At 62.8% G+C, this 55,389-nt stretch carries 59 protein-coding genes and 1 tRNA gene (1 of these 60 only partly in view); 39 read left to right on the top strand and 21 right to left on the bottom strand.

Features of this window, described 5'->3' with window-relative positions:
* On the bottom strand, positions 1–1,503 hold the 5' portion of the coding sequence (locus tag PQU95_RS16445; RefSeq protein WP_272753013.1) for a DNA internalization-related competence protein ComEC/Rec2. The gene continues 711 nt to the left of window position 1, outside the view; the window shows 1,503 of its 2,214 coding nt (coding positions 1–1,503); it begins with the start codon at positions 1,501–1,503; the stop codon falls past the left edge of the window.
* Positions 1,504–1,597: 94 nt separating this feature from the next.
* Between PQU95_RS16445 and PQU95_RS16440 the strand changes: the two genes are divergently transcribed.
* The 7 genes from PQU95_RS16440 to PQU95_RS16410 all read left to right on the top strand — a co-directional run bounded on the left by PQU95_RS16440 (position 1,598) and on the right by PQU95_RS16410 (position 7,204).
* Positions 1,598–2,401: a class I SAM-dependent methyltransferase gene (locus tag PQU95_RS16440; RefSeq protein WP_272753012.1), complete on the top strand. Its 804-nt coding sequence runs from the start codon at positions 1,598–1,600 to the stop codon at positions 2,399–2,401.
* A 117-nt stretch (positions 2,402–2,518) separates the two neighbouring features.
* Complete coding sequence (locus tag PQU95_RS16435) at positions 2,519–3,022, top strand: putative quinol monooxygenase (protein ID WP_272753011.1); 504 nt, start codon at positions 2,519–2,521, stop codon at positions 3,020–3,022.
* Between the two features lie 117 nt (positions 3,023–3,139).
* Positions 3,140–3,535 carry an acyl-CoA thioesterase gene (locus PQU95_RS16430; protein ID WP_272753010.1) on the top strand — a complete coding sequence of 132 codons (396 nt, stop codon included), beginning with the start codon at positions 3,140–3,142 and terminating at the stop codon, positions 3,533–3,535.
* 155 nt (positions 3,536–3,690) lie between these two features.
* A complete protein-coding gene (locus PQU95_RS16425; protein WP_272753009.1) occupies positions 3,691–4,188 on the top strand; it encodes a hypothetical protein in 498 nt (165 codons plus the stop codon).
* Positions 4,185–4,853 (top strand): PspA/IM30 family protein, encoded by a 669-nt coding sequence (locus PQU95_RS16420; RefSeq protein ID WP_272753008.1) that lies wholly within the window; start codon positions 4,185–4,187, stop codon positions 4,851–4,853. The genes PQU95_RS16425 and PQU95_RS16420 overlap by 4 nt, the downstream gene beginning before the upstream one ends.
* Positions 4,850–5,494: a YqiJ family protein gene (locus tag PQU95_RS16415; protein ID WP_272753007.1), complete on the top strand. Its 645-nt coding sequence runs from the start codon at positions 4,850–4,852 to the stop codon at positions 5,492–5,494. Before PQU95_RS16420 ends, PQU95_RS16415 begins: the two co-directional genes overlap by 4 nt.
* A 12-nt stretch (positions 5,495–5,506) precedes the next feature.
* Positions 5,507–7,204 carry a flotillin family protein gene (locus PQU95_RS16410; protein WP_272753006.1) on the top strand — a complete coding sequence of 566 codons (1,698 nt, stop codon included), beginning with the start codon at positions 5,507–5,509 and terminating at the stop codon, positions 7,202–7,204.
* Between the two features lie 48 nt (positions 7,205–7,252).
* Here the strand turns inward: PQU95_RS16410 and PQU95_RS16405 are convergent, their stop codons facing one another.
* Complete coding sequence (locus tag PQU95_RS16405) at positions 7,253–7,609, bottom strand: antibiotic biosynthesis monooxygenase family protein (protein ID WP_272753005.1); 357 nt, start codon at positions 7,607–7,609, stop codon at positions 7,253–7,255.
* Positions 7,606–8,769 carry a cytochrome P450 gene (locus PQU95_RS16400; protein WP_272753004.1) on the bottom strand — a complete coding sequence of 388 codons (1,164 nt, stop codon included), beginning with the start codon at positions 8,767–8,769 and terminating at the stop codon, positions 7,606–7,608. The genes PQU95_RS16405 and PQU95_RS16400 overlap by 4 nt, the downstream gene beginning before the upstream one ends.
* Positions 8,770–8,843: 74 nt before the next feature.
* Between PQU95_RS16400 and PQU95_RS16395 the strand changes: the two genes are divergently transcribed.
* From PQU95_RS16395 to PQU95_RS16360, 8 genes are all read left to right on the top strand, one after another.
* Positions 8,844–9,524: an ArsR/SmtB family transcription factor gene (locus PQU95_RS16395; protein ID WP_272753003.1), complete on the top strand. Its 681-nt coding sequence runs from the start codon at positions 8,844–8,846 to the stop codon at positions 9,522–9,524.
* Positions 9,525–9,632: 108 nt separating this feature from the next.
* Positions 9,633–10,091 carry an outer membrane lipoprotein gene (locus tag PQU95_RS16390; RefSeq protein ID WP_272753002.1) on the top strand — a complete coding sequence of 153 codons (459 nt, stop codon included), beginning with the start codon at positions 9,633–9,635 and terminating at the stop codon, positions 10,089–10,091.
* A 174-nt stretch (positions 10,092–10,265) separates the two neighbouring features.
* Entirely contained in the window at positions 10,266–11,579 is a 1,314-nt protein-coding gene (locus tag PQU95_RS16385; protein ID WP_272753001.1) for a Na+/H+ antiporter family protein, read from the top strand.
* A gap of 55 nt (positions 11,580–11,634) precedes the next feature.
* On the top strand, positions 11,635–11,838 hold the full coding sequence (locus PQU95_RS16380) for a SlyX family protein (RefSeq protein ID WP_017510314.1): 204 nt from the start codon (positions 11,635–11,637) through the stop codon (positions 11,836–11,838).
* A gap of 7 nt (positions 11,839–11,845) precedes the next feature.
* Positions 11,846–12,277, top strand: a complete 432-nt coding sequence (locus tag PQU95_RS16375) for a GNAT family N-acetyltransferase (RefSeq protein WP_272753000.1) — start codon at positions 11,846–11,848, stop codon at positions 12,275–12,277.
* Positions 12,274–12,753 (top strand): GNAT family N-acetyltransferase, encoded by a 480-nt coding sequence (locus PQU95_RS16370; RefSeq protein WP_272752999.1) that lies wholly within the window; start codon positions 12,274–12,276, stop codon positions 12,751–12,753. Before PQU95_RS16375 ends, PQU95_RS16370 begins: the two co-directional genes overlap by 4 nt.
* Entirely contained in the window at positions 12,750–13,292 is a 543-nt protein-coding gene (locus PQU95_RS16365; protein ID WP_272752998.1) for a hypothetical protein, read from the top strand. Before PQU95_RS16370 ends, PQU95_RS16365 begins: the two co-directional genes overlap by 4 nt.
* Complete coding sequence (locus PQU95_RS16360) at positions 13,289–14,032, top strand: substrate-binding periplasmic protein (RefSeq protein ID WP_272752997.1); 744 nt, start codon at positions 13,289–13,291, stop codon at positions 14,030–14,032. Before PQU95_RS16365 ends, PQU95_RS16360 begins: the two co-directional genes overlap by 4 nt.
* A 5-nt stretch (positions 14,033–14,037) precedes the next feature.
* Here PQU95_RS16360 and PQU95_RS16355 read toward each other — a convergent pair whose 3' ends face one another.
* Together PQU95_RS16355 and PQU95_RS16350 are read right to left on the bottom strand one after the other, a co-directional pair.
* Positions 14,038–14,367 carry a hypothetical protein gene (locus PQU95_RS16355; RefSeq protein ID WP_272752996.1) on the bottom strand — a complete coding sequence of 110 codons (330 nt, stop codon included), beginning with the start codon at positions 14,365–14,367 and terminating at the stop codon, positions 14,038–14,040.
* A 53-nt stretch (positions 14,368–14,420) separates the two neighbouring features.
* Positions 14,421–15,332, bottom strand: a complete 912-nt coding sequence (locus PQU95_RS16350; RefSeq protein ID WP_272752995.1) for a DMT family transporter — start codon at positions 15,330–15,332, stop codon at positions 14,421–14,423.
* Positions 15,333–15,379: 47 nt separating this feature from the next.
* On the opposite strand from PQU95_RS16350, the gene dapC reads away from it, so the two are divergent.
* The 8 genes from dapC to PQU95_RS16310 all read left to right on the top strand — a co-directional run bounded on the left by dapC (position 15,380) and on the right by PQU95_RS16310 (position 21,460).
* Positions 15,380–16,570, top strand: coding sequence for a succinyldiaminopimelate transaminase (gene dapC, locus PQU95_RS16345; protein WP_272752994.1), 1,191 nt, complete (start codon positions 15,380–15,382; stop codon positions 16,568–16,570).
* A 50-nt stretch (positions 16,571–16,620) separates the two neighbouring features.
* Positions 16,621–17,442 carry a 2,3,4,5-tetrahydropyridine-2,6-dicarboxylate N-succinyltransferase gene (gene dapD / locus PQU95_RS16340; protein WP_147696138.1) on the top strand — a complete coding sequence of 274 codons (822 nt, stop codon included), beginning with the start codon at positions 16,621–16,623 and terminating at the stop codon, positions 17,440–17,442.
* A 186-nt stretch (positions 17,443–17,628) separates the two neighbouring features.
* A complete protein-coding gene (locus tag PQU95_RS16335) occupies positions 17,629–18,444 on the top strand; it encodes an ABC transporter ATP-binding protein (RefSeq protein WP_272752993.1) in 816 nt (271 codons plus the stop codon).
* Positions 18,441–19,223, top strand: coding sequence for a lipid asymmetry maintenance ABC transporter permease subunit MlaE (gene mlaE, locus PQU95_RS16330; protein ID WP_017510324.1), 783 nt, complete (start codon positions 18,441–18,443; stop codon positions 19,221–19,223). The genes PQU95_RS16335 and mlaE overlap by 4 nt, the downstream gene beginning before the upstream one ends.
* A 10-nt stretch (positions 19,224–19,233) precedes the next feature.
* Positions 19,234–19,719: an outer membrane lipid asymmetry maintenance protein MlaD gene (mlaD, locus tag PQU95_RS16325; protein ID WP_272752992.1), complete on the top strand. Its 486-nt coding sequence runs from the start codon at positions 19,234–19,236 to the stop codon at positions 19,717–19,719.
* 30 nt (positions 19,720–19,749) lie between these two features.
* A complete protein-coding gene (locus tag PQU95_RS16320; protein WP_272752991.1) occupies positions 19,750–20,361 on the top strand; it encodes an MlaC/ttg2D family ABC transporter substrate-binding protein in 612 nt (203 codons plus the stop codon).
* Complete coding sequence (locus tag PQU95_RS16315) at positions 20,358–20,660, top strand: STAS domain-containing protein (RefSeq protein WP_272752990.1); 303 nt, start codon at positions 20,358–20,360, stop codon at positions 20,658–20,660. Before PQU95_RS16320 ends, PQU95_RS16315 begins: the two co-directional genes overlap by 4 nt.
* A complete protein-coding gene (locus PQU95_RS16310; protein ID WP_272752989.1) occupies positions 20,657–21,460 on the top strand; it encodes an MlaA family lipoprotein in 804 nt (267 codons plus the stop codon). The genes PQU95_RS16315 and PQU95_RS16310 overlap by 4 nt, the downstream gene beginning before the upstream one ends.
* A gap of 92 nt (positions 21,461–21,552) precedes the next feature.
* Here the strand turns inward: PQU95_RS16310 and PQU95_RS16305 are convergent, their stop codons facing one another.
* The 5 genes from PQU95_RS16305 to PQU95_RS16285 form a co-directional block, all read right to left on the bottom strand.
* Positions 21,553–23,304 (bottom strand): ABC transporter ATP-binding protein, encoded by a 1,752-nt coding sequence (locus PQU95_RS16305; RefSeq protein WP_272752988.1) that lies wholly within the window; start codon positions 23,302–23,304, stop codon positions 21,553–21,555.
* Positions 23,294–25,036: an ABC transporter ATP-binding protein gene (locus tag PQU95_RS16300; protein WP_272752987.1), complete on the bottom strand. Its 1,743-nt coding sequence runs from the start codon at positions 25,034–25,036 to the stop codon at positions 23,294–23,296. Before PQU95_RS16300 ends, PQU95_RS16305 begins: the two co-directional genes overlap by 11 nt.
* Before the next feature lie 123 nt (positions 25,037–25,159).
* Entirely contained in the window at positions 25,160–26,542 is a 1,383-nt protein-coding gene (locus PQU95_RS16295; protein ID WP_272752986.1) for an efflux transporter outer membrane subunit, read from the bottom strand.
* Positions 26,532–29,663, bottom strand: coding sequence for an efflux RND transporter permease subunit (locus PQU95_RS16290; RefSeq protein ID WP_272752985.1), 3,132 nt, complete (start codon positions 29,661–29,663; stop codon positions 26,532–26,534). The genes PQU95_RS16295 and PQU95_RS16290 overlap by 11 nt, the downstream gene beginning before the upstream one ends.
* A 17-nt stretch (positions 29,664–29,680) precedes the next feature.
* The gene (locus PQU95_RS16285; RefSeq protein WP_272752984.1) at positions 29,681–30,844 is read right to left on the bottom strand and encodes an efflux RND transporter periplasmic adaptor subunit; all 1,164 of its coding nucleotides are present in this window, start codon (positions 30,842–30,844) and stop codon (positions 29,681–29,683) included.
* Positions 30,845–31,163: 319 nt separating this feature from the next.
* On the opposite strand from PQU95_RS16285, the gene PQU95_RS16280 reads away from it, so the two are divergent.
* The 6 genes from PQU95_RS16280 (at position 31,164) to PQU95_RS16255 (ending at position 37,250) form a co-directional block, all read left to right on the top strand.
* The gene (locus PQU95_RS16280) at positions 31,164–31,811 is read left to right on the top strand and encodes a TetR family transcriptional regulator (RefSeq protein WP_272752983.1); all 648 of its coding nucleotides are present in this window, start codon (positions 31,164–31,166) and stop codon (positions 31,809–31,811) included.
* Between the two features lie 46 nt (positions 31,812–31,857).
* Positions 31,858–32,760, top strand: coding sequence for an ABC transporter ATP-binding protein (locus PQU95_RS16275; RefSeq protein ID WP_272752982.1), 903 nt, complete (start codon positions 31,858–31,860; stop codon positions 32,758–32,760).
* Positions 32,760–33,515 carry an ABC transporter permease gene (locus tag PQU95_RS16270; RefSeq protein WP_017509849.1) on the top strand — a complete coding sequence of 252 codons (756 nt, stop codon included), beginning with the start codon at positions 32,760–32,762 and terminating at the stop codon, positions 33,513–33,515. The genes PQU95_RS16275 and PQU95_RS16270 overlap by 1 nt, the downstream gene beginning before the upstream one ends.
* A gap of 40 nt (positions 33,516–33,555) precedes the next feature.
* Positions 33,556–33,801: a BolA family protein gene (locus tag PQU95_RS16265; protein WP_017509850.1), complete on the top strand. Its 246-nt coding sequence runs from the start codon at positions 33,556–33,558 to the stop codon at positions 33,799–33,801.
* Positions 33,802–33,811: 10 nt separating this feature from the next.
* The gene (gene murA, locus PQU95_RS16260) at positions 33,812–35,071 is read left to right on the top strand and encodes a UDP-N-acetylglucosamine 1-carboxyvinyltransferase (RefSeq protein ID WP_227302592.1); all 1,260 of its coding nucleotides are present in this window, start codon (positions 33,812–33,814) and stop codon (positions 35,069–35,071) included.
* 199 nt (positions 35,072–35,270) lie between these two features.
* On the top strand, positions 35,271–37,250 hold the full coding sequence (locus tag PQU95_RS16255; RefSeq protein WP_272752981.1) for a methyl-accepting chemotaxis protein: 1,980 nt from the start codon (positions 35,271–35,273) through the stop codon (positions 37,248–37,250).
* Between the two features lie 108 nt (positions 37,251–37,358).
* Here PQU95_RS16255 and PQU95_RS16250 read toward each other — a convergent pair whose 3' ends face one another.
* Positions 37,359–37,916, bottom strand: a complete 558-nt coding sequence (locus PQU95_RS16250; RefSeq protein WP_017509853.1) for an adenine phosphoribosyltransferase — start codon at positions 37,914–37,916, stop codon at positions 37,359–37,361.
* A 10-nt stretch (positions 37,917–37,926) separates the two neighbouring features.
* Positions 37,927–39,219: an NCS2 family permease gene (locus PQU95_RS16245; protein WP_272752980.1), complete on the bottom strand. Its 1,293-nt coding sequence runs from the start codon at positions 39,217–39,219 to the stop codon at positions 37,927–37,929.
* A 172-nt stretch (positions 39,220–39,391) separates the two neighbouring features.
* On the opposite strand from PQU95_RS16245, the gene gmk reads away from it, so the two are divergent.
* The 10 genes from gmk to PQU95_RS16195 all read left to right on the top strand — a co-directional run bounded on the left by gmk (position 39,392) and on the right by PQU95_RS16195 (position 48,268).
* Positions 39,392–40,018 (top strand): guanylate kinase, encoded by a 627-nt coding sequence (gene gmk, locus PQU95_RS16240; protein ID WP_272752979.1) that lies wholly within the window; start codon positions 39,392–39,394, stop codon positions 40,016–40,018.
* Between the two features lie 63 nt (positions 40,019–40,081).
* Positions 40,082–40,288, top strand: coding sequence for a DNA-directed RNA polymerase subunit omega (rpoZ, locus tag PQU95_RS16235; protein WP_017509856.1), 207 nt, complete (start codon positions 40,082–40,084; stop codon positions 40,286–40,288).
* 2 nt (positions 40,289–40,290) lie between these two features.
* Positions 40,291–42,450, top strand: a complete 2,160-nt coding sequence (locus PQU95_RS16230) for a RelA/SpoT family protein (protein ID WP_441375284.1) — start codon at positions 40,291–40,293, stop codon at positions 42,448–42,450.
* A gap of 4 nt (positions 42,451–42,454) precedes the next feature.
* A complete protein-coding gene (gene thiS, locus PQU95_RS16225) occupies positions 42,455–42,661 on the top strand; it encodes a sulfur carrier protein ThiS (RefSeq protein WP_272752978.1) in 207 nt (68 codons plus the stop codon).
* 19 nt (positions 42,662–42,680) lie between these two features.
* Positions 42,681–43,475, top strand: a complete 795-nt coding sequence (locus PQU95_RS16220) for a thiazole synthase (protein ID WP_026108125.1) — start codon at positions 42,681–42,683, stop codon at positions 43,473–43,475.
* Positions 43,476–43,602: 127 nt separating this feature from the next.
* Positions 43,603–43,815, top strand: coding sequence for a 30S ribosomal protein S21 (rpsU, locus tag PQU95_RS16215; RefSeq protein ID WP_026108126.1), 213 nt, complete (start codon positions 43,603–43,605; stop codon positions 43,813–43,815).
* Positions 43,816–43,926: 111 nt separating this feature from the next.
* The gene (locus PQU95_RS16210) at positions 43,927–44,373 is read left to right on the top strand and encodes a GatB/YqeY domain-containing protein (RefSeq protein ID WP_017509861.1); all 447 of its coding nucleotides are present in this window, start codon (positions 43,927–43,929) and stop codon (positions 44,371–44,373) included.
* 9 nt (positions 44,374–44,382) lie between these two features.
* Entirely contained in the window at positions 44,383–46,164 is a 1,782-nt protein-coding gene (gene dnaG / locus PQU95_RS16205; RefSeq protein WP_272752977.1) for a DNA primase, read from the top strand.
* Between the two features lie 68 nt (positions 46,165–46,232).
* A complete protein-coding gene (gene rpoD, locus PQU95_RS16200; RefSeq protein WP_272752976.1) occupies positions 46,233–48,158 on the top strand; it encodes an RNA polymerase sigma factor RpoD in 1,926 nt (641 codons plus the stop codon).
* 31 nt (positions 48,159–48,189) lie between these two features.
* A tRNA-Ile gene (locus PQU95_RS16195) sits at positions 48,190–48,268 on the top strand.
* Positions 48,269–49,067: 799 nt separating this feature from the next.
* On the opposite strand, the gene PQU95_RS16190 is transcribed toward PQU95_RS16195, so the two are convergent.
* From PQU95_RS16190 to PQU95_RS16150, 9 genes are all read right to left on the bottom strand, one after another.
* A complete protein-coding gene (locus tag PQU95_RS16190) occupies positions 49,068–49,397 on the bottom strand; it encodes a hypothetical protein (protein WP_272752975.1) in 330 nt (109 codons plus the stop codon).
* A complete protein-coding gene (locus PQU95_RS16185) occupies positions 49,394–49,639 on the bottom strand; it encodes a hypothetical protein (protein ID WP_272752974.1) in 246 nt (81 codons plus the stop codon). Before PQU95_RS16185 ends, PQU95_RS16190 begins: the two co-directional genes overlap by 4 nt.
* Positions 49,636–50,391 (bottom strand): hypothetical protein, encoded by a 756-nt coding sequence (locus PQU95_RS16180; RefSeq protein ID WP_272752973.1) that lies wholly within the window; start codon positions 50,389–50,391, stop codon positions 49,636–49,638. The genes PQU95_RS16185 and PQU95_RS16180 overlap by 4 nt, the downstream gene beginning before the upstream one ends.
* Positions 50,388–53,267, bottom strand: a complete 2,880-nt coding sequence (locus PQU95_RS16175; RefSeq protein WP_272752972.1) for a DUF927 domain-containing protein — start codon at positions 53,265–53,267, stop codon at positions 50,388–50,390. The genes PQU95_RS16180 and PQU95_RS16175 overlap by 4 nt, the downstream gene beginning before the upstream one ends.
* Positions 53,264–53,578 carry a hypothetical protein gene (locus PQU95_RS16170; protein WP_272752971.1) on the bottom strand — a complete coding sequence of 105 codons (315 nt, stop codon included), beginning with the start codon at positions 53,576–53,578 and terminating at the stop codon, positions 53,264–53,266. Before PQU95_RS16170 ends, PQU95_RS16175 begins: the two co-directional genes overlap by 4 nt.
* Positions 53,579–53,588: 10 nt before the next feature.
* Complete coding sequence (locus PQU95_RS16165; RefSeq protein ID WP_272752970.1) at positions 53,589–53,972, bottom strand: hypothetical protein; 384 nt, start codon at positions 53,970–53,972, stop codon at positions 53,589–53,591.
* Entirely contained in the window at positions 53,969–54,148 is a 180-nt protein-coding gene (locus tag PQU95_RS16160; RefSeq protein WP_272752969.1) for a hypothetical protein, read from the bottom strand. Before PQU95_RS16160 ends, PQU95_RS16165 begins: the two co-directional genes overlap by 4 nt.
* Before the next feature lie 290 nt (positions 54,149–54,438).
* Positions 54,439–55,098, bottom strand: coding sequence for a KilA-N domain-containing protein (locus PQU95_RS16155; RefSeq protein WP_272752968.1), 660 nt, complete (start codon positions 55,096–55,098; stop codon positions 54,439–54,441).
* A 9-nt stretch (positions 55,099–55,107) separates the two neighbouring features.
* On the bottom strand, positions 55,108–55,257 hold the full coding sequence (locus PQU95_RS16150; protein ID WP_272752967.1) for a MerR family transcriptional regulator: 150 nt from the start codon (positions 55,255–55,257) through the stop codon (positions 55,108–55,110).
* Positions 55,258–55,389: the final 132 nt, after the last annotated feature.

Below are 55,389 nucleotides of genomic sequence, written 5' to 3'. Positions count from 1 at the left end.
CTGATCTACGTCGATCACCTCGGCCCACAGCTCGCCTGCAGGCGGGCGTGGTGCGCGGTATAACAGCAGAGGTAATAGCAGTAACACACCCCAGCTACGCCAGGCACGGCCCAGGGGCAGCAGCCACACCAGGCTGCCCAGCAGGCCGGCTAGCCACAGCTGCCATGGCAGAAGCGGCCTGCGGTAAGGCGGCCACTGCGCGAGCCAGTCCGCCCCCCACCAGAAAACATGCGCGGCCTGGCCGGCTAGCCAGGCCAGGCTGTCAAATGGCCAGACTGCGGCCAACAATACCAGCGGGGTCAACACGAAAGACACCAGCGGAATAGCCAGGGCATTCGCTAGCGGCGACAGCCAGGGAAAGCTGCCAAACAAACATAACAGCGGCACAAACGAGGCCAGCGTGGCGCGCCACTGCGCCCACAAGGCCGCTTGCCAGGCCGCTGGGCGCTGCCTCAGTCCTACCTCGCCGGCAATCAACGCCCCCACCAGGCCAAACGACAACCAGAAGCCGGCCGCCAGCACGGCAAACGGGTCCAGCAGCAAAACTACCGTCAGCGCCGCCAGCCATACCTGCAATGCCGACAAGCCACGGTGCAGTGCCAGCGCCACGCACACGGTCAGCAGCATCCATACCGTGCGCTGGGTCGGTACCGACAAACCCGCCAGCAGCGCATACAGCAGCGCAGCCACCGCCCCGGCCCACAAGGGCAGCATGGCCGGTACGCGCGGCCAACGCCGCCGCAGCAGGCTGGCAGCCCAGGCCACCAGCGACGCCACCAGGGTAATGTGCAAACCCGACACGCTGACGATATGCGTCAGGCCGGTAGCCGATAGCGCGTCCCACTGCGCACGCTCTATGGCCTGCTGCGCCCCCACCGCCAGCGCGGCCAACAGGGCGCCATCGCGCGGCTCGCCTTGCCCGGCCAGGCGCACGGCAATACGTTCGCGCAGCGCGTCCAGCCATGCCTGTGCATCCCGCCCGGCAGCAGGCCGGGGGTAGCGCGCCTTGCCCACGGTACCGGTGGCCAGTATCCCCTCGCTCCAGAACCAACGCTCAGCGTCAAAACCCGCTACGTTGGCCGCACCGTGCGGCTGCCGCAGCCGTACCGACAGTTCCCAGCGGCTACCGGCTGGCCACGGCCGCTGGCGGTAATCGTTCAACAGCAATACCGGTGGCAACGCTACCCCGGCCTGCTGCACCGCAAAGCGAAAGCGCGTACCAAACTCGCCCGGGTCCGCCAAGCCGCGCACCACGCCCTGCACGTGCAGCACACTGCCCGCCAGCGCCGGGTCCAGCCGCTGCGCCAGGCGCAGCTCGCCCCGCCAGCTGGCGTAGCTCAACCCCAGGCTGAACCACAGCAAGGCACACAGCCAGGCACGGCGGCGGCGCCACCACAGCGGCCACAGCATCAGCCAAAACGCCGGCAACAAAAACCAAGGCGGCAGCGCAGGCAATAGCGCACACAGCACGATACCGGCGCACAGGAAGGCAAGCTTGTACATGGCACCATGCTAGCCAGCGTATTTATCGACAGGCAAAGCAGTTGCCGCGCACGGTGCGATACCGTATCTTCGCCGCGTCAAAAAAGGAAAAACCATGCACGCCACGCCCTTGTACTGCGCCGAAAGCGCCCGTCGCGACACCGCCGAAAGCCTGGCCGCACGCTTTGCCCTGCCGCTGGTCAAACAGCGCCCGGACAGTGGCTACTGGCTGGAGCTGGGCCCGCAGCGACTGGAGCTGGTCACTACCGGCAAGCACGGCGCGGTGTACGCCGAGTTTGTAGAAGGTGCCGCCAAGCACCGCCGTGAACAGGGCGGCGGCCGCGGCCAACCCGTAGCCAAAGCGGTAGGGTTGAAAGGCGCCAAAGACCTGCCGCGTATCGTGGACGCCACCGCCGGCCTGGGCGGCGACAGCTTTGTGCTGGCCACGCTGGGCTGTGAGGTGACCATGCTGGAACGCTCGCCGGTGGCCGCCGCGCTGCTGTTCGACGCACTGGAGCGCGCCAGCGTGCATCCGGATACCATGGACATCGCCGCGCGCATGACGCTGATTCACGCCAACGCCATCAACTGGCTGGCCGAGCAGGCCGAATTACCGTGGGAACAGCGCCCGGAAGTGGTGTTTGTCGACCCGATGTTCCCCGATACCGACAAGAAAAGCGCAGCCGCCAAGAAAGGCATGCAAGCCTTCCAGCACGTCATCGGCGACGACATGGACAGCGCTGCGCTGCTGGAAACCGCTATCACCGCCGCCACCGGGCGCGTAGTGGTGAAGCGCCCGCAACGCGGCGTGCCCATCGAAGGCGTCAAGCCATCTGTGGTGCTGGACGGCAAGTCCACCCGCTTCGACCTGTACGTGATCAAGGCGCTGCGGCCGCAGGACTTTGTTGGCCGCGACTAGGCTTGGTCGTGCCGCCACAGCAACAAGGGCAAGCCTGCGGCTTGCCCTTGTGCTTTTATGCATCACCCACGCCATGGCACAATACCGAATCATTCTAAAAGCATATCCGGTGATGCCATGCCTACGCCCATCAAACTTGCCATCCTGATCGACACCCTGCCCGGCCGTGGTGAAGAGCAAGTACAGGCTTTTGCCTCACTGGCACCGCGCATACGCGCCGAAAAAGGCTGCCTCGCCTACCAGCTGCACCGCGTGCCCGGGCAGGACGACCGCTTCGTGCTGACCGAAAGCTGGGCCAGCGCCGCCGACCTGGCCGCCCACGACGCCAGCGAGCACATGCAGGACGCGGCCCCGTGGCTAGCCAGCTTTCGCGCCGGGCCGGTTACCGTGCTGCCGCTAGAAGAGGTACATCCGGCCCCGCCCCCTGCCGCGCCCAAAAGCGACAACAGTTTGCCGCCCTTCATGGCTAGCAGCATCCTGATCGGTACTGCATTGGCAACGCTGGCGCAACATTACTGGCCGCTCGGCACCAGCCTGCTGGCCAGCGTCGGCGGCATGCTGCTCATGCAACGCTGGCTGCAGGCCTGCCAACAGCGCGGCTGGCTGCCCGGCCGCCGCTGATGCGGCCAACCCTCCCGCCCTGGCCCCCCCTGCGCTACACTGCCCTCCCCGTGTCCGGCGCCCACGCGGCACAGACTGCCCGCGCCGCCTTGCAACCCTTGCCTATGGAGCCCGCCGATGGCTGTTTTTTCCCTGGAAATGAAAGTACGCGATTACGAATGCGATATGCAGGGCATCGTCAACAACGGTGTCTACTTCAACTACCTGGAACACGCCCGCCACGAATTCCTGCTGGAAAAAGGCATCGACTTCGCCCAGCTGGCGCGCGACAAGGTGAACCTGGTGGTGGTACGCGCCGAGCTGGACTACAAAGGCTCGCTCACCAGCGGCGACCGCTTTGCCGTGACCGTGGCTTACGAGGCCGTGTCCAAGGTGCGCTTCGGCTTCCGCCAGCAAGTGATCCGCCTGGCCGACAACAAAGTGGTGCTGGAAGGCCTGGTCATCGGCACCGCCATCAACGAACGCGGCCGCCCGGCTATTCCGGCCGACTTCGCCGCCAGTCTGGCGGAGTAAGACTGAGCTTAGTCCCCGTTCTACCGCCCCGGCACTCGCCGGGGCGTTTTGCTGTTACCACCGATACCACACCCTGCCGCCCCCTACCCTGGCCGTTGTTTACATTTGAATGCGCCCTATGCATACTCGCATAGGATATGACAAGGAGGTGCAGCATGAGTCAGCAAATGGCCCCCCTCTCTGCCCGCATACCGGCAGATCTCTACACCTGGTTGGCCGCATTGCAGCTGGATGGTGCCACCACCACCAGCGACAAACTGCGCATTCTGCTTGGCCAGCTCAAAAAGGAAGAAGACATCCTGGCCGACCCGGCGCAGGCCCACGTGTGGCTAGGCGAGCGGCTTTACCCACTGCGCCAGGCACTGAACCGCATCGAGCTGCAAAGCGGCCAGCACAGTGACGCACTCACACTGCTACTGCAGCACAGCACCCAGCTGATGGCGCTGCTGCTGGCCAGCCAGCCGCACACCCAGGCGCAAGCCACCGAGCTGGAAGCACAACTGGTCAGCCACACATTGCGCATGGCCGAGCTACTACTCCGCCAGGGGCTGGGCCCGCAGCATGCCAGCTACGACCCCGACGTGATCCACCAGGGCATAGGCGGCATCGTCGCCCTGGCCGCGCTGTACCCCACACCAAGGAGCGAGACATGAGCGATACGCTGAAATCACGGGTTGGCCGCATTATTGCCGGCAGCGTCAATGCCCTGCTGGACCGCCTCGAAGACCAGCAACCGGAAGCCATGATGGCGCAAAGCCTGCGCGAGCTGGATACCCTGCTGGACGATGTCCGCCACGAGCTGGGCAAAACCTCGGCCAACCTGCACCTGGCACGGCAGCAACACGCGCGCTTGAACCAGCAACACCAGACGCTGGCCGAGCATATCGAACATGCAATTGCCGAAGGGCGTGACGACCTGGCCCAGGCCGCCATTGCACGACAAATCGACATCGAAGCCCAGCTGCCGGTAATGGATGCCAGCCTGGCCGAGCTGCACACCAGCGAACAAACCCTGGCCGGCTATGTGGCCGCCCTGCAAGGCAAGCAGCGCGAGCTGGCCGATACCTTGCAGGCTTACCAGCTCAGCCGCAAACAGGCTGCGCTACCCGCCGGCGCAGCAACCGAGCCGGGCATCGCACAGCGCCTGGAACAAGTCGCCCGCGGTTTTGAAAACGTCTACCAGCGCCAGACCGGCCTGGGCCTGCCCGCGGCACAAGCCAGCCTGCATCAAGCCAGCCAGCTGCAGTCGCTGGAAAACCTGGTACGCGAGCAGCAGATTGCCCAGCGGCTGGCCAGCATCAAGGCAGGCAAGGCATGAGCTGGTTCACCGCCACCGCCACCTGGCCGTTCTGGGTCGCCCTGCTGCTGATTCTGGGCATCGCCGTGCTGGAAGGCATCGGCCTGCTGCTGGCGGTGAGCCCCAGTAATGCACTGGATGCCTGGCTACCCGACTTTGACGACGCCGAATGGCTGGGCCGCGTGCTGGGCTGGCTGCACTTGGGCCGGCTCCCCTCGCTGGTGCTGCTGTTGTTATTCCTCACCGGCTTTGCCTTGTTTGGCTTTGCCTTGCAGCACCTGTTGCTGACGCTGACAGGCCATGCCTTGCCCGCCATCATCGCCAGCCTGCTCGCCATCCCCGCAGGCCTGGCCGGCACGCGCAGCCTGGGCGGCCTGCTGGTACACGTGTTGCCGCACGACGAAAGTAGCGCGGTGAGCGACCAAAGCTTTGTTGGCCGCAGCGCCATCATCAGCGCCGGCCACGCGCGGCGCGGGCTGGCAGCGCAAGCCAGGGTAAAAGATCAGCATGGCCGCACCCACTATCTGATGGTGGAGCCCGACCTGGAAGACCAATTTCTGGCCGAGGGCAGCGAAGTGCTGCTGGTCAGCAAGCCCGGCAGCTTTTATCGCGGCATTCCCCATCCGCACCCGACCCAACCGTCCGATACAACATCACACTAAGGAACCCTCTACATGGACAACCTGATCGGCATTGGCAGCATCGCCGTCATCCTCTTGCTGGTACTGGTGACCATCGGTGTCATCTTTGCCCGGCTTTACAAACGCGCGACCAAGGAAATCGCCTTCGTGCGCACCGGCCTTGGCGGCCAGAAAGTCATCATGGACGGCGGCGCCATCGTGCTGCCGGTGTTCCACGAGCGCGTGCTGGTAAACATGAACACGCTGAAGCTGGAGGTGCTGCGCCGCGGCAAGGAAAGCCTGATTACCAAAGACCGTATGCGTGTCGATGTGACCGCGGCCTTCTTTGTGCGCGTCAAACAGACCGAAGAAGCCATCAGCACCGCCGCGCAAACGCTGGGTGCCCGTACCATGAGCCCGGAAGAGCTCAAATCGCTGGTGGAAGACAAGTTTGTGGATTCGCTGCGCGCCACCGCTGCCACCATGTCGATCCAGGATCTGCAAGACATGCGCCGCGACTTCGTGCAGGCCGTACAGAACGCCGTGGCCGAAGATCTGGAAAAGAACGGCCTGGAACTGGAATCGGTGTCGCTGACCAGCCTGGACCAGACCGACAAGCAATTCTTCAACCCCGACAACGCGTTTGATGCCGAAGGCCTGACCCGCCTGACCGAGCAGACCGAGGCCCGCCGCAAGCAGCGCAACGACGTGGAGCAGGATACCGAGGTTCAAGTGCGCACCAAGAACCTGGAAGCCACCCGTCTGAAGCTGACGATAGACAAGGACCAGGAATTCGCCAGCCTGTCACAGACGCGCGAAATCGAAACCTTGCGCGCCGAACAAACGGCCCAGATTGCCACCCAGCAAGCGGAACGCAACCGCGAAGCGGAATCGGCCAAGATCGAGGCTGAACGCCAGGTGAGCCAGAAGCGTATCGAGGCCGAGCGCGAAATCCGCGCCGCCGAAATCGACAAGAATCTGGCGATCCAGAGCCGGGAAATCGAGCTGGAACGCCAGACCGAAGTGAAACGTGCCGAGCAGCGCAAACAGGTGGAAATGGCGCGCCAGGACATGCAGATTGCCATTGCCAACAAGTCGCGCGAGCAGTCTGAAGCCGACGCGGCGGCCAACCAGGCACGCGCAGAAGCCGTCAAAGCAGAAGAAGCGGTGAACACCGCCCGCGAAGTGGCAGTGGCCGAACGCGACAAGGAAATCCAGCTGATCGAAGCGGCCAAGGATGCCGAGCAGAACGCCATCGCCGTGAAAGTGGCGGCCAACGCGGAGAAGGAAGCCGCCATCGACCGCGCCGAGGCACTCACTATCGAAGCGCAGGCCAAACAGGCGGCGGCACTGGCCGAGGCCGAAGGCCGCCGTGCCATCAACAACGCGCTGAACACGCTGTCGGCCGCGCAGATCGACCTGCAAGTACGCACCCTGCTGCTGCAACAGCTGCCAGCCATCCTGGAACAGGCCGTACGGCCGATGGAGAAGATCGACTCGATCCGCATCTTCCAGGCCAACGGCTTACCCGGCACCACGGCGAACGGCGGCGATGGCGGCACGGGCCAACAGGCCACCTTCCCGGAGCAGGTGATGAACTCGGCCTTGCAGTATCAGATTGCCAAGCCGATTGTGGACGCCGTGATGAAAGATGCCGGCCTGTCCAATGATGGCATCACCGGCATGGCCACCGTACTATCCGGCATGCTGGGCAAGGCTGACAACGCACCGGCACTGGACACCCAAAGCTAAGTGCACAAGGTGGCCGTTGCTAGCGGCGGCCACGCTCGCCACACTGCATCACACCTGGCCGGTAGCGTGATAACCCGCGCTGTCGGCCGGCGCTTGCTGGCGCTCCACCATGCCGTAATCGCGCACTACCTCCGCCACACGTAGCTGGTAATCGGCAAACACGCCGCCGCGGCCGGCCAGCTGTGCCGTGCGGTGCGCTTCCAGCTGACGCCAGGCGGCCAATGCCGCTTCGTCCCGCCAGTAGGAGAGCGACAGCAGCTTGTCCGGATGGCTCAGGCTCTGGAAGCGCTCGATGGAGATGAAACCCTCACTCTGCGCCAGTAGCGGGCGCAGCTGCGCCGCCAGGTCCAGGTAGTCGGCCTGGCGCCCCGGCGCCAGCGTTACTTCAAACAAAACGGCCATCATGCCGTGTCTCCTTTTTCAAGCGCATCAAAATGGCGCCAGCGCACATTGGCAGGCGGGTGAAACTGCTGGCTGGCGGCCAGTTGCCGCCACGGCATGCGCCGCCGCAGGCAGTGCTGCAACAGCGCGTGGCAGGCCGCCAGCGCAATACGGCTACCCGGGCAACGGTGTGCGCCGGCGCCAAAGCCGTGCTCGCGCCGGCCGCGCTGCAGGCGAAACGCCAGTGGCTCGGCGTGGCAGGCCGGGTCCAGGTTGGCTGCTGCCAGCAATACCAGCACCCGCTGGCCAGCCGTAACCGGCTGGCCGCACAGCTCGCCATCCTGCTGCACAAAGCGCCAGCTGTGCTGCACCGCCGCGTCCAGACGCTGGCTTTCGGCAATGAAAGCCGGCAGCCCGCGCGGGGCCACACGTAGCTGACGGCGCAAGCGCGGTGCCTGCGCCAGCCGGTATAGCGCATTGGCAAGCAATGCGGCGCTGGCATCATGCGTCTGCTGCAGTAGCGCCAGCAGGTTGGCCGCACGCCACTCGGCGTCGGGCCAGGCGGCGGCCAGCGCCCGCCACAGCGGTGTGGCAACCGGCGGTGGCGGGCGGGTGATGGCCAGCAAAGCGGCCAGTGCGGTTTCGGCTGCCGCGATCTGCGCCTCGCTGGCAGTGGTCGCCAGCCCGGCCAGCAGGCTGCCCAGCTGCGCCCGAGCCGCCGCCCCGGCCTGCGCCGGCATGCCGAGCAGCGTCGCCACCAGGTGCAGCGGCAGTTGCAAGCACATGGCGTCCACGGCTGCCGCGCTACCTTGCCGCAACAACGGCTGGCAAGCGGCGATGGCGCTGTGCGCGGCCCCATCCAGCTCGACATGGCTCAAGGCGGCCAACGCTTGCAGCAGGGCGGCTTTGCCGGCCAGATGCGCAGGACCATCGCGCTGGCGCAACAGGCGGCTAAACAATGCCCCTAGCGCCCGGCCTTGCAAAGCGGCTGGCAATGGCTGGCCGGCTGGCCGGACGCCACATAGCGGGCTGTGCAGTACCGCGGCTACCGTAGCCGCACTGGCCGCGACCCACACCGCCAGCTCGGCATCAAAATAAAACGGCCGGGCCGCGGCCGCGGCGCTGTACCACGCTGCCGGGCAGGGCTGATGGGCCGCCGACAAGGGGGAAACGTGTTGTGTCATGTGTGTACTCCTCGATCACCATGGCGCATGCTAGGCTGCAAGCATTGTGCGATGTTTCAGCGTGACGTGAAGTGATGAACGACGATCTACCGGATATCAGCCGGCTGGCCGGCTTGCTGGCCGACCCAGGCCGCAGCCGCATGCTGCTGGCACTGCTGGAAGGCCGCATGCTGCCGGCCAGCGACCTGGCCCGTGCGGCCAACCTGTCGGCCCAGGCCGCCAGCAACCACCTGGCACGCATGCTGGACGGCGGCGTGTTGCGGGTGGAAAACCGTGGCCGTTACCGCTACTACGCGCTGGCCAATAGCCAGATGGCGCACGTGATCGAAGCGCTAGCCTGCGCCGCGCACGGCCAGGATGTGCTGCGGCCAACCCTGCGCCCCAAGGGCGACGCCGAGCTACGGCTGGCGCGTACCTGCTACCGCCATCTGGCCGGGCAACTGGGCACGCAGCTGTGCGAGGCGATGCAGGCGCACGGCTACCTGCAACGCGACACGGGTAGCGCCATGATGCTGACCGTAGCAGGTGCCGACTGGCTGCAGCAGGCACTGGGTATGGATAGCGGGCAACTGGCCGGTAAAGCCTGCCTGGACTGGAGCGAACGGCGCGACCATCTGGCCGGGCCGCTGGGCGAGGCCATCTGCCACGCCTTCCTGGCGCAGGGGCTGGTTTGCCGGCGGCCGGGCAGGCGTTCGCTGCAAGTCACCGCAGCAGGGCTGCGTTTACTGCAAACGCAACTGGGCATTCAGCTGTAACGGGGGCTGTCATCAACCGTCACAAACCGTTACCCTGTTTGCGCAAACGCTTGGCCACAAACATGGTCAAATACGGGCAATAAACGAATCATCGAGGGAGTACGCACCATGAAATCCAGACAAATCCTGATCGCCGGCATGCTGACCATGGTGGCACTTACCGGCTGCGCGACCAGCTCCGATTCGGCACAGGTGTACAGCAAAGGCCAGATGCGCCAGATACACGAAGTGGAATACGGCAAGATCCTGGACATCAAGAACGTCAAAATGGAAGGCGACAAGAACGACCTGCTGACCCTGGGCGGCACCGCGCTGGGTGGCCTGGCTGGCAGCACCGTCGGCAAGGGTAATGGTTCGGTTGCCGGCGCCATCGTCGGTGCCATGGCAGGCGGCCTGGCCAGCGAAGCCGTGCAGCGCAACAACACCAAAAACGCCTACGAACTGACCGTGCAGCTGGAAAAAGGCCGCACCGTGTCCATCGTGCAGGAAGCCGACGTGGTACTGAGCGTGGGCCAGCGCGTGAAGGTCATTACTGGCGGCGGCACCGCGCGCGTACTGCCGATGTAAGCTTCACCATTATCACCAGCATTGGTGATGACAAACACACACAGCCTCCCTAGCGGAGGCTGTTTTGCATGCTGCGCACGCCCGGCACCGGGTGCGGCCAACTGGACAGGCAAGCAAACAAGGGGTAGGCTCGCGGCCTTTTTTCCTTGTAAAACAATAACTTTGTATATACAAATGCTTGCCATCCCTGTCGCTATTACCCTGATGCTGGCCCTGTCGCTGGCGCGTACCCACGTTGTCATCAGCCTGATCGTCGCCGCGCTGGCCGGCGGCCTGCTGGGCGGGCTGGACCTGCCGCAAACCCTGGCCGCCTTTAACAAGGGCATTACCGGCGGTGCGTCTGTCGCGCTGTCCTACGCCCTGCTGGGCGCCTTCGCCGTGGCCATTGCCAAATCCGGCCTGCCGCACGCGCTGGCCGACGCCGCCGTGCGCCAGCTGCAAAACAGCAACCGCCAGCAAAAGCTGAAGTGGCTGATGATCGGCCTGCTCGCCGTGGTGAGCGTGATGAGCCAGAACCTGGTGCCCATCCATATTGCCTTTATCCCGCTACTGGTACCGCCGCTGCTGTACGTGATGGCGCGCCTGCAGCTGGACCGCCGGCTGGTGGCCTGCGTCATCACCTTCGGCCTTACCACGCCGTACATGCTGTTTCCGGTGGGCTTTGGCGAAATCTTCCTGAAGCAGATTCTGCTGGGCAATATCGAAAAAGCCGGCATGCATGTCGCCAATGTCAACGTGATGCACGCCATGGCCATCCCTGCGGCCGGCATGCTGGCCGGCCTGCTGCTGGCGGTGTTTGTCAGCTACCGCCAGCCGCGCCACTACAGCCTGGGCAAGATCGAACACACCGAGCGCACCCACGCCAAGGTTGGCCGCAAGTCGCTGCTGACCTCGCTGTTTGCCATTGCCGCCGCGTTTGGCGTGCAGCTGTACAGCGACTCGATGATGCTGGGCGCGCTGGCCGGCTTTCTGCTGTTCATCGCCAGCGGTGTGGTGAAATGGGGCGACGCCGATAGCGTGTTCAGCGACGGCATGAAGATGATGGCGATGATCGGCTTCATCATGATCACCGCGCAGGGTTTTGCCGAAGTGCTGCAGGCCACCGGCAAGATCGGCGAGCTGGTGCAGGTGTCGGCCGAGCTGTTCGGCCACAGCCGCGGTGCGGCGGCGTTTGCCATGCTGTTTGTCGGCCTGCTGGTCACCATGGGCATCGGCTCGTCGTTTTCCACCGTGCCCATCCTCACCGCCATCTACGTGCCGCTGTGCCTGCAGCTGGGCTTCTCGCCGCTGGCCACGGTGGCGCTGATCGGCACCGCCGGTGCGCTGGGCGATGCCGGCTCGCCGGCGTCCGACTCCACGCTGGGGCCGACCTCCGGCCTGAACGTGGACGGCCAGCACGACCACATGCGCGATACCGTCATCCCCACCTTCCTGCACTACAACCTGCCGCTGTTGGCCGCAGGCTGGGTCGCGGCCATGGTGCTGTAAGCGGCAAGCGGTGAGGCTGCGTTACAATGCCGGTCAAACATTGATGGAATACGCCATGGAATCGCGCCTCACCGAGCTGGAAATCAAGGTCGCCCTGCAGGACGACCTGCTGGACACGCTCAACCTCACCATCGCCCGCCAGCAACAGCAGATCGACCTGCTGCAAGAGCAGCTGCGCCACCTGTACCGCATGCAGCAGGCCGGCAACCAGCCGGAAGAGCAACGCTCGCTGCGCGACGAGATTCCGCCGCACTACTGAGCCTGCCATGTCCGACCTTACCCTGCGCCCGGCGTTGCCGGGCGACGCCGACACGCTGGTGCCGCTGATGCAACAGCTGGGCTACGACACCAGCGCCGAACACCTGGCAAGCTGGCTGGCCGGCGCCCTGCCGGCGCGCGACTGCGCCTGGGTAGCGCTGCGGGACGGCCGCATCGCCGGGGTAATCAGCCTGCAGTTTCTGCCGCTTATCCATCAAGCCGACACGCTGGCGCGGGTCACGGCGCTGGTCGTGGACGCACAAGCCCGTGGCAGCGGCGTGGCCAGCGCCCTGCTACGGCAAGCCGAGGCGGCAGCGCGCGAGCAAGGTTGCCGGCGCATGGAAATCACCAGCAGCAATAACCGCCACGATGCCCACGCCTTCTACCGCCATCACGGTTACCAGGTGCCCGACGTTACCCGCTTCATCAAGCCGCTATGAGCCAGCCCACCCTGCTGGACGAGTTGCTGGCACTGGACATGCTGACCTTGCGCCGGCACACCGAGGCCGCCGGCGACAGCTTCGACCCGGCAGCGCAGCGCCAGCAGTTGGCCGCCAGCCTGGCCGCTAGCCAGCTGCTGCTCGTGCGCGGCTTAGATGGCTGCCTGCAAGGCTATGCCCTGCTACGCCAGCAATCGGCCACGCACTGGTTTGTCGGCATGCTGAATGTGCACCCGGCGCACCGCCAGCGTCGCGTATTGCGGGGCCTGTTCGGGCAACTGATCGCGCTGGCGGCGTGGCACAGCGACAGCGTTTTGCAAAGCCATGTATATCGAACCAATGCAGCTTCGTTACAATTCCACCAAAAGCTGGGCTTTACCATAGACCAGCAGAACGATAAGGCCGTGGCGTTATCGATACGCTACGACACGCTGCAGATACGCCTGCAGCGCCTACTGATGAAAGAACCCGCATGAGCAACCCGCTGGCACTGGCCAGAGAACTGGCAGCCCAACTGGCCGGCCACTGCTGGGCCATCGGTGGCAGCACCCTGCTGCAACACCTGGACCTGGTGGAACAGCCGCGCGACCTGGACATCGTCACCACCGCCGCCGACTTTGCCGCCGTACGCGCCGTGCTGGCCGCGCGCGGCCAGGACATCACGCCGCCACCGCACCCGCAGTACGCCACCCGTCACTTTGCCCGCTTCGACATGGGCGATGGCCTGAGCGTGGACCTGATTGCCGATATGGCGATCAAGCTGGAAAAAGGCAGCTATCGCTGGCCGTTTGACGCCAGTGCCCGCTTCGAGGCAGACGGCCTGCCATGGTGCTGCCCCGAGGACTGGGCGCTGCTGTACCGGCTGATGGGGCGCGAGGAACAAACCGAAGCGCTGGACGACTGGCTGAACGAGCACGGCGTACAACACCCGCAGCGGCTGGCGGCCAACCTGTTTGCCCAGTACCCGGCCAGCGCCATGCAGCCCGCCCCCGACTGGTGGCCCTGGGACGAATGAACCGCCGCCTTGCTGCCTGGCTGGTACTGTTCACCACCCTGCTGTGCGCTCACGCGCACGCCGGGCGCGTGGTCAACTTGGCCAGCACCGACTACCCGCCCTATTTCTCGCCGCAATTGCCCGGCGATGGCGTAGTTGCGGCCATTACCCGTGCCGCGCTGGCCAAACACGGCCATACATTGAAGCTGCACTACCGGCCGTGGGCCAGGCTGATCGCCGAAGTGAAGGCCGGGCAGTTCGATGGCGTGATGGCGGTATGGTACGAGCCGGACCGCGCACAATACCTGCACTACAGCCTGCCCTTGGTAAATACCGTGATGGGCTTTTACGGGCGGGTGGATAAACCGCTGCCCACCCAGCCACTATCCGCTTTGCGCACGCAAGTCATCGGTACAGTACGCAGCTACAAGAACCCGGATGTGTTCGAACAGGCAGGGCTGAAACAGGAGCTGGCTGCCGATGACCTCACCAATTTGCGCAAGCTGGCGGCCGGCCGGCTGGACCTGGTGTTGATCGACAAGGTGCTGGCGCAGCACCTGCGCAGCCACCTCAGCCCCCAGGAAGGCCAGGCTATTCGCTGGCAAGACCCGCCACTGGCCGTGATGCCGCTACACGTGGGCCTGCGCCGCGAGCTGGCGGATGGCAAGCAGCTACTGGCCGACTTTAACGACGGCCTGCAGTCCCTGCGCAAAAGCGGCCAGCTGACCGCGCTGATCCGCCAGTACCAATTGGCGCAGTAGTACGCTTAGCTGCGGCGTTTGCGGTCGCGCGACACCACGGCTTCGATATTCTTGCGGCCGATCAGCAAGCCGGCACGCACCGGCTGCGGCGCGGTAGCCGCCAGCAAAGCCTGTGCGGCAGGGTTGGCCGCAAACACGCCAGCTTGCTGCTGCAGCAAACCCGCCGTCTGCATCGCTTGCAGCTGTTCCGCCACTGCTGCCTGGCTTTCGCGGCAGGCCACGCCCAGCTGTGCCGCGCTCAGCCCGCTGCCGGCAGCCTGTAGCTGCTGCCATAATTGCCCGGCCAGCGCGGGGGCCAGCGCGGCACGCAAGGTAGTCAGATCCGGAGTCGTCATGGTGTATGCCTGAAAAAAAGTGGCCGGATTATGGCAGCAAGTGCGCCTGCCAGCTACGCACTGGCCAGCACCGGCTGTGCCCGTGGCTTGGCCACAATGCGCCCCGACAGCAGGCTGGCGCTGGCGATCAGCGCGCCGCCGATATACTCCTGCAGCTGCATGTGCTCGCCAGCCAGCAACCAGGCCGATACGGCGGCAAACACCAGCTCCATCAGCATCAGGGTCATGATCTGGGTGGCCGGCAGGATGCTCAGCCCGTGCATCGAAATGATGCTGGTCGACAGCAAGGTCACGCCCAGCACCACAATCATCAGCAGGATGGGAATGTCGATCAGCGCCAGCTCGGCGCCCAGTTGGCCGCGCCACAACAGCGATACCAGCCCGCAGCCGGCCACGCCCAGCCACACCGACGCCGACTTCACCGGCACCGGCAGGCTGCTGGCACGTTTGGACAACACATTACCCAGCGCAAAGCTGATACCACCGGACAGCGCCAGCCAGTCGGCACGGCTTTGCAGCAAGCCGCCCTGCAGCATGTCGGGGCGGTACAGAATGGAGATACAGCCCAGCAGCGATAGCGCCACCACGCCCCAGCCAACCTTGCTTAAGCGCTCGTGCAACAGCAGGCGCGAAAACAGTACCGTCCACAACGGCGACAAATAGAACAGCAACAGCACGCGCATGACCTGGCCTTCCGATACCGCCCAGGTATAGCTGAAATTGCACCAGCCATAGAGCAAAGTCAGCGGAATCAGCACGCGGTCAAAGCGAAACTGCCGCCGGAACACCTCGCGGAACACAAATACACCCAGGCAAGCCGACACCATATACACCGTCAGCGAGGTAGCGGCCGTGGAAAAGCCCGCCTCGTGCAGCACGCGAAACGGGTACCACATCAGCCCCCACACCAGCGCCGTGGTCAGCGCGCAGCTCACGGCCAACAGCTTTTGTTTTACAAAATCCATATTGTTTTCTTACTATTGTCCTTTTGTTGCATTGCAAGGAAGCGGCGTTGAACCCCCACCTCGATCTGTTGCAGCCCTACCCGTTCCAGCGCTTGCGCGGCCTGCTGGCCGGCGTAACGCCCCCTGCCGAGCTGGCCCACATCAACCTGTCCATCGGCGAGCCCAAACACCCTACGCCCGACGTGGTAAAAAATGCGCTGATCGCCAACCTGGACGGCCTGGCCGCCTACCCGGCGACGCTGGGCAGCGACGCGCTGCGCCAGGCGTGCAGCAGCTGGCTACAGCGCCGCTACGGCATAACTGTCGACCCGGCACGCGAGATCCTGCCGGTATGCGGCAGCCGCGAGGCGCTGTTTTCGTTTGTGCAGGCCGTCATCGACCCGCGTGGCAGCGACAAGCCGGTACTGATCTCGCCCAACCCCTTCTACCAGATCTACGAAGGCGCCGCCCTGCTGGCCGGTGCCGAACCGTACTACGTGAACTGCCTGGCGGCCAACGGCTACCAGCCAGACTGGCAAGCCGTGCCGGAAGCCATCTGGCAGCGCACGCAAGTAGTGGTAGTGTGCAGCCCCGGCAACCCGACCGGGGCGGTGATGTCGCTGGATGACTGGAACACACTGTTCACGCTGTCCGACCGTTACGGCTTTATCATTGCCAGCGACGAATGCTACAGCGAGATCTATTTCGATACACCACCGCTGGGCGGGCTGCAGGCTGCGCAACAGCTGGGGCGCAGTTATGAGCGGCTAGTGATGTTCACCAGCCTGTCCAAGCGCAGCAATGCGCCTGGCCTGCGTTCCGGCTTTGTGGCGGGCGATGCACGCATCCTGGAAAAATTCCTGCTGTACCGCACCTACCACGGCAGCGCCATGAGCCAGACCATCCAGCAGGCCAGTATTGCCGCCTGGCAGGACGAAGAGCATGTCGCGGCCAACCGCGCAGCGTATACTGCCAAGTTCGACGCTGTCACCGCGCCTTTGGCACAGGTACTGAACGTCAGCCGCCCGGACGCCGGTTTTTACCTGTGGGCCGAAGTCCCCGGTGGCGACGATGCTGGTTTTGCCCGCGCGCTGTTTGCCGAACAACACATTACCGTGCTGCCCGGCAGCTACCTGGCCCGCGACGCCCACGGCGTGAACCCTGGCGCCGGCCGCATCCGCCTGGCGCTGGTTGCCCCGCTGGCCGAATGCGAAGCCGCCGTGCCACGCCTTATCCGCTTTGTGAAAAGCCGTACATAACAGACATCGAGATCATGACCACCATCCACATTGCCCAAGGACTGAACCATATGCACCCGATCCAGCCCATTATCGAACTGGCTTTTGAAAACCGTGCCGAGATCACCCCGGCCACCGTATCGCCCGAGCTGAAAGCCGCGGTGGAACAGGTGATCGAAGAGCTGGACAACGGCCACCTGCGCGTAGCCGAAAAAATCGACGGCGACTGGGTTGTACACCAATGGGTGAAGAAAGCCGTGCTGCTGTCGTTCCGCATCCGCGACAACGTGCTGCTGGACGACGGCGTGAGCCGCTATTTCGACAAGGTCGACACCAAGTTTGCCGACTGGAACCAGGAACGCTTCCAGCAAGCCGGCTTCCGCGCCGTACCGGGTGCCGTAGCGCGCAAGGGCAGCTTCGTAGCCAAGAACACCGTACTGATGCCGTCCTACGTGAACATTGGCGCCTATGTTGACGAAGGTACCATGGTCGACACCTGGGCTACCGTAGGTAGCTGCGCCCAGATCGGCAAGAACGTGCACCTGTCCGGCGGCGTCGGCATCGGTGGCGTACTGGAGCCACTGCAAGCCAACCCGACCATCATCGAAGACAACTGCTTCATCGGTGCGCGCTCCGAGGTGGTAGAAGGCGTGATCGTGGGCGAAGGCTCGGTGATCTCCATGGGCGTGTACATTGGCCAATCCACCAAGATCTACGACCGCGAAACCGGCGAAGTGAGCTATGGCCGCATCCCGCCGGGCTCGGTAGTGGTATCCGGCAACCTGCCATCGAAAGACGGCAGCCACAGCCTGTACTGCGCCGTGATCGTGAAAAAGGTCGATGCACAGACCCGCAGCAAGACCAGCATCAACGAATTGCTGCGCGGGGTGTAAGCCTGATAGTAGTACTTTGTTTCCGTTGTGGTTTTCGATAAAAATAATCACGCACGGTAACAATTTCTACACAAAATAAGTGCGCTGGCATTTTGCGCACTGCACACAAGGCAGATAAAATGCATACAGGGGGTCGGCTAAACCGGCTCCCTGTTTCTTCTTGATTTCACAGGACAATCCCTGATCGTGTCTTCCGACAGTTTCATAGAGCTCAAGAATGTCAGCTTTGCGTACGGCGACCGGCCGATACTGCAAGACATTTCGCTCACCATCGCGCGCGGCAAGCTGGTGGCCATCATGGGCGGCAGCGGCAGCGGTAAAACCACGCTGCTGCGGCTGATCTCCGGCCAGGTGCTGGCACAAAAAGGCCAGGTACTGGTAAACGGCCAGGACGTTGGCCGCATGAGCAGCCGCGATCTGTACCAGCACCGCCGCCGCATGGGTATGCTGTTCCAGTTTGGCGCCCTGTTTACCGACCTGTCGGTATTCGACAACGTGGCCTTCCCTATCCGCGAACACACCCGCCTGCCGGAAAGCCTGATCCGCGACCTGGTACTGATGAAGCTGAATGCGGTGGGCTTGCGCGGCACAGAGGCGCTGATGCCGGCCGAGCTCTCCGGCGGCATGGCGCGCCGTATCGCACTGGCACGCGCCATCGCACTCGACCCGCAGATCATGCTGTACGACGAGCCGTTTACCGGCCTGGACCCGATCTCGCTGGGCACCATCGCGCTGCTGATCAAGAAGCTGAACGACGCCCTGGGCACCTCGGCCGTGATGGTGACGCACGACGTGCATAAATCGCTGGAAATCGTCGACCACGTGTACTTTGTCGCCGGCGGCAAGATTGCCGCCGAGGGCACACCGGACGAAGTGCGCCACTCTTCGTCCCCCTGGGTACAACAGTTCGTACAGGGCGAGGCCGATGGCCCGGTACACTTTGCCTACCCGGCCACGGACAGCCTGGCTCAAGCTTTTGGCATCAAGGGGGAAACCGCATGAACGCCCTGCTAGCCCCTATCCGCCGCCTGGGCGCACTCAGCATCAACGCCATCTGGCGCCTGGGTTTCATCAGCCGCTTTTTTGTGGCCATCCTGCTGAATTCTGGCCAGAGCCTGCTGCGCTTCCGCCTCACCATCCGCGAAGTGTACTTTGCCGGTGTGCTGTCGCTGATCATCATCATCGTATCCGGCCTGTTTGTCGGCATGGTGCTGGGGCTGCAGGGCTACAACACCCTAGCACGCTTTGGCTCCGCCGACGCGCTGGGTGCGCTGGTGGCACTGTCGTTGCTGCGCGAGCTGGGCCCGGTGTTGGCCGCGCTGCTGTTTGCCAGCCGCTCCGGCAGCGCCATGACCGCCGAAATCGGCCTGATGAAAGCCACCGAACAGCTGGAAGCCATGAGCGTGATGGCGGTCAACCCCATCGCCCGTGTGGTCGCCCCGCGCTTCTGGGCCGGGGTAATCTCCATGCCCATCCTGGCGGCGCTGTTCAATGTCATGGGTATCTTTGGCGGCTATCTGGTGGGGGTAGAAATGATCGGCCTGGACGCCGGTACTTTCTGGTCGCAAATGCAGAACAACGTTGACCTGCACTACGACGTGGTCAACGGGCTGATCAAGAGCCTGTTCTTCGGCATGGCCGTTACCCTGATCGCCGTTTTCGAAGGCTACGACGCCACCCCGACAGCCGCAGGCGTGTCGTCTGCCACGACCCGCACCGTGGTGACCTCGGCACTGGTCATCCTGGCACTGGACTTTGTCCTGACTGCCTTCATGTTCTAGGAACTACACAATGAAACGCTCTACGATTGATTTATGGGTTGGCCTGTTTGTCGCCATCGGTATTGCTGCCATGACTTTCCTGTCGCTGAAGGTGGCCAATCTCACACCACAAAGCGGCAGTGAAACCTACATGCTGACAGCCGATTTCGACAATATCGGCGGCCTGAAAGTAAAAGCACCGGTGAAATCGTCCGGTGTAGTCGTTGGCCGCGTCACCAAGATCGAGCTGGACACCAAGCGCTACGTGGCCCGCGCCACGCTGACGCTGGACAAACAGTACCAGTTCAGCCGCGACACCAGCGCCGAGATCCTCACTGCCGGCCTGTTGGGCGAGCAGTACATCGGCCTGGTGCAAGGCGGTGACCCGGATAACCTGGCCAGCGGCGACCGTATCAGCCTGACCTCCTCCGCCCTGGTGCTGGAACAGCTGATCGGCAAGTTCATGACCAGCTTTGCCGAGAAGGGCACACAAGACGCCCCGGCCAAAACAGAATAAACCTGACCTCTCCCGAGAAAGACGCACATCATGAAAAAACTGTTCACCACCCTGCTGCTCATGCTTGGCCTGGCTACCCCGGCCATGGCAGCCGGCGATAGCCCGGTAGACGTGATCAGCACCACTTCGCAAAACGCCCTGGACCTGCTGAAAAAAGAAAACGGCAAGAACACCGCCCAGGTTCGCAAACAGGTAGAAGACATGGTTGTCCCGCTGTTCGACTTTACCCGCATGACCGCGCTGGCAGTGGGTAAAGACTGGCGCGCTGCTACCCCGGCACAGCAAACCCAGCTGGCCGAGCAGTTCCAGACCCTGCTGGTACGCACCTACTCGTCGACCATGACCCGCTTCAAAAGCGCGCAAATCGACGTGAAGCCCAACGCGCAGATCAACAACAACGGCCGTGAAGCCGTAGTGAAGTCCGAAGTCACCCTGCCGGGCAATGGCGACAAGAAAAACGTGATGGTGGACTACACCCTGTACAAAGGCGCGCAGGGCTGGAAAATCTTCAATGTCAGCGTAGAGGGGGCCAGCCTGGTGACCATCTACCGTAACCAGTTTGGTGAAGAAATCCGCAAAAACGGCGTGGATGGCCTGATCAAGCTGCTGAAAGACAAAAACCAGCCAGGCAAAGCGGCATGACCCTCACCCGTACCGCCCCCGGCCAGCTTGCCCTGCAAGGTGACGTGGGCATGGACAGCGCCGCCGCCATCCAGGCCGAGCTGGCAGGCGCCTTGCGAGGCGGCGACATCACGCTGGACCTGGCGGCACTGGGCAAAGTCGACTCTGCCGCCATCGCCCTGCTAACGGACGCCGTGCGCCAACAGCAGGCGCAAGGCGGCCAACTGCACCTGCGCAACGTACCCGATAGCATCCATGTGCTGGCCCAGCTGTACGAGCTGGCACCGCTACTGGGCCTGAACCGGAGCGAAACGCCATGAAACAGCCGCTGATCCTGGTGGCCTGCTGCGCGCTGGCCGCCTGCGCCAGCCCAGGTGGCCACCCGCAAGACCCGCTGGAACCGATGAACCGTGCGGTATTCAGTTTTAACGATAAAGCCGACCAGTACGTACTGAAGCCGGTGGCCGAAGGCTACCGCTACATCACGCCGCAGCCGGTACGTACCGCCGTGGGCAATGTGTTCGACAACCTGCGGGATGTCTACAGCCTGGCCAACCATGCGCTGCAGCTGGAAGGCAAGAAAACGGCTACCGACGTACTGCGTGTGTCGATCAACAGTACCTTCGGGTTATTCGGCTTGATCGACCTGGCCACACCGATGGGCCTGCCCAGCTACAAAGCCACCCTGGGCGATACCTTTGCCCACTACGGCTGGCAGCAGAGCAGCTATCTGGTATTGCCTATCCTGGGGCCCAGTACCATCCGTGATGGCACCGGCGTGGGGCTGTCGTTCGGCTACAGCAGTGGTAGCTGGGTATTCCAGGAAAACCGCGATGCCGCAGCAGCCACCATCCTGTACGGCGTCGCCAGCCGCGAAAAACTGCTGGGTCTGGACGAGACTTTTAGCGAAGCCGCGCTGGACCGCTACAGCTATATGCGCGACGGCTATCTGCAGTACCGCAACGCCAGGCTAGGCTTCACCCCGCCGGCCAGCCAGCAGAACCCGGACGACGATAATATCGACGACCTGGTACCGGAAGACACACCGGCCTCCGCGCCTGCCGCTGCTGCGCCACAGGCTGATGCCTCTGCCCCTGTGGCGGCGGCCCCCGCCCCATAGACCAGCCTTCTGGCCCAAAAAAACGGCTACCCACGGGTAGCCGTTTTGCATGCCGGTGGCCATGCGGCCAACCTTCACCTGGCCAGGCAGGCCTAGCCCTGCTCCACCACACTTTCCAGTTGCTGCAGCAGGTACAGGCGCTGGTAGATGCCGCGCTCTATCGCCATCAGGGCATCGTGACTACCCTGCTCGGCGATGGCGCCGTGGTTCAGCACCACAATCTGGTCCGCATCGCGAATGGTAGACAGGCGGTGGGCAATGGAAATCAGCGTAACCTTGCCGTGCAGGCGCGCCAGCGCCTGCTGCACCAGTTGTTCGGTTTCGCTATCGATATGCGATGTCGCCTCGTCCAGCAACAAGATGCGTGGCTGGCCCGCCAAAGCGCGGGCAATGGCAATCAGCTGCTTTTGCCCCACCGACAAGCGGGTGCCACCTTCGCCCATATCGGTGTCGTAGCCGTGCTCCAGCGCCACGATCAGCTCATGCACGCCAGCCGCCTGCGCGGCAGCCTCGACCGCCGCCTGGCTCAGGCCGCGCCCCATGTCGATATTGTCGCGCGCACTGGCCGCCAGCAGGAAGGGGTCTTGCGGCACCAGCCCCACTCCGGCACGGAAAGCCAGGTCGCTAATCGTGGCAAGCGGCCGGCCATCAATGCAGACATCGCCCGCCTGCGGCGCATAAAAGCGCAGCAAGAGCGACAACAGCGTGGACTTGCCACTGCCGGTATGGCCGACAATGCCGTAAAACGCCCCGGCGGGGATGTGCAGGGACACATCGTGCAGCACCGGGTGGGCAGCATCGTAGCCAAAGCGCACGCTGCGGAAGCTCACCTCGCCGGCCGTAATGCTGCTGCCCTCGCCAGCGGCTGCGGCCAACCCTTCGCGCAGCAAACCATTCACGCGTGACGCCGCCACCACCGCCTGCTGCAGCTGGGAAAACTGCATGGTGATCTGGATCAGCGGCTCCACCACGCGCGCGATGTAGCTGACAAAAGCGTACAGCACGCCCACCTCCAGCCCGCTAACGCGATGGCTGCCAAATACCCAGATGACGGTGGCCAGCAGCAGCACGTTCAGCAAATCCAGCGCCGGGCGCAGCAGCCAGGCATTGGCACGCAGCTCGGCCATGCGCGCGCCGTACAGCTGCTGGTTGGTATCGGCAAACCGCCGGGCAAAACGCTGCTCTGCCCCGCTTGCCTGCAACACGCTCATGCCGGCAATGGATTCGGCCACCTGGGCGTTGATATCGCTGCGCAGCTGGCGTGCTTTCGTCACCGATGGTGCGCTCCAGCGCTGGTACAGCCACACGATCAGGAACACCGCCGGCAGCAGCAGCATCACCACCAGCGCCAGGCGCCAGTTCAGCCACGCCATGGCGGCCAACGCGCCGCACACCACGATCACGCTATCCAGCATCACGAACAGTACTTGCACGTACAGCTGCTTTACCGCCTCGGTATCGTTGGTCACACGGCTCACCAGCTGGCCGGTAATGGCCTTGTCGAAAAAAGCCATCGGCAGCGCCAGCACATGGCCGTATACCTCCTCGCGCAGGCGGCGCGCCGAACGCATGGCCACGCCGGCCAGGCGCAGCAGCTGCAGGTAACGCAGCAAGGTGGCCACCAGGCCGCTGAGCAAAATACCACCCAGCAGCAGGGCCACATCCAGCGCTACCCAGTGCCGTGGCAGCAGATAGTTATCGATAAAGTACTTGCCCAGCAGCGGCCCGCACGCCTCGAGCAAGGCGGCCAGCAGCAGGCAGAAAAAGCCCAGCCACACATGGTGGCGTTCGGGCGCGGCGGCATGGCGCAATAGCGCCATGGCTTGTTGTCGCTCAGCACTCATCCAGGCTGGCCTCCAGTTGCTGATAGCGCCACTGGCTGGCATACCAGCCATCCAGGGCTAAAAGGTCGGTATGGTGCCCGCGCTCGCTAACGCGCCCGTGCTTCAGCACCAGGATCTCGTCGGCATCCACGACCGCAGACAGCCGGTGGCTCACGATCAGCAGCGTACGCCCCTGCCGCGCCGCACGCAGGTGTTGCAGGATGGCGGTCTCGGTCTGCGTATCCACCGCTGACAGCGCGTCGTCCAGTATCAGCAGCGGGGCATCGGACAACAGCGCCCGGGCGATGGCTACCCGCTGGCGCTGGCCGCCAGACAGGCTCACCCCCTTCTCCCCTACCGGCGTGTCGTAGCCTTGCGGCAGGCGCAGGATATCGTCGTGCACGGCGGCCAGCTGCGCCACGCGCTCGATATCGGCGCGGCTGGCGTCGGGCTTCACCAGCGCGATATTGTCGGCCACGCTGGCCGAGAACAGGAACGCCTCTTGCGGCACCCAGCTGATGGCACGGCGCAGCGCGTTAAGGGTGTAATCGTCCAGCGCCTGCCCCTGCCACAGAATGCGGCCAACTTTGGGGTGGTACTGGCGCAGCAGCAGCTTCAGCAGCGTGGATTTACCGCTGCCGGTCGGCCCCACCAGCGCCAGCACGCCGCCGGCAGGCAGGCTCAGGCTCACCCCCGCCAGCGCCGCTGGCGTTTGCTGCGGGTAGCTGAAACCCACCTCGTCCAGCTGCAAGGTGCCGCCGGGGACAGTGCCCTGGCTGCCATGGTCGTCTACGGTAAGCGGGGCCGACAGGATAGGGTCCAGCCGCGCCCAGGCCGCCTTGCCGCGCTCCAGCAGCGCCAGCACCCAGCCGGCAGCAAACATCGGCCAGATCAACTGGCCCAGATACATGGAAAAACTGGTGAGCTGGCCAATGCTCAGGCTACCGTGCCATACCAGATAGCCCCCCAGCGACAGCGTCAGCACGCTGGCGGCGGTCAGCGTCATGCCCACCGTGGGCTCGAAAGCGGCCTCCCTGCGCTGGGCGGTCAGGCTGGCGTCGGCGGCGTTGGCCGCCAACTGCGCCATGGTGCGGCGGTTACGCGCTTCCAGCCCCAGCGCACGCAGGGTGCGCACGCCGCTGAGGGTCTCCTGCACGTGGTCGTTCAGTGCCGAAAAGCGCTGTAGCGAATCGGTAGACGCCTGGTGCACGTGGCGTGAAATACGCCAGAAGCCGAACGCCATCAGCGGAAACGGCAACAACGCGACAGCGGCCAGGCGCCAGTCCACGCCCAGCGTCATCATGCCCAGCACCAGGGTGAGCGTGAGCGCACCGTCAAAGCCGGCCAGCATAGCCTCGCCGGCAGCCATCTCCACCGCGTCGATATCGTTGGTGGCACGCGCCATCAGGTCGCCGGTACGCTGGTGCTGGTAAAAGCCCGGCCCCTGTGCGGCCAGCTTGCGGTACAGCGCTACGCGCAGATCCACGCCCAGCTGGTAGCTGGCGGCAAACAACTGCAGGCGCCAACCCACGCGCAAAAAGTAAATCGCCAGGCCCATGGCCAGCAGGCCGGCCAATTGCCAGTAAAGCGTGCTACCGCCCAGGCTGCCGGCCACCAGGCCATCGATAATGCGGCCAACCTGCCGCGGGATGCTCACGGTGAGCACCGCTACACAGGCCAGCATGGCAGCGGCCGCCAGATAGCGGGCCCAATGCTGGCGGATAAACTGTTTCAGAAAGCCAAACAGGCTCATGCCTTCCTCCTGGGCGCTGCCAAAAACTGCAGCCTGCCCGTGGCTGGGTAAACAGGGAGTGTGCAGAAAAAACGCCCGCCAGGCACCTGACCTGACGGGCGGTAACAGCGGGCAGAGCGCGGCTTAGCCGGGCTGCCAGCCACCACCCAGTGCGCTATACAGGTTCACCACGGCACGCAAGCGTGCCAGGCGCGCATCAGACTGGGCTTGCTCCAGCTGGAACACGCTGCGCTCGGCATCCAGTACTTCCAGATAGCTGCTATAGCCCGCGTCGTAACGCAGGCGCGCCAGGCGCAGTGCTTCGCGCATGGCGGCCAGCTGCTGGCTCTGGGCGGCTTCGGTTTCACGCGAGGTACCCACCGCAGACAGCGCATCCAGCGTATCGGCGAACGCTGCCTGCACCGCCTTCTCGTAGGCGGATAGTGCCTGTTTCTGGCGCGCGTTGGCGGCGTCGACCCCGGCGGCAATCTGGCCATTATTGAAAATGGGCGCCGCCAGGTTGGCCGCAAAGTTCCAGGTTTGTGCCGGGCCGGTAAACAGCTTGGATAGCTCCAGGCTGGCACTGCCCAGGCCTGCCGACAGGCCGATACTGGGGAAGTAAGCCGAGCGCGCTACGCCGATACGGGCGTTGGCGGCCACCAGCTGCGCTTCCGCCGCGGCGATATCCGGGCGGCGCAGCAGCAGGTCGGACGGCAGATCCGACGGCACGTCCAGCGGCACCGTCAAGCCATCCAGCGCCTTGCCGCGCGCCAGCGGGGTCATCAGCTCGCGCGGGTTCACCCCGGTGAGTACCGCCAGCGCGTGCTCGGTTTGCCGCACCGCCTGTTGCAGGCGCGGTACCGCGGCACGGGCAGAGGCGGCCTCGGCTTCGGCTTGTTTCAGCTCCAGCTCGGAGGTCATGCCGCCGTTAAAGCGCTTCTTGCGCAGCGCCAGGCTTTCCTCGCGCCCCTTCAGCGTGGCTTGCACGGCGGCCAGCTGCGCGTCGTAGCTCAGCAGCTGGAAGTAGGTGGCAGCCACCTGGGCGCTCAACGACTGGCGCGCCCCGTCCAGCAGGCGCTGGCTTTGCGCCAGGTCGGCGTTGGCAGCCTCGCGCTTGCGCGCTTCCTTGCCCCACAGGTCGAACTCCCAGCTGGCAGACAGGCCACCGTTGTAACTTTCGCCAATGGCACCGGCGCCACTGCTGTAGCGCGAGGTCTGCGCACGGGCACCACCCAGGCTGGCATTGACCTGCGGCAGCTGGCTGGCACGGGCAGCGCCGGCCGCAGCCGCGGCCTCTTCCACGCGCGCCGCCGTTTGCTGCAGGTCACGGTTGTATTGCTGGGCATCGGCAATCAGGCGGTTCAGCGTGGCATCGCCAAACTGGCGCCACCAGTGCGCGTCTACCTGCGCCTGCTGGCTGCCCTGCGGCAGTGGCAGGCTGGGGCGCTGGTAATCCGGGCCGACTGCGGCGCAAGCCGACAGCGCGGCGGCAACCAGCAGCGGCATCAGGGCTTGCTTAAGCGTCATGTTTTTCTCCTTGTTTGGCGGCCTTGCCTTGCGACAGCTGCATGATCAGCTTGAAGAACAGCGGGATGAACAGCGCCGCGATAAAGGTTGCGGCCAACATGCCGCCAATCACGCCGGTACCGATAGCGTGGCGGCTGGCCGAGCCGGCACCACTGGAAATAGCCAGCGGTACGCAACCCAGAATAAAGGCCAGAGAGGTCATCACGATGGGGCGGAAGCGCAGCTTGGCCGCGTCGATGGCGGCGTCGGCCAGGCTCATGCCCTCTTCCATCTTGATCACGGCAAATTCCACGATCAGGATGGCGTTCTTGGCCGCCAGACCGATCAGCGTAACCAGCGCAACCTGGAAGTACACGTCATTGGCCAGGCCCCGCATCCAGGTGGCCAGCAGCGCGCCAAACACGGCAAACGGTACCGCGGTGAGCACGGCAAACGGCAGCGTCCAGCGTTCGTACTGCGCCGACAGGATCAGGAACACCATCAGCAGCGCCACCACAAACACCATGGACGACGAACCACCGGTGGATTTTTCCTGGAAGGCCGAGCCGGTCCACGCCAGGGTATAGCCGTCCGGCAGCACTTCCTTGGCCAACTGCTCCATGGCCGCCAGCGACTCGCCCGAGCTATAGCCCGGTGCCGGGCCGCCCACGAACTTGGCCGCAGGGAAGGCGTTGTAACGGTCTACCACCTCGGGGCCGGTACGCTGCTCGATTTTCACCAGGCTGGTCAGCGGGATCATCTGGCCGTTCTGGCCACGCACGAACACATTGCGCAGGTCTTCCACGCTATCGCGGAAGTCGGCTTCGGACTGCAGCTGCACGGTAAAGATGCGGCCGAACTTGCTGAAGTCGTTCACGTACAGCGAGCCAAAGGTACTGCTCATGGCGTCGAAGACGTCCCCTACCGCCACGCCCAGCGATTTGGCTTTGTCGCGGTCCAGCTGCACGTTCAGCTGTGGCACGTTGGCCGAGAAGGTGGTTTGCACGCCAGCCAGCTCGGGGCGTTTCGCTGCCGCCATCATCAGCTTCTGCGCCTGCTGTGCCAGCTCGGCGCTGGTGGCGCCGTTACGGCTTTGCAGATAGGCCTCGAAACCACCGGTAGACGACATGCCGGAAATCGGCGGCGGGTTGAACGCCAGCACCAGGCCTTCCGGCACCATCATGCCCTTCTGGAACACATCGCCCACCACCGCCTGTGCCGACAGGTTGGGCGCCTTGCGCTCGTCCCACGGTTTCAGGGTGATGAAGGTCACGCCGGTGTTGCTACGGTTGGTACCGGACAGAATGTCGAAGCCGGCAAAGCTCATTACATCTTTTACCGCCGGGTTGGCCGCAATCTGCTTGTCGAAGCGGTTCATCACGTCCTGGGTGCGGTTGATGGCCGCGCCGTCGGGCAGGATGGTGGCCGCAATGATGTAGCCCTGGTCTTCCTCGGGGGCCAGCGACGACGGGATCAGCTTGAACAGCCATACCGAGGCGCCAATCAGCACGCCGAACATCACCAGCGCCAGCAGGCTGCGGCGGATCAGGAAGGACACGCCGTTGCCGTAGCTGGCGGTCATGCGGTCGAAGAAGCGGTTGAAGCCCTCAAAGAAGCGGTTGCTGTGCTGGTGCTCGGGCTTGAGCATCAGCGCGCACAGTGCCGGGGTCAGTGTCAGCGCCACAATGCCGGAGATGGTCACCGAGATGGCAATGGTAATGGCGAACTGCTTGTACATCTGGCCGGCAATACCGCCCAGGAACGCTACCGGAATGAAGACCGAGCACAGTACCAGCACGATGGCGACCACCGGGCCGCTCACTTCCTTCATCGCCTGTAACGTCGCCTCGTACGGCGGCTTGCCCTCTTGTGACATGATGCGCTCGACGTTTTCCAGCACCACGATGGCGTCATCCACCACGATACCGATGGCCAGTACCATGCCGAACAGCGTCAGCGTGTTGATGGAATAGCCAAAGATATACATGCCGGCAAAGGTGCCCACAATGGACACCGGCACCGCCAGGCCCGGGATCAGCGTCGCGCGCCAGTTCTGCAGGAACAGGTACACCACGGCAAACACCAGCACCATGGCTTCGGCCAGGGTAGAGATCACCTCGTTGATCGACACTTCCACAAAGCGGGTGGTGTCATACGGAATGGCGTAGGACAGGCCCTGCGGGAAGCGTGCGGCCAACTCGTCCATGCGTTCCTGCACGGCTTTGGCGGTGTCCAGCTGGTTGGCACCCGGTGCCAGGTTGATACCGATAGGGATGGTGGGGCGGCCATTGTGCAGGCCGGAGAAGTCATACGACAGCGCCCCCAGCTCTACCCGTGCCACGTCTTTCAGGCGCACCTGTTGCCCGCCGCTACCGCTGCGCACGATGATGTTCTCGAACTCGGACACCTCGCTGAAACGGCCCTGGGTGGTAATGGTGTAGGTAAAGTCAGGCTGCGTGCCCGCAGTCGGGGTGCCCCCCACCTTGCCGGCGGCAAACTGCGCGTTCTGCTCGCGGATGGCTTTCGCCACGTCACCCGGGGTCAGGTTCAGCTGCGACAGGCGGTCCGGGCGCAGCCAGATACGCATGGCGTAGTCCTGGCCGGCAAAGTTGGTCACCTGGCCCACGCCCGGAATACGCTTAAGCTCGTCCACCACGTTCAGCAGCGCGTAGTTGCTCATGAACAGGGTGTCGAAGCGTTTGTCCGGCGAATACAGCGAGATCACCTGCAGGAAGGTCGCGGCCTGCTTGCGTACGTTCACGCCCTGGCGGCGTACTTCTTCCGGCAGCGACGACAGCGCGGACTGCACGCGGTTGTTCACGTTAATGGTGGCCTGATCGGGGTTGGTACCGATCTTGAAGGTAACCGTTACCGTGAGGCGGCCGTTACTGGAGCTGGTGGACTGCAGGTACAGCATGTCGTCCACGCCGTTAATGGCCTGCTCCAGCGGTGACGCTACCGTATCGGCGACAACTTCGGCAGAGGCACCCGGGTAGTTGGCCGTCACCGCTACCGACGGCGGCACGATCTGCGGGTATTGCTCCACCGGCAGTGCCCGCATGCCAAAAAAGCCGGCCAGCAGGATGACGATGGAGATCACGCTGGCAAAAATCGGCCGGCGTACAAAAAAGGCTGAAAACATGGTGTGTTTCCCCTTGGTTAGCCGTTAGCCGGCGCAGAGGCAGGTTTGGCCGCTTGCGGCACCACCTTGGCACCCGGGCGCAGCTTGATCAGGTTATCCACAATCACCTGCTCGCCTGCTTTCAGGCCGCCCTCCACGATAAAGCCGGCTGGCGTGGCTTCACCCAGCTGCAGCGGGCGCGGCTCGGCGGTGTTGTCCTTGCCTACCACCCATACCATCTTGCCCTGCTGGCTGGACAGCACGGCTTGCTGCGGTACCACCAGTGCGCCCAGACGGGTCGCGCCCTTCAGCTGGACACGTACAAACTGGCCCGGGCGCAGCTGGCCTTGCGGGTTGGCAAAGGTGGCGCGCGCGGCCGAGGTGCCGGTAGCCGGGTCGATCACGCGGTCGGCATAGTCGATAACGCCATCGCGGCCGTACTGCGCGCCATCCGGCAGCTTCAGGCTGACGGTGTAGCGGTTACCCGCCGGCAGGCGCAGCTTGCCCTCTGCGGCCAGCTTCTGGGCTCTCAGTACGTCGTTGTCCGACAGCGAGAATTTCACGTAGATCGGGTCCAGCTGCGAAATGCGCGTCAGCAGGCCGCCCTCGCCCGGCTGCACCAGGCTGCCTTCGGAGCGCACTTCGGCACTGGTCACGCCGCCGATAGGCGCCGTGACACGGGTGTAGTCCAGGTTGATCTGGGCACTTTTCAACCCGGCGCGTGCCGCCGCTACCGAGGCTTTGGCGCTGGCCAGCGCCGCTACGGCGTCGTCACGGTCTTTCTGGCTGACGGCGTTTTCCTTGAACAGCGGAATCACGCGGTCGTGGTCTTGCTGGGCGCGAATCAGGCTGGCTTCCTGCAGCTTCAGCGCGGCCGCCGCCTGGTCTACCGCAGCCTGGTACGGGGCAGCATCAATCTGGAACAGCAGGTCACCGGCCTTGACGGTGCTGCCTTCGGTGTAGGCACGGCTCTGCAGAATGCCGGACACGCGGGCGCGCACTTCCACTTCGCGCGAGCCGCTGGTTTGCGCCACGTACTCGCTTACCAGCGGCACATCGGCCGCCTGCATGGTTTTTACCGATACCGGCATAGGGGGCATCTGGCCGCCATGGCCGCCCGCCTGGCCGGCAGGTTGGCCGCAAGCAGCCAGCAAGATAGCCAGAGGCAACAGTGCGGCGTGGTTCAGTTTGGTGGGTATCACGGAACGCTCCTTGATAAGAGAAGGGTTTTGCCTGGCAACAATGCAGGCTTATTCAACGCAAATTCAGCCGGGCGGGTGGCGTGGCCCCCTGCCTGGCGGTGTGTGATGGTTTTCAGTGTAGCTGCTGGCGACACAATTCAAGTGACATGACAGCAGACAGTATCGGTACGTTTGCGGCAATGCAGCATACATTCAGGCAGCACATTGGCGATTTTGGTGCGATAATACATACATTCACGTATGTATGTAAACAAACAGTACTGCAGACGCCGCTGTTTGTCGCTATCCTTACGCCCGCTTTGATACCCCTTTTATCGATATGGCCAGAAGAACCCGCGAAGAAGCCGAACAAACCCGCCAGCTGCTACTGGATACCGCCGAAAAGGTATTCTGGGAGCAAGGCGTGGCCGCCACCTCGCTGACCGACATTGCTGCGGCAGCGGGGCTGACGCGTGGTGCAATCTATTGGCACTTTGCCAACAAGCTGGACCTGTTCAATGCGCTATGCGACCGCATCGTACCGGCGCTGGAAATCATCGACGGTATCTTGCTGGATACGCATTACAACCCGGCAGCGCGGCTGTGGCGGCACGTGCACGCCATGTTCGACCTGCTGTACCACGACCAGCGCATGCGCCGCATCTGCGCTATTCACCATATTGGCTGCGAACAGGTGGGCGAAATGGCGCCGCTGCTGCTGGAACAGCTCAGCTGGACGCAGGAAAAAGAAGCCCAGCTGACGCGGGTACTGGAAGAAGCCGGCCAGCAAGGTCTGCTGCGCCCTGGTGTGGTACCCACCCTGGCCGCCATCGGCCTGCACTCGCTGTACGGCGGCCTGTGCCATAGCTGGATGATCGCCATCGAGAACGACACCATCCACCGCCATCTATCCGCCATGTTAAGCCCTTATTTTGTCGGGGTTTTCCAGGACGACTGCTGGCTACAGGGCGCTGCACCGGCGGCCTGATTGGCGTATACTCCGCGCTTTCCCGCAGACAACACCGCATTTGGCCATGACCCACGCCATCAGCATCGAGTCCGTCAGCAAGCGTTTTGGCAGCTTGCAGGCACTGGATAGCGTCAGCTTCACCGTAGCGCAGGGCGAGTTCTTCGCCTTGCTCGGCCCCAACGGCGCCGGCAAAACCACCCTGATCTCAGCCATGGCTGGCTTGTCACGCCCGGATAGCGGCCATATCCGCATCATGGGGCACGATACGGTAGCCAGCGCCCGCCAGGCGCGCATGACGCTGGGCGTGGTACCGCAAGAACTGGTGTTCGACCCGTTTTTCAGCGTACGCGAGGCGCTGGTCTTCCAGTCCGGCTACTTTGGCATCCGCCGCAACGACGCCTGGATAGACGAGCTGCTGCACAAGCTGGGCCTCACCGACAAAGCCGGTACCAATATGCGCGCACTGTCCGGCGGCATGAAACGCCGGGTGATGGTGGCGCAGGCGCTGGTGCACCGCCCGCCGGTGATCGTGCTGGACGAACCTACCGCCGGCGTGGACGTAGAGCTGCGCCAGAGCCTGTGGGCTTTTGTGCAGGAGCTGAACCAGGCCGGCCACACCATCGTGCTGACCACCCACTATCTGGAAGAAGCCGAAACCCTGTGCAGCCGCATCGCCATGCTGAAAAAAGGCAAACTGCTGGCACTGGAAAACAAGGACAAGCTGCTGGCACACAGTGCCACCCGCGAAATCTCGCTGAAGTTGGCCGCAGCGCTGCCAGCCAGCCTGCAGCCGCTGAAAGTGCGCGAAGCGGATGGCCGCCACATTCTGCAGCTGGCCGATATTGCCCGCCTGGAAGACGTACTGCGCGAGCTCAGGTTGGCCGCAGTGGAAGTGCGCGAGCTGTCCATCCACGAAACCGACCTGGAACAGGTGTTTGTGAAAATGATGCATGGGGGGCGCGTGTGATGCACGGTTTCATGACGCTGTTCAAAAAAGAAATCCTGCGCTTCTGGAAAGTGGCCTTCCAGACCGTCATGGCGCCGGTACTGACCGCCCTGCTGTACCAGCTGATTTTCTCGCACGTGCTGTCGCAGCACGTTGAAGCCTACCCGGGCGTGAGCTATACCGCTTTTCTGATACCGGGCCTGGTGATGATGTCGATGGCACAGAATGCCTTTGCCAACAGCTCGTCCAGCCTGATCCAGAGCAAGATCACCGGCAATATCGTGTTCCTGCTGCTGCCACCGCTGACGGCGCTGGAATTTTTTGGCGCCTACCTGCTGGCCGCCATCGTGCGCGGCCTGGTAGTAGGTGCTGGCGTACTGGCGGTGACGGCCTGGTTTGGCCTGCCGCTACCCAGCCACCCACTGTGGATTCTGGCCTTTGCCGCCTTAGGCTGTGGCGTACTGGGTACACTGGGCATTGTGGCAGGCATCTGGGCCGATAAATTCGACCAGTTGGCCGCTTTCCAGAACTTTATCATCATGCCGCTGACTTTCCTGTCAGGGGTGTTTTACTCCATCAACAGCCTGCCACCCTTGTGGAAAACCGTGTCGCACCTGAACCCGGTGTTCTACATGATTGACGGCTTCCGCTACGGCTTCTTTGGCCAGGGTGATGTCTCCCCCTGGTTGTCGCTGGCTGTAGTGGGGGGCAGTTTTGCCGCACTGGCAAGCTGGTCCTTGTATTTGATCGGTAGCGGCTACAAATTGCGCCAGTAAGCCCGCACCGTTTTTTGACAGCTTTCCTACAGGATTTACCATGGTTAGTGCAGACTATATCCAGAACGTCATCACCTCCACCCTCGCCTGTGAGCACATCCAGGTGCTGGGTGACGATGGTACCCACTTTGAAGCAGTCATCGTCAGCCCCGAGTTTTCCGGCCGCAACCGTGTACAGCGCCACCAGCTGGTCTACAACGCATTGGGGGACCGCATGCGTGCCGAAATCCACGCGCTGTCGATGAAGACACTCAGCCCGGAAGAATGGGCGCAGCAACAAGGCTAAAAAAAACATAATGGAAAAACTGGTCATTCAAGGCGGCAACGGCCCGCTCAATGGTGAAATCCGTGTCTCCGGTGCCAAAAACGCCGCCCTGCCCATCCTGTGTGCAGGCCTGCTGACCGCCGACACGCTGAAACTCAGCAACGTGCCGATGCTGCGCGATGTATCTACCACGCAAAAGCTGCTGCAAGGCATGGGCGTGCGTGTGATGACCGACAACGTGCACGAAGTCGAAATTACCGCTTCGCAGCTGGATACGCTGGTGGCCCCGTACGAGCTGGTGAAAACCATGCGCGCCTCCATCCTGGTGCTGGGCCCCATGCTGGCCCGCTACGGCGAGGCCACCGTCTCGCTGCCAGGCGGCTGCGCCATCGGTAGCCGCCCGGTAGACCAGCACATCAAGGGCATGGTCGCCATGGGGGCCGAAATCTCCATCGAGCACGGCTACGTCAAAGCCCGCGCCAAGCGCCTGCGTGGCGCGCACATCATGATGGACATGGTCACTGTAGGCGGCACCGAAAACCTGATGATGGCCGCCACACTGGCCGAGGGCGTTACCATTCTGGAAAACGCCGCGCGCGAGCCGGAAGTCGTCGACCTGGCCAACTGCCTGGTGTCCATGGGCGCCAAGATCCAGGGCATCGGCACCGACCGCCTGGTGATCGAAGGCGTAGAACGCCTGCACGGCGCACAACACGCCATCATGCCGGACCGCATCGAAGCCGGTACCTTCCTGGTTGCCGGCGCCATGACCCAGGGCCACGTGGTGCTGCGCAACGCCGCACCGCGCGCCATGGACGTGATTCTGGACAAGCTGGCCGAAACCGGTGCCATCATCGAATGCGGTGACGACTGGATCTCGCTGGACATGAAGCGCCGCCCGAAAGCGGTGAACGTGCGCACCCTGCCGCACCCGGCCTTCCCTACCGATATGCAGGCGCAGATGATGACGCTGAACACCATCGCGGAAGGCACCGCGGTGATGACGGAAACCATCTTCGAAAACCGCTTCATGCACGTGCCGGAGCTGAACCGCATGGGCGCCAATATCGAAGTGGAAGGCAATACTGCCATCGTGAAGGGTGTGGAAAAGCTGTCCGGCGCCACCGTCATGGCCACCGACCTGCGCGCCTCTGCCAGCCTGGTGATTGCCGGCCTGGTCGCCGAAGGCGAAACCGTGGTGGACCGCATCTACCATCTGGATCGTGGCTACGAACACATCGAAGACAAGCTCAACGCCGTGGGCGCCAACATTACCCGCAGCAACAGCTAAGCATTGCTTGCACCGCAAAAAAAGCCCCGTCAGGGGCTTTTTTGTTTTTTATCCTGGCCGGGCAGGCAAGCTGTGCACAAAAGTCTAAAGTTTAAGATAGCCACAATCAGCCAGGCAGATGGCCATGACTGCGCTGAATTCATTGCTCAAAGCAGTAAAAAGCCTGAATAATGTTGAATATCTTAAACGAGAATGAAACATGCGCCTCAGCATCAAAACCAAATTGCTGCTCGGTGCCGGGCTGCTGGTCATGGTGGGTTTTGCCACCATTATCGGCCTGAACAGCTGGCTTACCCTGAAGCACGCCCAAAACAGCGTACTGGCGCATGCCCGTACACAAGCCCAAGGCGAGGCCGACAAGCTGCGCATCCTGCTGGAACGCGGCTATACCGCGGTAGAAGCGCTGGCTACCGGCATGCAAGCCCTACCCGGTAGCGCCACCCCCGACATGCGCAGCCTCGCCAGCCGGCAAACACGCGCCCTGCTGGCACAGCACCCGGACGCAGTGGGTATCTTCACCCTGTGGGAGCCTAACGCCCTGGACGGGCGCGACAGCGAAATGGCAGGCAAGCCGGATAACGACGCCCAAGGCCGCGCCGGTGTGTACTGGTTTCGCAAAGATGGCAAGGAAGACGCCGTGTGGGGCGCAGAAGACATCGATAGCGACGAATACTACGCCAGCCCCAAAAGCAGCAAACAGCCGGTGATGACCGAGCCCTACGAAGACCGTGATATCAAGGTGCTGATGGCCACGCTGTCTTACCCCATCGTACGCGACGGCCAGTTCCTGGGTGTCACCGGCATCGACATGGGGCTGGGCAAACTGCAAGCGCTCGCCGCGCAGGTCAAGCCATACGGCGACGGCTTCATGACGATCTACTCCAATAGCGGCATGGTGCTGGGCAGCGCCGACCAGGCCCGCGTGGGCAAAAAAGATGGCAGCGTGCCCGCCGAGGCCATGGCCGCCATCCGGCAGGGTAAAGCTTACGAATACACCGAACAGGACACGCTGCACCTGATTGAGCCGGTCAACGTTGGCCGCACCACCCAGCCCTGGGCGGTACGCATCTCCATCCCGCTGGCCAGTGCTTTTGCCGATACCCGCGCCGCCACCTTGCAAACTGCCGGGCTCAGCCTGCTGGCACTGCTGCTGATCCTGCTGGCGCTGGCGCTGCTGCTGGGCAAACTGGTGGCGCCGCTGGGCCGGCTGCAAAGTGCACTCAGTGAATTATCTGGCGGCGATGGCGACCTCACCCGGCAATTGCATATCAGCGGCCAGGACGAAATCGGCGCTTCCGCCAGCGCCTTCAACCACTTCAGCCAGGCCCTGCGACACATGCTGCTGGACGTGCGCGAGCGTACCGGCCAGGTCAATCAGGCCGTTACCGCCCTGGCCAGCGAAACGGCCGACATCAGCCAGCACTCCAGCCAGCAGGCGCAGGCCGCCACCCATACCGCCGGCGCTGTCAGCCAGCTATCCGGCAGCATCAGCCGTATTGCCGAATCGGCCCGCGCGGCAGAACAAGCCGCGCGCAGTGCAGGTGACGAGGCCGAACAAGTGGCCGACAGCGTGCACAGCACCGCCAGCGAGATTGGCCGCATTGCCGATACCATCCGCGGCATAGGCGGCGTACTGGACGGGCTGGAAAACCGCTCCGAGCAGATCAGCAGCATCGTGCAGGTGATCAAGGACATTGCCGAGCAAACCAACCTGCTGGCGCTGAATGCAGCGATCGAGGCCGCACGGGCGGGCGAGCAGGGCCGCGGCTTTGCCGTGGTTGCCGACGAGGTGCGCAAGCTGGCAGAGCGCACGTCCTCGGCCACGGTAGAAATCGCGGCCAGCATTCGCCAGGTACAGGAAGAAACCGCCGGTGCGGCCGGCAGCATGGATGACGCGATTCGCCAGGTAGAAAACGGGGTGATGCTGGCCGAGCGTGCCGCGGGCTCCATCACGCAGATCCGCAGCCACAACCTGGGCGTACTGGACACCGTAGGCCATATTGCCGCGGCTACCGCCGAGCAATCGGCCGCCAGCCGCAGCATTGCCAGCCACATCGAGGCGATTCACGCCATGACGGCGGATACCGATGCCTCGCTGCTACACGCCAGCGGTGCGGTAGCCGACCTGCAGCGGCTGGCCGGCGAACTGCAAAGCCTGCTGGCGCGCTTCAAGCTGTAAGCACCGGCCAAGGTTGGCCGCAGCCGTGCCGCCATGCCCTGCAGCCAACCCAAACAAAAAAGCCCCGCTTGCTTGCGCAAACGGGGCTTTTGGCCGAGGCCGCAACGGCTAGTGGCCGTCGAACGAGCACACGGTAAACAGCGGGATATCCAGGCCGCGCATCAGGTCGCCACCGCCCAGCTCGGGCAGCTCGATAATGCCGGCCGCTTCCACCACGTCCGCGCCCAGGCGCTGCAGCAGTTTGTAACCGGCCATCATGGTACCGCCGGTAGCGATCAGGTCGTCGATCAGTACCACACGGTCACCCGGTTTCACCGCGTCGGTGTGCATTTCTACCGTCGCGTTGCCGTACTCCAGCTCGTACTCTTCCGCCACCGTGGTGTAGGGCAGCTTGCCCTTTTTGCGGATAGGCACAAAGCCGACATTCAGCTCGTAGGCCAGCACCGAACCGATGATGAAACCACGCGCGTCCAGGCCCGCCACCATATCGATCTTCTCGCCCATATAACGGTGCACGAAGATGTCGATCAGCATGCGGAAGGTCTTGGGGTTCTGCAGCAGCGGGGTAATATCGCGGAACATCACCCCCTCGCTCGGCCAGTTCGGCACGGTGCGGATCCAGCCCTTCAGATAGCGCGAATAGTCCAGGTTACTCAGGTTTTCCATGCTGTCTGCCTTAGTGGAAGAACGCCAGCTTCACTACCCACAGGCCGGCAATCACCAGTACTGCAGGCTTCAGGTCGGCAAAACGGCCAGCCAGGATCTTGATCACGGCGTAGCTGATAAAGCCAAAAGCGATACCGTCAGCAATCGAGAAGGTAAACGGCATGGCCACCGCAGTCATCACCGCCGGGGCGGATTCGGTCAGGTCATCCCAGTTGATCTCGGCCAGGCCACGCGTCATCAGCACGGCGACATAGCACAGTGCAGGTGCGGTAGCGTAAGCCGGTACGGTCTTGGCCAGCGGCGAAATCCACAGGCAGGCCAGGAACAGGATGGCCACCACCAGCGCGGTCAGGCCGGTACGGCCGCCTACGGCAGTGCCGGCAGCCGATTCGATATACGCGGTGGTGGACGAGGTGCCCATCACGGCACCGGCAGTGATAGCCACCGAGTCGGCCATCAGCGCGCGCTTCAGGCGTGGCAGCTTGCCGTCTTTGTCCAGCAGGCCGGCACGGTGCGACACACCTACCAGGGTACCGGTGGTATCAAACAGATCGACAAAGAAGAACACGAAAATCACGCCCAGCAGGCCGGCGGTCATGGCGCCTTGCAGGTCCATTTTCATGAAGGTCGGCGCGATGCTCGGCACCGGGGCAAAAATGCCTTCAAAGTTGGACAGACCCAGCATGATGGACAGTGCCGTCACCGTCAGTACGCCAATGATGATGGAGCCGTGTACCTTGCGGTACTCCAGCGCCACGATGATGAAGAAGCCCAGAATGGCCAGCAGCACTTTCGGGTCGTGCATATTGCCCATGGTCAGCAGGGTGGCCGGGTGATCCACTACCACACCGGCGTTTTTCAGCGCGATGATGGCCAGGAACAGGCCCACACCGGCCGAAATGGCAAACTTCAGCGACTGGGGAATGGCGTTCACGATGGCTTCGCGCACCTTGAACAGGCTCACCGCCAGGAACACGATACCGGAAATGAACACGGCACCCAGCGCCGCTTCCCACGGCACGCCCATGCCTTTTACCACGGTAAAGGTAAAGTAGGCGTTCAGGCCCATACCCGGTGCCAGCGCGATCGGGTAGTTGGCCACCAGCGCCATGATGGCGGTACCCAGCGCGGCGGCCAGGCAGGTAGCAACAAACACGGCGTTGAAATCCATGCCGGTAATCGACAGGATGGCCGGGTTCACGATAACAATGTAAGCCATTGTCAGGAACGTGGTGAAACCGGCAATGACCTCGGTCTTGACGTCGGTGCCGTGCTCTTTAAGCTTGAAGAAGCTTTCTAGCATGATGACATGCCCTCCCCTCGTCTTTTGAGACGTAACTGTTTGAAAAACGCGCGATTTTAACCTGAAACGCTTGTTTGTTGCGCTGCAGTTTGTCTGCGGCAAGCCCTGCTTAACCACAACAGCGCCTTGTGGTATCCTGAAATATTGCTCAAGTTAGTTAGGAAGCGCTTACATGACGTCAGCCCAAGGCTCGATTTTTATCGTGGTGGCCCCTTCCGGCGCCGGTAAAACCTCGCTGGTGGCCGCACTACTGCAGGCTGAACCCGGCGTAGAGCTGTCGGTTTCCTATACAACCCGCGCCCCGCGCGAAGGCGAAGTCGACGGCAAGAACTACCATTTTGTCGACCGCGCCGCCTTTGAAGCCATGATCGCCGCCGGCGACTTCCTGGAATACGCCGAGGTCTACGGCAACTACTACGGCACCAGCGCCCGCTGGCTGCGCGACAGGTTGGCCGCAGGCCACGACATCCTGCTGGAAATCGACTGGCAGGGCGCACGCCAGGTGCGCAAGGTCTTTGGCGAAGCTGTGGCGGTATTCATCCTGCCGCCGTCACTGCCGGTGCTGGAGGCCCGCCTGCGCGGCCGCGCCACCGATAGCGAAGAAGTGATCCAGCGCCGTCTGTCCGAGGCACGCATGGAAATCGACCAGGTTGCCGAATACGACTACCTGATCGTGAACGATGATTTCGACCAGGCCCGCCTGGACCTGATCAGCGTGATCCGCAGCCAGCGCCTGCAGGCTGCCCGCCAGCTGCAGCGCCATGCCGACGCCATTGCCGGCATGCAAACGCCGCGCTAGGGCTTTATCCCGATCGCACAATCCCTTATCTTTTTGCTTCACCCTTTGTGAAAGAGACACACCATGGCCCGTATTACCGTTGACGATTGCCTCGACCGCATCCACAACCGCTTCGACCTGACCCTGGCAGCAGCCTACCGTGCCCGTCAGGTAGCCTCCGGTGCCACCGCTTTTGTAGAGCAAGGCCGTAACAAGCCTACCGTTGTTGCCCTGCGCGAAATCGCCGGTGGCCACGTTGGCCGCGAAATCCTGACCCGCCACAAAGGCTGATTCTGCCGATGACCGCGGATAACGCCTCCCCTATCGACTACAACGCCCTCGTTGACGCCGAGGCCGAGGCGTTATTCCTGGCCGCGTCGCGCTACCTGAAGCCCGAAGACGTGCAGCTGCTGCGCCAGGCTTTCATCACGGCACGCGACGCGCACGAAGGCCAGACCCGCAAAAGCGGCGAGCCCTACATCACCCACCCGCTAGCGGTAGCGAGCATGCTCACCGACTGGCGGCTGGATGCCCAGGGGTTGGCCGCAGCGCTGATGCACGACGTACTGGAAGACACCGGGGTCACCAAGCCCACCTTGTCCGACCAGTTTGGCCGCACCATCGCCGACCTGGTCGATGGCCTGTCCAAGCTGGAAAAGCTGGAATACCAGACCAAGGAAACCGCGCAAGCGGAAAACTTCCGCAAGATGGTGCTGGCGATGGCGCGCGACATCCGCGTGATCATCGTGAAGCTGGCCGACCGCCTGCACAATATGCGCACGCTGGACGCCATGCGCGAGGACAAGCGCCAGCGCATTGCACTGGAAACGCTGGAAATCTACGCCCCCATCGCCAACCGCATCGGCCTGAACAAGGTCTACCGCGAGCTGCAGGACCTGGCGTTCATGCACCTGCACCCGCACCGCTACCACGTGCTGTCCAAAGCCGTGCGCGCGGCACGCGGCAACCGGCGCGAGGTGGTGGACAAGATCCTGAAAGCGGTAAGCCAGAAGCTGGTGGAGGCCAATATCGAGGCCACCATCAAGGGCCGCGAGAAAAACCTGTACAGCATCTACAAGAAAATGCAGGAAAAAAGCCTGTCGTTTTCCGAAGTGCTGGATATCTACGGCTTTCGCATCATCGTGAAAGACAACCCCGGCTGCTACCTGGCGCTGGGGGCGCTGCACAGCCTGTACAAGCCGATTCCGGGCAAGTTCAAGGACTACATCGCCATCCCCAAGGGCAACGGCTACCAGAGCCTGCACACCACCCTGTTCGGCCCCTACGGCACACCGGTGGAAATGCAGATCCGTACCCGCGAAATGAACGCGGTAGCGGAAGCCGGCATCGCCTCGCACTGGATGTACAAATCCGGCCACGCCAGCATCGATGCCGCCAAGCAGCGCACGCACCAGTGGCTGCAAAGCCTGCTGGACATGCAGGCCGAGAGCGACGACGCCGTCGAGTTCCTGGAACACATCAAGATCGACCTGTTCCCCGACGAGGTGTACGTGTTTACACCCAAGGGCAAGATTATCGTGCTGCCGCATGGCTCCACCCCGGTGGATTTTGCCTACGCGGTACACACCGACGTGGGCCACCGCTGTATCGCCGCCCGCGTGAACCACAACCTGGTACCGCTGCGCAGCGTGCTGCGTAACGGTGACACCGTGGACATCATCACCTCCACGCAAACCAAGCCCAACCCGTCGTGGCTGAATTTCGTGCAAAGCGGCCGTGCACGCTCCGGCATCCGCAACTACCTGAAGTCGCTACAGGCGCAGGACGCCATCCAGCTGGGGCAAAAGCTGCTGCGCCAGGCGGCCAGTGCGCTGTCGGCCTTCGAGCCGGACATCACGCCCGAGCTGGAAGAGGCACTACTGGCACGCCTGGGCGAACGCAACCGCCGCTTCAGCGACATCCTGGCCGACATCGGCACCGGCAAACAGCTGGCCGCCGTGGTGGCGCGCAAGCTGCTGGAACTATCCGGCCAGCAGGCACAGCAGGCCGCGCTGGGCCCGATTGCCATCCGTGGCAACGAAGGCGCAGCCATCCACCTGTCCAGCTGCTGCAACCCGATACCGGGCGACCAGATCGTCGGCATTGCCAAGAAAGACCAGGGCCTGCTGATTCACCGCGGCAGCTGCCATAACGTGCAGCGCGTGGAAACGGAAAAGCTGCTGGAAGTACGCTGGGAAACGGTAAAAGACCGCATGTTCGGGGTAAACATCAGCATTCTGGCGTTTAACCAGCGCGGTGCGCTGGCCGACATTGCCGCCGCCATCTCGCACGCCTCGGCCAATATCGAAACCGTCGACACGCAAGACAACCACAGCCAGGACGGCTACATCCACATTCACTTCCGCCTGCAGGTAGACAACTTGCAGCATCTGGAAAAAGTGCTGGCACAGGTTCAGCAAGTGGAAGTCGTCCAGCGCGCAGAAAGACGCTAGCACCATGCCCTGCATCCGCATTAACGGTGAAGACCGCACGCTCTCCGGGCACGTAGACAGCCTGGCCGCCCTGATTGCCGAGCTGGGCCTCACCGGCAAGCGCATTGCCATCGAGCGCAATGGCGAAATCGTACCGCGTAGCCAGCATGCCAACACCCCGCTCACAGAGGGTGATGCGCTGGAAATCGTCGTCGCCGTGGGCGGCGGTTAACTTTAGCAAGGGACCAAGCGTGCAAGACCCATTGATCATCGCCGGAAAATCCTACCAATCCCGCCTGCTGGTTGGCACCGGCAAATACCGCGACTTCCAGCAAACCGCCGACGCGCTGGACGCCTCCGGCTGCGAGATTGTCACTGTGGCCATCCGCCGCGTGAACCTGGGGCAAAACCCTAACGAGCCGAATCTGCTGGACTTTTTGCCAAAAAACCGGTATACACTGCTGCCCAACACGGCAGGCTGCTACACCGCAGACGACGCTGTGCGGACCTTGCGCCTCGCGCGTGAGCTGCTGGACGACCACCGCCTGGTGAAGCTGGAAGTACTGGGCGACCCGCATACCTTGTACCCCAACGTACGCGACACGCTCAAAGCCGCCGAAACCCTGGTGAAGGAAGGCTTCGACGTGATGGTTTACACCTCGGATGACCCCATCGTCGCCAAAGAGCTGGAACAGATAGGCTGCTGCGCCATCATGCCGCTGGCCAGCCTGATCGGCTCCGGCATGGGCATACTGAACCCGTGGAACCTGCAGCTCATTATCGAGCAATCGAATGTCCCTGTGCTGGTTGACGCCGGCGTAGGTACCGCCTCGGACGCAACCATCGGCATGGAGCTGGGTTGCCACGGGGTACTGATGAATACCGCCATTGCCGCCGCACAAGACCCTGTGCGTATGGCACTGGCCATGAAACTGGGCGTCCAGGCCGGTCGCGAAGCGTACCTGGCCGGGCGTATGCCTAAACGCTTTTATTCGGCGACACCGAGTTCGCCACGTGAGGGGGTGATTTCTTCCCGTTCGGGATGATGCGCAGTGCACACTAATACCCGTTGCCACGCATCTGGCTTTTACAAAAGCTACAACGTTGTTTAGAATACTCATTTTCCTCGAGGCAGAAATGCCTCAAGCCAAAAGATTTAAGGACCTCAGCTAAATGCCGACTATCCGCGTTAAAGAGAACGAACCGTTTGAAGTTGCCATGCGTCGCTTCAAGCGCGCTATCGAAAAAACCGGTCTGCTGACCGAACTGCGCGCACGCGAATTCTACGAGAAGCCAACCGCTGAACGTAAGCGTAAAAAAGCTGCTGCCGTGAAACGCCACTACAAGCGTATCCGTAGCCAAATGCTGCCACCGAAGCTGTTCTAAGCTTTACGGTAGCAAGCACAAGACCGCAGGCCCGCCCTGCGGTTTTGCCATTTATGCGCTGGCTGCAGCCTTGCTGCGGCCAACCTTACCCCACCACGCACGGATCCCATCATGAGCCTGAAAGCCCGCATCTCCGAAGACATGAAAACCGCGATGAAAGCCCGCGAAACCGACCGTCTGGCAGCCATTCGCCTGCTGATGGCGGCCATCAAGCAAAAAGAAGTGGACGAGCGCGTGGAGCTGGACGACGCCGGCATCACTGCCGTGGTGGACAAAATGCTGAAACAGCGCCGTGACTCCATCACCCAGTACGAAGCCGCCCAGCGCCAGGACCTGGCCGATAAAGAAAAAGCCGAAATGGCCGTACTGACCGCCTACCTGCCACAGCAGCTGACTGCCGAAGAAATCGACGTGATGATCGACGGCGCCATCGCCGCCAGCGGCGCGGCCGGCATGCAGGACATGGGCAAAGTCATGGCCCTGCTGAAACCGCACATGGCCGGCCGTGCCGACATGGGCGCCGTGTCTGCCCGCATCAAAGCCAAGCTGGCCGGCTAAGCCCGCCGGATGATCCCGCAGGACTTCATCGATCAGTTACTCTCCCGCGTCGACATTGTCGACGTGGTGGATCGCTATGTCCCGTTGAAAAAAGCAGGCCAGAACTACATGGCCTGCTGCCCGTTCCACAAAGAAAAATCCCCGTCTTTCACGGTTAGCCCCACCAAGCAGTTCTACCACTGCTTTGGCTGCGGTGCGCATGGCTCGGCCATCGGCTTCGTGATGGAATACCAGGGCCTGCCCTTTGTGGACGCCGTCAAAAACCTGGCCGAAGGCATCGGCCTGCAAGTACCGCAAGAACGTGCGGCCAACCCCGAGGCCAGCCGCGCCGCGCGCGAAAAGCAGCTGTCGCTGGAAAGTGCCCTCAGCCAGGCCGCTGCCTACTACAAGCAGCAGCTCAAAAGCGCCGTTAACGCCATCAGCTACCTGAAAGGCCGCGGCCTTACCGGCGAAATTGCCGCCCGCTTCGGCCTGGGCTACGCCCCCGGCGACTGGCAAAACCTGCAAGCCGTCTTCAGCGAGTACCTGAACCCCGCCCTGCTGGAATCCGGCCTGGTGATCGAGGCCGAAGACACAGGCCGCCGCTACGACCGCTTCCGCGACCGCGTGATGTTTCCCATCCGCAACCAGCGCGGCGCCATCATCGGCTTTGGCGGCCGCGTACTGGGCAAAGGCGAGCCCAAATACCTGAACTCGCCGGAAACCCCGCTGTTCGAAAAAGGGCGCGAGCTGTACGGCCTGTACGAAGCCCGCCAGGCTATCCGCCACGCCAATGCCGTGCTGGTAGTAGAAGGCTATATGGACGTGGTCGCCCTGGCGCAATACGGCGTGGAATACGCCGTGGCCACGCTGGGCACCGCCACCACCGGCGAACACGTCCGCAAACTGCTGCGCCACGCCGACCAGGTGTACTTCTGCTTCGATGGCGACAAAGCCGGCCAGAAAGCCGCCTGGCGCGCACTGGAAAACTGCCTGCCGCAGCTGGTAGACGGCAAGGCACTGCACTTTCTGTTTCTGCCGCAAGAGCACGACCCGGACAGCTATATCCGCGAGCACGGCCGCGACGCGTTCGAAGCCGCGCTGCGCGAACAAAGCATCCCGCTATCGGCCTACTTCACGCGCGAGCTCACCGCCAGCGTCGATCTGTCCAGCCCCGAAGGCCGCGCCGAGCTGATCAAGCAAGCCAAACCCTTGCTAGACCAGATAGCCGCCCCCATGTTGGGCTATATCATCAAGAAGCGCCTGGCCGAGCTGGCGCAGATGGAAGTCGACGAGATCGACATGCTGATGGGCCACAGCCGGCCCGAACGCAAAGGCCGGCGCGAATACCGCCTGCCACGCGAATCCACCCGCCCGGCCAGCACACCCATCATGCGCAAGCAGATACGCGACGTATTGATGAACCCGGAATGGGCACTGGCCATACAGATTCGCGAAAACGAGATATACGAAGGCGAAATGGCCGCCCTGGTGGCCATTATCGAAAGAGTACAAGCCAGCGAACAGCTTCCCAGCTGCGCCGTGCTGGCGGAAGGTTTCCGCCATACCGAGCACGAGTCCATCATCGATTCGGTGCTGCAAGACTCACAACTCAGAAGTGAAGAATTCATCAATCCCAACGAGCTGGACCGGGAAAACTTCATGCTGGGTTTTGACAAACTCATGGACCGCTACGATGACGAGCTGGTTTCGACACTGTCTAACAAAGGCTACGAGCACCTGTCGCAAGAAGAACTACAGCTTCTGCGCACCCTGCTAGCCCGCCGCATGCGGCCAACCCCAGCCAGCTGACCGAGCCCCGTACACGTAGTTGTGATATAATCAATTGTTTTTTTCGGCTTTTTCGAGCAGGAAACCAAATGGCGGCATCTCCCGACACCAAGAAACAGAACAACGAACCGGCAACCGAGCCAATGAGCCTGGAAGAGCAGCGTAAACGCTTGCGCCAGCTGATTGCTTTGGGCAAGGAACGTGGCTATCTCACGTATGCAGAGATCAACGACCACCTGCCCGAAGACGTCTCCGACGCCGAACAGATCGAAAACATCGTCACCATGATTGGTGGCCTGGGCATCCAGGTTTACGACGAAGCGCCCGATGCTGAAACCCTGCTGATGTCCGACGCCACCCCGGCCGTAGCGGACGAAGACGCAGTAGAAGAAGCCGAAGCCGCCCTGTCCTCGGTCGACTCCGAGTTCGGCCGCACCACCGACCCCGTACGCATGTACATGCGCGAAATGGGCTCGGTAGAGCTGCTGACCCGCGAAGGCGAAATCGTTATCGCCAAGCGTATCGAAGAAGGCCTGAAGTTCATGATTCAGGCGCTGTCCGCCTGCCCGGGTTCCGTGGCAGAGGTCCTGGCGCTGATCAGCCGCGTGGAAGCCGGCGAGCTGCGCATCGATGAAGTCATCGATGGCATGATCGACCCCGAAGCCGACACCGCGGTAGCCGTCGAGTTTGCCGAGCCGGTGGTAGAAGACACCGAGCTGGACGAAGACGAAGAAGAAGACGAAGAAGACGAAGCTGTCGACGAAGCTGCCGTCAGCGAAGCCAACCTGGAAGAGCTGAAGCAAGAAGCCCTGGCCCACTTTGCCCAGGTACGCGAGCAATACGCCGACCTGCTCAAAGCCCTGGAAAAACACGGCTTCGCCAGCAAACAGTACAACGAAGCCCAGGCCGCCATCACCGAGCTGTTCATGGGCGTGCGCTTCTCCACCCGCCAGATCGAAAGCCTGTGCGAAAGCCTGCGTAGCCGCGTCAACGGCATCCGCAAGCTGGAACGCGAAATCCTGGACATCTGCGTGACCCGCGTACGCATGGACCGCCAGTACTTCGTAAAAAGCTTCCCCGGCAACGAATGCAAGCTGGAGTGGGTTGAAAAAGAAATCGCCAGTGGCAAAGACTGGTCCGACGTACTGGGCCGCTTCAAATACGCCATTATCGAGAAGCAGACCAAGATCGCCGATATGCAGCAGAAATCCATGCTGAGCATCAACGATCTGAAAGAGATCAACCGCCAGATGTCGTCGGGCGAAACCAAAGCCCGTCTGGCCAAGCGCGAAATGATCGAGGCCAACCTGCGTCTGGTGATCTCCATTGCCAAGAAATACACCAACCGCGGCCTGCAGTTCCTCGACCTGATCCAGGAAGGCAACATCGGCCTGATGAAGGCGGTGGACAAGTTCGAATACCGCCGTGGCTACAAGTTCTCCACCTACGCTACGTGGTGGATTCGCCAGGCCATTACCCGCTCCATTGCAGACCAGGCACGTACCATCCGTATTCCGGTACACATGATCGAAACCATCAACAAGATGAATCGCATCAGCCGCCAGATCCTGCAGGAAACCGGCCGCGAGCCGGACCCGGCCGAGCTGGCCGAAAAAATGGAGATGCCGGAAGACAAGATCCGCAAGATCATGAAGATTTCCAAAGAGCCTATCTCGATGGAAACCCCGATCGGCGACGACGACGACAGCCATCTGGGCGACTTCATCGAAGACTCGGTGACCGTAGCCCCGGCCGAAGCCGCCATGTACGCCAGCCTGCGCGACGCCACCAAAGAAGTACTGGACTCGCTCACCCCGCGTGAAGCCAAGGTACTGCGCATGCGTTTCGGCATCGACATGAACACCGACCACACGCTGGAAGAAGTAGGCAAACAGTTTGACGTAACGCGCGAGCGTATCCGCCAGATCGAAGCCAAGGCCCTGCGCAAGCTGCGCCACCCTACCCGCTCCGAGCGCCTGCGCAGCTTCCTGGACAACGAACCGGGTAACCAATAAGCAAATTATTTGCTATAATTGACCCCCTTCAGGGCCTCTAGCTCATGCCTGGTTAGAGCAGCGGACTCATAATCCGTTGGTGCCGGGTTCGACTCCCGGGGGGCCCACCAAAGAAAACAAGGACTTGCAGCACATGCTGCAGGTCCTTTTTCTTTCCCTTTTCTCCGTGTAGGCACCATGTAGGCAGCAGGATGAATTTCGGCTGCTGAGACCTCAACATTTCTCAACATCTACCCCACCTACTGGGCTCGCGGTACTAGCTTTTACTAACAGGCTGGCACCTCAACCCCACGCCCTGTTTGGCACTCAGCCGCAAGATACCCCGCGTATCGCCATTTCAGGTTTTATCAGGTTCTTCCCTGCTTATCCGCGCCTCCGGGATTCTCCGTAATTGCTCGACCATCACTGTTAAACCGCTGTTAATCCGTGGCCCAGATTGTTAAACCGTCAACACGCCCCGGGCGATTCTGCACGCATTCAAAGCTATGCCCGGTAAGGACAGGCGCCGGATGCATGCCGCTGCCGGCAGGATGTTAAAGGCTGTGAAACGGGGAAAAAATCCGCACGTGGGAATACGGGCGGTCTAGAGGGGCGGGCATCACAAGGTTTCGATACCCCCCCTCCCTTCCCTACCCTGGGGGGCAAGGCACTGCCAGCCGCGAAGGTGGCCACGGCAAGGCGTATTGCTTTGATACGTTCGTAGTGCTTCGCTACGCCGTAGCCACCTACACCAGCCGGCACGTTACGTTATGTCACGGTTGGCGATAGGAAGATGCAGCCTTAGGTTTTCTTAGGTTGCTCGATACCTGAGCATTTCTTAGCCAGGCGCGGCGTATCGGCACCTCAACATTTCTCAACAGGGCAAACGCCATTTCTGGCGCCGGCGGTGCCTCCTCACACGGGGCAGTGCTATGCTTCCTCTCGGGCATGGCTGACCACCGGAAAGACGGCTGCCGGGTGATGCTGCTGGTTCACACCAGCGGACAACGAGGATGAGGACACCGCCGCACCTTCAGCCATGCCCACTACTGGCACCGCTTCATGCTCACGCCCTGTGATGTGACACCATAGCGCCAGCAGCGCCATGCCATCGCTGTGCCTCGGTTCTGAGCCATGCTTGCTATAGCGGCAAAGCTTGTCACGGCTCACCCCTGTTTCTGTGCATATGTCGCCGTAACTGATACCGGCATGAGCAATATCCGCAATCACTTGCGGCCAATCCACACACGGCGCAGTCATGCGCTCCCCTCCTCGTTCCTCGTGCTGTACTGCTTCACCATGCGCCGGCCCTTGTCGGCGGTACGCTCTACCATCACCACGGACACCTCCCCCTGCCGCGCCAGCCTGGCCAGCGTGGCGGATAGCTCGGACAGCTCACAGTGGCCCGGCAGGTAGTGCTGTATCTGGCCCAGCGTCAGGCCGCGCCCAACATCCACCAGCAGGGCCAGCACGTCACCGGCCAGCCCCTTGCGCTGCTTCATGCGGCCAACCTTCCTTGCCCAGCCTCCCACCCGCAATGCCCCACGATATGCCAGCGGCTGTAATCGGCATCGCCGGGGATGTTGGACACCCGCCAAGGCTTATACCGCTTAGCACAGATACCTATGGTGCGGCTGGCCCTTGGCGCTTGCTTCACGCTCACCAGCGACAGCGCCATGGTGCGGTCATCGGTAGTGGTCAGTTCGCCCCGCCAGTGGCGGCAGGCCAGGCACTGGTTATCTGCTGCGGCCAACTGTTCGGCCTGCTTGCGCGGTACGCCGCCGTCGTACTCCATGATGGCGGCCCGCTCCTCGATGGCCTCGCGGACGTTGTGCCAGCGGTCGATATGCGCCAGCCAGCCGGCCCGGATGGTATCGGCGTCACACTCACCGGACACCAGCTGACGGCGGATGATGGCCAGGTGTTCGGCCTGCAAGTCTTGCGGCCAACCTTCCAGCGTGGCGACCCGCGACACCAGCCCGGGTAGATCATCAGGGATGGGGTGGCCGGTGTCGGCATCGTTCGCCGCGACTGCCGGGGTATTACCCCCGGTTTCAGTCGTTTTTCCGGGTGACTGTTTTTTGGTGGGTACAGTGGGTACAGTGGGTACAAACCCCTGAAACCCTTGCTGGGTAAGGCTTTCAGCTGTACCCACTTTTGTACCCACTTCTATTTTGTACCCACTTTTTGCAGACAGCGCGGGGTTTTGGGCCGTGTGCTGCAGGCTGGTGGCCAGCCAATCGGGGATGCTCATTCGTCGCCCTCCAGTGCTGCGCTGGTCAGGATGTACACGTTTACCTTGGCAGAATTCAACGCTTTGATACGCTTCTGCCGGGTATTTCTCCGCTTATTGCCCTCGATGTCGCCGGCCAACATCCAGCCGGCGCCAATCAGGGAGCGGGCAGCGGCCAGGGGCTGAAACCCCTTGCAAAGCTCTTTCTTGAACGGCTCCGACAGCACCCAGAATTGCAGCTCGCCGGCCTCGTCGGTGTAACGGAAGCCTGCCCGGTTGTGGTGGCGTGACATAGATTCTGGGTCTGCATCATGGTCAGGGAAGCGGGTAGAACCGTGCGCCTGCATGAAGGCGGCCACCTGGGCGAACAAGGCGCGATCATCAGCAGCCAGGCCGGTGTTGTTCTCGGCCAGCCATTCACGGAAGCACTGCCGGGCGGCGCGGTACGCTTCACCAGGTGCCCAGCCTGTCACGCCGTAGCGGGTGGCCAGCTCACCGGCAAAGGCCACCAGGGCGAAGCGGGCCGCTACCCGTCCGATTTCCTCGGCGGCTCCGTTGGGCACACCCAGATTGCTAATGATGGCGGTCACACTTTCGCGCACATCTGCCCGGATGGTTTCCTGTTCGGCCCCGCTGGTCAGCTGCTGCAGGAAGGCTTGCCCGGCAGTGCCGTAATACTGGCGGGTGTGGGCCTTCATGGCATCGGCAAAGGCTTGGCCGTTGGGGTGGTGGTGCAGCTGCTCCAGCGTACCCATACCGGCCCCGGCGTCAGCAGGGATGGCGGGCAAGCGGGCCATCTGGCCACCCTTGGCGGTTTTGCCGGCCTCTGCCATGTGCTGGGCCAGGTCGATTTCGCCGGCAGACAGCAGCATCACGCGCCATGTTTGCGCTGGGCGGTTGCCGCCTTCCTTGGTCATACGGGCCTTGGCCTGGCCGTTGGCGATCAAGTAGGCCGCGCCCCCGGCGTCTGTCGCGGCGATCTGGGCGAGTTCGTCCAGTATCAGTAGGCCATCGTTACGGCCAAGGCAAAGCGCCTCCAGGCCGTTCTGTGTGGTGCGCCACTTCTTGGCGAAGCGGTCAGGGCTGCCCCATACGCTGGCGGCAGGGTCCAGCAGCGTGGACGTTTTGCCCTTGCTGGTGGTGCCCACGAAGTGGAAGCCCCCGCCCGACTCGCCAGCCATGTCTGCCAGCACACCAGCAAAGGCCACGGAAATGGCAAACACAATGCGGCTATTACCGGCTGCCGGGCCGGCAATGTGCTGCTGCCACTCGGCCAGGGTGCCTGCGTGGTCAAAGTCGCCACTGTCCGCCCCCTGATAGATCACGCCCTCGCCGTCCTGCTCGCCATAGACAGCGGCAGGCAGCACATAGCGCAGATCATGCCAGCCGATACGGGACACGCAGCGCAGGCGGGTGGCGGACTCGGGGCGATGGGTCAGCACGTAATCCACCAGCTTTTGCCGGGCCTTGCCGTTGGTGGAAATGGTCAGCCCACCCCGCGCCAGTTCACGCCGGAATTCTGCCGTGTCGCTGGCGGCCAACATTTCTACCGGGCAAGCCCACTGGTGCGGGTGGCCGTCGTTATCCTGCCAAGCCAGCAGGCGGCCCCAGTTGCTCTGATTGGCGTCGCGGGTTTCGCCCAGAATGTACAGGGGCGAAGACAGCCACCACAGCCTGTTCTTGCCATCGTCGGATGGGTCGCACCAATACACCCCGGAAGGCTGGCCGGGGATACCCTCCGACACGAAGAACGGGGAGTCGCCTTGTGGCGTTTGCGGGCTGATTTCGTCCGAAAAGTGGGTACATTCGGAAGGGGGTACAGAAAAGTGGGTACGGCTATCAGCCTTATCTGGCGCGGGTTGTAGCTGGTTTGTACCCACTGTACCCACTGTACCCACCATTTTTAAGTCACCCCGGAGAATGTGTTTTTTGACCTCTTCCAGCCCGGCCAGCTGGTGCAGATCGTTGTAATCGCTTGGCGCTTTGCCATGCTGCTGGCGGTACTGCTCGGCCTGCTCCTGGGTGAATACCGGCACCACCGAACGGCCACGGCCCTGCAGCAACTCGGCAGCGCGGCTGGCCGCTTTCTGGCCGGTCAGGCTTTCGTCTGTATCACCACACACCAGCACCTGCACATCCACCGGCAGGGCACTGGCCAGCCGGCCCGCGATCGTCACCAGGTTGTGGGCGTTGAAAGCCACCACCACCGGCAATCCCGTGGCTTGGTGCAAGGTGCAGCCCGTGGCCCAGCCTTCACACAGCAGCACGGTGGCCGCGCCCTTGATCTGGCCCAACACCAGCGAGGCACCTTTGACCTGGCCACCCGTCAGGAAACGCTTACCGCCATCGGCACCAATGATCTGCAGGTTCACCAGCTCGCCGCCGTCCCGTAGCGGGATAAGCAGCATGTCGCGCAGCTGGGCCGCGCCCTTGGGCTGGATACCCTTGGCCTGCAGGTAGGTGTGTTCGCTGCTGACAGCATGGCCACGCCCCCACAGGTTGGCCGCTTTCTGCCGGGCTGCGTCCCGCTGCTGCTGGGCTAGCGCCTCGGCCTCTGCCTGGGCTGCCTGCCGGTCGGCCTCGATCTTGGCCCGCTCCTCGGGGCTGGGTGGCTGGTAAGGCGCGGTCGGGCGGTAGCCGTGCTGGATGGCCTCGGCAAACAGGCTGGCAATGGTGATACGGCCAGCGGGCTTAATGCTCTTCCAGACAGATCGTGCTGCCTTGGGCTGGTAGTTGTCGGCGGTGCGGCTCCAGTCATCCCAGATAGGGAAACCGGCCTCGCCCAGCTCCGATTTCACGGCCATGCCGTGCATTACCCACTTGTCGCGGTCGTGGGCGTCCAGGTAAGCCAGTGCTGCGCGGATATCGTCGCCTGGCGCTCGGTACGGGGCATTCATGCGGCACCTCCTTGCGGGTCGATATCGGTCATCAGCTCAATGATGGTGCTGATCTTGTCACGCACTGCAACATCATCAGCCACCGCGCCCGCTGCTGCTGCATAGCAGGCCACCACTACCAGAAAGCCACGCCGGCTATCTGGTGGCAAACCGTTCAGGGCGTCGGCCAGCCAGTACGGCGTTACCGCTTCACCGGCTCGTGCCTGGGCGCGGATACGGTCTAGCACTTCAACAGCCAGGGCCGCACCGCAGCGATACGCCGGCAAGCCGGTGGCCTTGCCCGCTGGCAGGGCAATCAGTTTCTTGTCCATGTTGTTACCTCTACTGCAGGGGCGTGGCAGGCGTAACGGCCTGCTGCTGGGTCAGGGCTTGGGCGAGGGCAGCCAGTAGCGTGCTGGTGTCGCCTACACGCTGAATACGGATGCTGCTGTCAGAAAAGGCAGTAAGGGCGACCGTGGCCACGGGCTGGGTGATACCGGGGCGCTGCAAGGACAAGGCGGCCTGCTTAATCGCCTGCGTTTGGGCAAGGATGCGGCACAGCACGTCCTGCATTGCATCTAGGTCGCCATCGCGCTGGATGCTGACATGGCCATCAGCAAAGGCGGTCAGGGTGATGGCCGCCACCGGCTGGGGCTTCATGGTGATAACAGCTACTGGGGCAAGGGTGGCGGCGACAGTTACGCCGCTGGCGGTAGTGGTGTTCATGCTTTCACCTCCGACACGGTGAAACCCTGGGCAACGGGGGCAATGGCCACGCGCTTGCCTTGCGACACCAGCAGACGCGCCATAGCGCATGCCTGGGCATGGGTCGGTACGGTAGATACAGGAACAGAGAAAACAGGGAACAGGGCGCGAACGACGCGCAGGGCGATGCTAGGCATGGTGGCCTCCATATCTGATAGAGACCTGCTTCCCGACGCCAATCGGGGGTGGCAGGCACGTGGCGGGATTGGCGTACCGGCGATATGGAAACCGGCGCGTGCAAGCACGCTCCCACCACGGCCCGCCATAGAAAAGGGCGCACCAATGGTGTTGCAGACGGACGTAAAAATAGCCGCAAGGCGGCTGTCCGCCATATCGTTCGGGACGCCAATCCCGGTGCCGCTATTGAACGGCACGGGGGCATTATGGCTCGCTGTGGTTTGGTAGGCAAGGCGCATGGCGTGTCACCTCAAGCCGCAAGCATGGGCAAGTCCATGCTCTGACGCTGCTGCTGGGCGAAGGTCAGCAAGGCTGCCTTGCGCTCTTCGTAGGGTATGCCACGGCCCAATAGCACCATGTCTTGTGCCTCCAGCCGCTCCAGCAAGCGCAGCTCCTTGGCGCTCAGCCTGTCACGCTCTATGGGGGCGAAGCTGCCAGCAAATGCCCAGTTGATGAGCCTGGCCTCGTTGATGTAGTGGTGTCTTGCCGTAATCTTGCCGTCTGCCTGTCGGGTCAGGCTCAGCATCTCGCAAACGCCTTTGAAGCGGCTGGATGCTTCAATGCGGAACTTGCGCCAGTCCTCGGGCTGGGCGGTGCCACGGATAAGGCCGTCAATCTGCATGTCACACCAGATGGCCAGCCGCGTATCCAGCCACCGGGAGAAGGCTACCGCCAGCTTCGGGTGCATCCAGGTGCCCCCGTTGTTGCCGCGCTTGGTTTTCAAAAGTGAGCCAGGCTCACATTTGAGCATGTCGGCTAGCGTGGCGATGTACTCACGCGTGCCGTCTTGGTTGAGCCAGTCAACTGGGCGCTTGCCGTACTTCTCCGCAGCTTCTGTGGCATTGAACCAGGCATCAGTAGTGAAGTGCATCGCCTGGCCGTTGAAGTCGGCCTGAATGATTTTGTTCATGGCGACCCCCTATGCGGCAAGCTGGCTGGTGCTGGTCACTGTGCGGCTGTTTTCTTCCAGCCAAGCCAGCACATCGGCCTTGCGGTACATGACACGGCGACCAATCTTGATCATTGCAGGGCCGCCGCCGTGGGTGGCTTTGACTTCCAGCCAGGACACGGAATAACCGATACCGGGCGTGTACTGAATTTTGTGTAAACGGACATTTGGCAGGAAACTGCTACCTAGTCTGGAGGCACAATGAGCTCGAAAAATCACAACGTACCTGACGCACTACTGGACAGCTTGCTG

Source organism: Vogesella aquatica, from assembly GCF_028548455.1.
In the GTDB taxonomy this organism is placed as follows: domain Bacteria; phylum Pseudomonadota; class Gammaproteobacteria; order Burkholderiales; family Chromobacteriaceae; genus Vogesella; species Vogesella aquatica.
The sequence above is the reverse complement of the archived record's forward strand: the minus strand, read 5'-3'. Positions and strand labels throughout refer to the sequence as shown.

What these genes read in the sequence shown, in the direction of transcription:
- PQU95_RS16440 (WP_272753012.1), top strand. Translation starts at nt 1,598, where the DNA reads ATGCACGCCACGCCCTTGTACTGCGCCGAAAGCGCCCGTCGCGACACC.
- PQU95_RS16435 (WP_272753011.1), top strand. Translation starts at nt 2,519, where the DNA reads ATGCCTACGCCCATCAAACTTGCCATCCTGATCGACACCCTGCCCGGC.
- PQU95_RS16430 (WP_272753010.1), top strand. Translation starts at nt 3,140, where the DNA reads ATGGCTGTTTTTTCCCTGGAAATGAAAGTACGCGATTACGAATGCGAT.
- PQU95_RS16425 (WP_272753009.1), top strand. Translation starts at nt 3,691, where the DNA reads ATGAGTCAGCAAATGGCCCCCCTCTCTGCCCGCATACCGGCAGATCTC.
- PQU95_RS16420 (WP_272753008.1), top strand. Translation starts at nt 4,185, where the DNA reads ATGAGCGATACGCTGAAATCACGGGTTGGCCGCATTATTGCCGGCAGC.
- PQU95_RS16415 (WP_272753007.1), top strand. Translation starts at nt 4,850, where the DNA reads ATGAGCTGGTTCACCGCCACCGCCACCTGGCCGTTCTGGGTCGCCCTG.
- PQU95_RS16410 (WP_272753006.1), top strand. Translation starts at nt 5,507, where the DNA reads ATGGACAACCTGATCGGCATTGGCAGCATCGCCGTCATCCTCTTGCTG.
- PQU95_RS16405 (WP_272753005.1), bottom strand. Translation starts at nt 7,609, where the DNA reads ATGATGGCCGTTTTGTTTGAAGTAACGCTGGCGCCGGGGCGCCAGGCC.
- PQU95_RS16400 (WP_272753004.1), bottom strand. Translation starts at nt 8,769, where the DNA reads ATGACACAACACGTTTCCCCCTTGTCGGCGGCCCATCAGCCCTGCCCG.
- PQU95_RS16395 (WP_272753003.1), top strand. Translation starts at nt 8,844, where the DNA reads ATGAACGACGATCTACCGGATATCAGCCGGCTGGCCGGCTTGCTGGCC.
- PQU95_RS16390 (WP_272753002.1), top strand. Translation starts at nt 9,633, where the DNA reads ATGAAATCCAGACAAATCCTGATCGCCGGCATGCTGACCATGGTGGCA.
- PQU95_RS16385 (WP_272753001.1), top strand. Translation starts at nt 10,266, where the DNA reads ATGCTTGCCATCCCTGTCGCTATTACCCTGATGCTGGCCCTGTCGCTG.
- PQU95_RS16380 (WP_017510314.1), top strand. Translation starts at nt 11,635, where the DNA reads ATGGAATCGCGCCTCACCGAGCTGGAAATCAAGGTCGCCCTGCAGGAC.
- PQU95_RS16375 (WP_272753000.1), top strand. Translation starts at nt 11,846, where the DNA reads ATGTCCGACCTTACCCTGCGCCCGGCGTTGCCGGGCGACGCCGACACG.
- PQU95_RS16370 (WP_272752999.1), top strand. Translation starts at nt 12,274, where the DNA reads ATGAGCCAGCCCACCCTGCTGGACGAGTTGCTGGCACTGGACATGCTG.
- PQU95_RS16365 (WP_272752998.1), top strand. Translation starts at nt 12,750, where the DNA reads ATGAGCAACCCGCTGGCACTGGCCAGAGAACTGGCAGCCCAACTGGCC.
- PQU95_RS16360 (WP_272752997.1), top strand. Translation starts at nt 13,289, where the DNA reads ATGAACCGCCGCCTTGCTGCCTGGCTGGTACTGTTCACCACCCTGCTG.
- PQU95_RS16355 (WP_272752996.1), bottom strand. Translation starts at nt 14,367, where the DNA reads ATGACGACTCCGGATCTGACTACCTTGCGTGCCGCGCTGGCCCCCGCG.
- PQU95_RS16350 (WP_272752995.1), bottom strand. Translation starts at nt 15,332, where the DNA reads ATGGATTTTGTAAAACAAAAGCTGTTGGCCGTGAGCTGCGCGCTGACC.
- dapD (WP_147696138.1), top strand. Translation starts at nt 16,621, where the DNA reads ATGCACCCGATCCAGCCCATTATCGAACTGGCTTTTGAAAACCGTGCC.
- mlaE (WP_017510324.1), top strand. Translation starts at nt 18,441, where the DNA reads ATGAACGCCCTGCTAGCCCCTATCCGCCGCCTGGGCGCACTCAGCATC.
- mlaD (WP_272752992.1), top strand. Translation starts at nt 19,234, where the DNA reads ATGAAACGCTCTACGATTGATTTATGGGTTGGCCTGTTTGTCGCCATC.
- PQU95_RS16320 (WP_272752991.1), top strand. Translation starts at nt 19,750, where the DNA reads ATGAAAAAACTGTTCACCACCCTGCTGCTCATGCTTGGCCTGGCTACC.
- PQU95_RS16315 (WP_272752990.1), top strand. Translation starts at nt 20,358, where the DNA reads ATGACCCTCACCCGTACCGCCCCCGGCCAGCTTGCCCTGCAAGGTGAC.
- PQU95_RS16310 (WP_272752989.1), top strand. Translation starts at nt 20,657, where the DNA reads ATGAAACAGCCGCTGATCCTGGTGGCCTGCTGCGCGCTGGCCGCCTGC.
- PQU95_RS16305 (WP_272752988.1), bottom strand. Translation starts at nt 23,304, where the DNA reads ATGAGTGCTGAGCGACAACAAGCCATGGCGCTATTGCGCCATGCCGCC.
- PQU95_RS16300 (WP_272752987.1), bottom strand. Translation starts at nt 25,036, where the DNA reads ATGAGCCTGTTTGGCTTTCTGAAACAGTTTATCCGCCAGCATTGGGCC.
- PQU95_RS16295 (WP_272752986.1), bottom strand. Translation starts at nt 26,542, where the DNA reads ATGACGCTTAAGCAAGCCCTGATGCCGCTGCTGGTTGCCGCCGCGCTG.
- PQU95_RS16290 (WP_272752985.1), bottom strand. Translation starts at nt 29,663, where the DNA reads ATGTTTTCAGCCTTTTTTGTACGCCGGCCGATTTTTGCCAGCGTGATC.
- PQU95_RS16280 (WP_272752983.1), top strand. Translation starts at nt 31,164, where the DNA reads ATGGCCAGAAGAACCCGCGAAGAAGCCGAACAAACCCGCCAGCTGCTA.
- PQU95_RS16275 (WP_272752982.1), top strand. Translation starts at nt 31,858, where the DNA reads ATGACCCACGCCATCAGCATCGAGTCCGTCAGCAAGCGTTTTGGCAGC.
- PQU95_RS16270 (WP_017509849.1), top strand. Translation starts at nt 32,760, where the DNA reads ATGCACGGTTTCATGACGCTGTTCAAAAAAGAAATCCTGCGCTTCTGG.
- PQU95_RS16265 (WP_017509850.1), top strand. Translation starts at nt 33,556, where the DNA reads ATGGTTAGTGCAGACTATATCCAGAACGTCATCACCTCCACCCTCGCC.
- murA (WP_227302592.1), top strand. Translation starts at nt 33,812, where the DNA reads ATGGAAAAACTGGTCATTCAAGGCGGCAACGGCCCGCTCAATGGTGAA.
- PQU95_RS16255 (WP_272752981.1), top strand. Translation starts at nt 35,271, where the DNA reads ATGCGCCTCAGCATCAAAACCAAATTGCTGCTCGGTGCCGGGCTGCTG.
- PQU95_RS16250 (WP_017509853.1), bottom strand. Translation starts at nt 37,916, where the DNA reads ATGGAAAACCTGAGTAACCTGGACTATTCGCGCTATCTGAAGGGCTGG.
- PQU95_RS16245 (WP_272752980.1), bottom strand. Translation starts at nt 39,219, where the DNA reads ATGCTAGAAAGCTTCTTCAAGCTTAAAGAGCACGGCACCGACGTCAAG.
- gmk (WP_272752979.1), top strand. Translation starts at nt 39,392, where the DNA reads ATGACGTCAGCCCAAGGCTCGATTTTTATCGTGGTGGCCCCTTCCGGC.
- rpoZ (WP_017509856.1), top strand. Translation starts at nt 40,082, where the DNA reads ATGGCCCGTATTACCGTTGACGATTGCCTCGACCGCATCCACAACCGC.
- thiS (WP_272752978.1), top strand. Translation starts at nt 42,455, where the DNA reads ATGCCCTGCATCCGCATTAACGGTGAAGACCGCACGCTCTCCGGGCAC.
- rpsU (WP_026108126.1), top strand. Translation starts at nt 43,603, where the DNA reads ATGCCGACTATCCGCGTTAAAGAGAACGAACCGTTTGAAGTTGCCATG.
- PQU95_RS16210 (WP_017509861.1), top strand. Translation starts at nt 43,927, where the DNA reads ATGAGCCTGAAAGCCCGCATCTCCGAAGACATGAAAACCGCGATGAAA.
- dnaG (WP_272752977.1), top strand. Translation starts at nt 44,383, where the DNA reads ATGATCCCGCAGGACTTCATCGATCAGTTACTCTCCCGCGTCGACATT.
- rpoD (WP_272752976.1), top strand. Translation starts at nt 46,233, where the DNA reads ATGGCGGCATCTCCCGACACCAAGAAACAGAACAACGAACCGGCAACC.
- PQU95_RS16190 (WP_272752975.1), bottom strand. Translation starts at nt 49,397, where the DNA reads ATGACTGCGCCGTGTGTGGATTGGCCGCAAGTGATTGCGGATATTGCT.
- PQU95_RS16185 (WP_272752974.1), bottom strand. Translation starts at nt 49,639, where the DNA reads ATGAAGCAGCGCAAGGGGCTGGCCGGTGACGTGCTGGCCCTGCTGGTG.
- PQU95_RS16180 (WP_272752973.1), bottom strand. Translation starts at nt 50,391, where the DNA reads ATGAGCATCCCCGATTGGCTGGCCACCAGCCTGCAGCACACGGCCCAA.
- PQU95_RS16175 (WP_272752972.1), bottom strand. Translation starts at nt 53,267, where the DNA reads ATGAATGCCCCGTACCGAGCGCCAGGCGACGATATCCGCGCAGCACTG.
- PQU95_RS16170 (WP_272752971.1), bottom strand. Translation starts at nt 53,578, where the DNA reads ATGGACAAGAAACTGATTGCCCTGCCAGCGGGCAAGGCCACCGGCTTG.
- PQU95_RS16165 (WP_272752970.1), bottom strand. Translation starts at nt 53,972, where the DNA reads ATGAACACCACTACCGCCAGCGGCGTAACTGTCGCCGCCACCCTTGCC.
- PQU95_RS16160 (WP_272752969.1), bottom strand. Translation starts at nt 54,148, where the DNA reads ATGCCTAGCATCGCCCTGCGCGTCGTTCGCGCCCTGTTCCCTGTTTTC.
- PQU95_RS16155 (WP_272752968.1), bottom strand. Translation starts at nt 55,098, where the DNA reads ATGAACAAAATCATTCAGGCCGACTTCAACGGCCAGGCGATGCACTTC.